Origin of the sequence: Bradyrhizobium sp. SRS-191 (assembly GCF_024586915.1) — a bacterium.
Taxonomy (GTDB): Bacteria; Pseudomonadota; Alphaproteobacteria; order Rhizobiales; family Xanthobacteraceae; genus Bradyrhizobium.
In genome coordinates this window covers 57,672-115,342 of the sequence record NZ_JANBVS010000016.1, presented here as the reverse complement: position 1 = coordinate 115,342, position 57,671 = coordinate 57,672, and the positions used below count along the sequence as shown (strand labels likewise).

General features: G+C 66.0%; 42 protein-coding genes and 1 pseudogene (2 of these 43 cut by a window edge). 12 read left to right on the top strand and 31 right to left on the bottom strand.

Features of this window, described 5'->3' with window-relative positions:
• Nucleotides 1-1,423, top strand: partial view of a thiamine pyrophosphate-dependent enzyme gene (locus tag NLR35_RS25470; RefSeq protein ID WP_257169278.1) — the 3' portion only. The gene continues 203 nt to the left of window position 1, outside the view; 1,423 of the gene's 1,626 nt are visible here — the last part of the coding sequence; the start codon falls outside the window, past its left edge; it ends in the stop codon at nt 1,421-1,423.
• 24 nt (nt 1,424-1,447) lie between these two features.
• Here the strand turns inward: NLR35_RS25470 and NLR35_RS25465 are convergent, their stop codons facing one another.
• From NLR35_RS25465 to NLR35_RS25445, 5 genes are all read right to left on the bottom strand, one after another.
• Entirely contained in the window at nt 1,448-2,674 is a 1,227-nt protein-coding gene (locus NLR35_RS25465; RefSeq protein WP_257169277.1) for an MFS transporter, read from the bottom strand.
• Nucleotides 2,675-2,747: 73 nt separating this feature from the next.
• Entirely contained in the window at nt 2,748-3,401 is a 654-nt protein-coding gene (gene alkB / locus NLR35_RS25460; RefSeq protein ID WP_257169276.1) for a DNA oxidative demethylase AlkB, read from the bottom strand.
• 3 nt (nt 3,402-3,404) lie between these two features.
• Nucleotides 3,405-4,148 carry a 2OG-Fe(II) oxygenase gene (locus NLR35_RS25455; RefSeq protein WP_257169275.1) on the bottom strand — a complete coding sequence of 248 codons (744 nt, stop codon included), beginning with the start codon at nt 4,146-4,148 and terminating at the stop codon, nt 3,405-3,407.
• Between the two features lie 168 nt (nt 4,149-4,316).
• Nucleotides 4,317-5,669 (bottom strand): amidase, encoded by a 1,353-nt coding sequence (locus NLR35_RS25450; protein ID WP_257169274.1) that lies wholly within the window; start codon nt 5,667-5,669, stop codon nt 4,317-4,319.
• Between the two features lie 6 nt (nt 5,670-5,675).
• Nucleotides 5,676-5,999, bottom strand: coding sequence for a hypothetical protein (locus tag NLR35_RS25445; RefSeq protein WP_257169325.1), 324 nt, complete (start codon nt 5,997-5,999; stop codon nt 5,676-5,678).
• A 192-nt stretch (nt 6,000-6,191) separates the two neighbouring features.
• Between NLR35_RS25445 and NLR35_RS25440 the strand changes: the two genes are divergently transcribed.
• The 4 genes from NLR35_RS25440 (at nt 6,192) to NLR35_RS25425 (ending at nt 10,153) form a co-directional block, all read left to right on the top strand.
• Entirely contained in the window at nt 6,192-6,605 is a 414-nt protein-coding gene (locus NLR35_RS25440; protein ID WP_257169273.1) for a Zn-ribbon domain-containing OB-fold protein, read from the top strand.
• Between the two features lie 4 nt (nt 6,606-6,609).
• Nucleotides 6,610-7,749, top strand: coding sequence for a thiolase (locus NLR35_RS25435; RefSeq protein WP_257169272.1), 1,140 nt, complete (start codon nt 6,610-6,612; stop codon nt 7,747-7,749).
• A 246-nt stretch (nt 7,750-7,995) separates the two neighbouring features.
• Nucleotides 7,996-8,910 (top strand): SDR family oxidoreductase, encoded by a 915-nt coding sequence (locus NLR35_RS25430; protein WP_172112034.1) that lies wholly within the window; start codon nt 7,996-7,998, stop codon nt 8,908-8,910.
• A 127-nt stretch (nt 8,911-9,037) separates the two neighbouring features.
• A complete protein-coding gene (locus tag NLR35_RS25425) occupies nt 9,038-10,153 on the top strand; it encodes an SMP-30/gluconolactonase/LRE family protein (protein ID WP_257169271.1) in 1,116 nt (371 codons plus the stop codon).
• Between the two features lie 1,340 nt (nt 10,154-11,493).
• On the opposite strand, the gene ppc is transcribed toward NLR35_RS25425, so the two are convergent.
• The 3 genes from ppc to NLR35_RS25410 form a co-directional block, all read right to left on the bottom strand.
• Entirely contained in the window at nt 11,494-14,277 is a 2,784-nt protein-coding gene (gene ppc, locus NLR35_RS25420) for a phosphoenolpyruvate carboxylase (RefSeq protein ID WP_257169270.1), read from the bottom strand.
• 117 nt (nt 14,278-14,394) lie between these two features.
• Nucleotides 14,395-15,939 (bottom strand): acyl-CoA synthetase, encoded by a 1,545-nt coding sequence (locus tag NLR35_RS25415; protein ID WP_257169269.1) that lies wholly within the window; start codon nt 15,937-15,939, stop codon nt 14,395-14,397.
• Between the two features lie 153 nt (nt 15,940-16,092).
• Nucleotides 16,093-16,902, bottom strand: a complete 810-nt coding sequence (locus tag NLR35_RS25410; RefSeq protein WP_257169268.1) for a crotonase/enoyl-CoA hydratase family protein — start codon at nt 16,900-16,902, stop codon at nt 16,093-16,095.
• A 102-nt stretch (nt 16,903-17,004) separates the two neighbouring features.
• On the opposite strand from NLR35_RS25410, the gene NLR35_RS25405 reads away from it, so the two are divergent.
• Nucleotides 17,005-17,880 carry an SDR family oxidoreductase gene (locus NLR35_RS25405; protein ID WP_257169267.1) on the top strand — a complete coding sequence of 292 codons (876 nt, stop codon included), beginning with the start codon at nt 17,005-17,007 and terminating at the stop codon, nt 17,878-17,880.
• A 128-nt stretch (nt 17,881-18,008) separates the two neighbouring features.
• Nucleotides 18,009-19,589 (top strand): fatty acid--CoA ligase, encoded by a 1,581-nt coding sequence (locus NLR35_RS25400; RefSeq protein WP_257169266.1) that lies wholly within the window; start codon nt 18,009-18,011, stop codon nt 19,587-19,589.
• Nucleotides 19,590-19,778: 189 nt separating this feature from the next.
• On the opposite strand, the gene NLR35_RS25395 is transcribed toward NLR35_RS25400, so the two are convergent.
• The gene (locus NLR35_RS25395) at nt 19,779-21,053 is read right to left on the bottom strand and encodes an acyl-CoA dehydrogenase family protein (RefSeq protein ID WP_257169265.1); all 1,275 of its coding nucleotides are present in this window, start codon (nt 21,051-21,053) and stop codon (nt 19,779-19,781) included.
• Nucleotides 21,054-21,219: 166 nt separating this feature from the next.
• On the opposite strand from NLR35_RS25395, the gene NLR35_RS25390 reads away from it, so the two are divergent.
• Nucleotides 21,220-21,999, top strand: coding sequence for an enoyl-CoA hydratase-related protein (locus NLR35_RS25390; RefSeq protein WP_257169264.1), 780 nt, complete (start codon nt 21,220-21,222; stop codon nt 21,997-21,999).
• A gap of 223 nt (nt 22,000-22,222) precedes the next feature.
• On the opposite strand, the gene NLR35_RS25385 is transcribed toward NLR35_RS25390, so the two are convergent.
• Genes NLR35_RS25385 through NLR35_RS25375 form a run of 3 tightly spaced genes read right to left on the bottom strand, consistent with a single transcriptional unit; the run spans nt 22,223 to nt 24,389 of the window.
• A complete protein-coding gene (locus NLR35_RS25385; protein ID WP_257169263.1) occupies nt 22,223-22,609 on the bottom strand; it encodes a DUF6285 domain-containing protein in 387 nt (128 codons plus the stop codon).
• On the bottom strand, nt 22,609-23,598 hold the full coding sequence (locus NLR35_RS25380; protein ID WP_257169262.1) for a phosphotransferase family protein: 990 nt from the start codon (nt 23,596-23,598) through the stop codon (nt 22,609-22,611). The genes NLR35_RS25385 and NLR35_RS25380 overlap by 1 nt, the downstream gene beginning before the upstream one ends.
• A complete protein-coding gene (locus tag NLR35_RS25375) occupies nt 23,595-24,389 on the bottom strand; it encodes an enoyl-CoA hydratase/isomerase (protein ID WP_257169261.1) in 795 nt (264 codons plus the stop codon). Before NLR35_RS25375 ends, NLR35_RS25380 begins: the two co-directional genes overlap by 4 nt.
• Nucleotides 24,390-24,556: 167 nt before the next feature.
• On the opposite strand from NLR35_RS25375, the gene NLR35_RS25370 reads away from it, so the two are divergent.
• Nucleotides 24,557-25,336 carry an SDR family NAD(P)-dependent oxidoreductase gene (locus NLR35_RS25370; protein WP_257169260.1) on the top strand — a complete coding sequence of 260 codons (780 nt, stop codon included), beginning with the start codon at nt 24,557-24,559 and terminating at the stop codon, nt 25,334-25,336.
• A gap of 168 nt (nt 25,337-25,504) precedes the next feature.
• On the top strand, nt 25,505-26,338 hold the full coding sequence (locus NLR35_RS25365; RefSeq protein ID WP_257169259.1) for an alpha/beta hydrolase: 834 nt from the start codon (nt 25,505-25,507) through the stop codon (nt 26,336-26,338).
• A 551-nt stretch (nt 26,339-26,889) separates the two neighbouring features.
• On the opposite strand, the gene NLR35_RS25360 is transcribed toward NLR35_RS25365, so the two are convergent.
• Nucleotides 26,890-27,183: a hypothetical protein gene (locus NLR35_RS25360; RefSeq protein WP_257169258.1), complete on the bottom strand. Its 294-nt coding sequence runs from the start codon at nt 27,181-27,183 to the stop codon at nt 26,890-26,892.
• Between the two features lie 185 nt (nt 27,184-27,368).
• On the opposite strand from NLR35_RS25360, the gene NLR35_RS25355 reads away from it, so the two are divergent.
• Nucleotides 27,369-27,980, top strand: a complete 612-nt coding sequence (locus NLR35_RS25355) for a flavin reductase family protein (protein WP_257169257.1) — start codon at nt 27,369-27,371, stop codon at nt 27,978-27,980.
• Between the two features lie 30 nt (nt 27,981-28,010).
• Here the strand turns inward: NLR35_RS25355 and NLR35_RS25350 are convergent, their stop codons facing one another.
• From NLR35_RS25350 to yghU, 3 genes are all read right to left on the bottom strand, one after another.
• A complete protein-coding gene (locus NLR35_RS25350) occupies nt 28,011-28,331 on the bottom strand; it encodes a cytochrome c (protein WP_257169256.1) in 321 nt (106 codons plus the stop codon).
• Between the two features lie 11 nt (nt 28,332-28,342).
• On the bottom strand, nt 28,343-29,542 hold the full coding sequence (locus NLR35_RS25345) for a molybdopterin-dependent oxidoreductase (RefSeq protein ID WP_257169255.1): 1,200 nt from the start codon (nt 29,540-29,542) through the stop codon (nt 28,343-28,345).
• Between the two features lie 357 nt (nt 29,543-29,899).
• Entirely contained in the window at nt 29,900-30,775 is an 876-nt protein-coding gene (yghU, locus tag NLR35_RS25340; protein WP_257169254.1) for a glutathione-dependent disulfide-bond oxidoreductase, read from the bottom strand.
• A 184-nt stretch (nt 30,776-30,959) separates the two neighbouring features.
• On the opposite strand from yghU, the gene NLR35_RS25335 reads away from it, so the two are divergent.
• On the top strand, nt 30,960-32,474 hold the full coding sequence (locus tag NLR35_RS25335; protein ID WP_257169253.1) for an acetyl-CoA acetyltransferase: 1,515 nt from the start codon (nt 30,960-30,962) through the stop codon (nt 32,472-32,474).
• A gap of 180 nt (nt 32,475-32,654) precedes the next feature.
• On the opposite strand, the gene NLR35_RS25330 is transcribed toward NLR35_RS25335, so the two are convergent.
• From NLR35_RS25330 to otnI, 15 genes and pseudogenes are all read right to left on the bottom strand, one after another.
• Nucleotides 32,655-32,993 carry an antibiotic biosynthesis monooxygenase family protein gene (locus NLR35_RS25330; RefSeq protein ID WP_257169252.1) on the bottom strand — a complete coding sequence of 113 codons (339 nt, stop codon included), beginning with the start codon at nt 32,991-32,993 and terminating at the stop codon, nt 32,655-32,657.
• A gap of 119 nt (nt 32,994-33,112) precedes the next feature.
• Nucleotides 33,113-34,222 (bottom strand): tetratricopeptide repeat protein, encoded by a 1,110-nt coding sequence (locus tag NLR35_RS25325; RefSeq protein WP_257169251.1) that lies wholly within the window; start codon nt 34,220-34,222, stop codon nt 33,113-33,115.
• Between the two features lie 39 nt (nt 34,223-34,261).
• A complete protein-coding gene (locus NLR35_RS25320; RefSeq protein WP_257169250.1) occupies nt 34,262-35,224 on the bottom strand; it encodes an MBL fold metallo-hydrolase in 963 nt (320 codons plus the stop codon).
• A gap of 329 nt (nt 35,225-35,553) precedes the next feature.
• On the bottom strand, nt 35,554-37,245 hold the full coding sequence (locus NLR35_RS25315) for a methyl-accepting chemotaxis protein (RefSeq protein ID WP_257169249.1): 1,692 nt from the start codon (nt 37,243-37,245) through the stop codon (nt 35,554-35,556).
• 278 nt (nt 37,246-37,523) lie between these two features.
• Nucleotides 37,524-39,200 carry a methyl-accepting chemotaxis protein gene (locus NLR35_RS25310; RefSeq protein WP_257169248.1) on the bottom strand — a complete coding sequence of 559 codons (1,677 nt, stop codon included), beginning with the start codon at nt 39,198-39,200 and terminating at the stop codon, nt 37,524-37,526.
• Nucleotides 39,201-39,440: 240 nt separating this feature from the next.
• Nucleotides 39,441-41,117, bottom strand: coding sequence for a methyl-accepting chemotaxis protein (locus NLR35_RS25305; protein WP_257169324.1), 1,677 nt, complete (start codon nt 41,115-41,117; stop codon nt 39,441-39,443).
• 405 nt (nt 41,118-41,522) lie between these two features.
• A complete protein-coding gene (locus tag NLR35_RS25300; RefSeq protein WP_257169247.1) occupies nt 41,523-43,229 on the bottom strand; it encodes a methyl-accepting chemotaxis protein in 1,707 nt (568 codons plus the stop codon).
• Nucleotides 43,230-43,453: 224 nt separating this feature from the next.
• Nucleotides 43,454-45,145 carry a methyl-accepting chemotaxis protein gene (locus NLR35_RS25295; RefSeq protein WP_257169246.1) on the bottom strand — a complete coding sequence of 564 codons (1,692 nt, stop codon included), beginning with the start codon at nt 45,143-45,145 and terminating at the stop codon, nt 43,454-43,456.
• A gap of 219 nt (nt 45,146-45,364) precedes the next feature.
• Nucleotides 45,365-47,389 carry a methyl-accepting chemotaxis protein gene (locus NLR35_RS25290; RefSeq protein WP_257169245.1) on the bottom strand — a complete coding sequence of 675 codons (2,025 nt, stop codon included), beginning with the start codon at nt 47,387-47,389 and terminating at the stop codon, nt 45,365-45,367.
• A gap of 229 nt (nt 47,390-47,618) precedes the next feature.
• Nucleotides 47,619-48,851 carry an ABC transporter substrate-binding protein gene (locus NLR35_RS25285; RefSeq protein WP_374940857.1) on the bottom strand — a complete coding sequence of 411 codons (1,233 nt, stop codon included), beginning with the start codon at nt 48,849-48,851 and terminating at the stop codon, nt 47,619-47,621.
• A gap of 114 nt (nt 48,852-48,965) precedes the next feature.
• Nucleotides 48,966-50,669: pseudogene (locus NLR35_RS25280) on the bottom strand (methyl-accepting chemotaxis protein).
• A 482-nt stretch (nt 50,670-51,151) separates the two neighbouring features.
• Nucleotides 51,152-53,176, bottom strand: a complete 2,025-nt coding sequence (locus NLR35_RS25275; protein ID WP_257169243.1) for a methyl-accepting chemotaxis protein — start codon at nt 53,174-53,176, stop codon at nt 51,152-51,154.
• Nucleotides 53,177-53,463: 287 nt separating this feature from the next.
• Nucleotides 53,464-55,491 (bottom strand): methyl-accepting chemotaxis protein, encoded by a 2,028-nt coding sequence (locus NLR35_RS25270; RefSeq protein WP_257169242.1) that lies wholly within the window; start codon nt 55,489-55,491, stop codon nt 53,464-53,466.
• Between the two features lie 261 nt (nt 55,492-55,752).
• Entirely contained in the window at nt 55,753-57,030 is a 1,278-nt protein-coding gene (otnK, locus tag NLR35_RS25265; RefSeq protein WP_257169241.1) for a 3-oxo-tetronate kinase, read from the bottom strand.
• On the bottom strand, nt 57,027-57,671 hold the 3' portion of the coding sequence (otnI, locus tag NLR35_RS25260) for a 2-oxo-tetronate isomerase (RefSeq protein WP_257169240.1). The gene runs 138 nt beyond the window's last position; only the last 645 of its 783 coding nucleotides appear in the window; its start codon lies beyond the right edge, outside the window; it ends in the stop codon at nt 57,027-57,029. The genes otnK and otnI overlap by 4 nt, the downstream gene beginning before the upstream one ends.

The window sequence follows — 57,671 nt, the reverse complement described above, 5'->3', positions numbered from 1 at the left end:
CGTGTTCAGCGTCGTCCCCGGTCCCGGCGTGCTCAATGCCGGCGCGGCGCTGCTCACCGCGTTCGGCTGCAACGAGCCGGTGCTGTGCCTCACGGGCCAGGTGCCGACGGACTATCTCGGCCGCGGCCGCGGCCATCTGCACGAGATGCCGGATCAGCTCGCGACCTTGCGCACCTTCGTCAAATGGGCCGAGCGCATCGAATATCCCGACAGCGCGCCGACACTCGTGTCCCGCGCTTTCCAGGAGATGCTGTCAGGGCGCCGCGGTCCGGCCGCGCTGGAAATGCCGTGGGACGTGTTCACGCAGAAAGCCGAGACGTCTGCCGCAAAGCCCCTGGCCCCGTTCACGCCGCCGCAGCCCGATCCCGACCGCATCGTCAAGGCGGCGGCGCTGATCACGAGCGCCAAGGCGCCGATGATCTTCGTCGGCTCCGGCGCGATCGAGGCGCGCGAGGAGATCCTCGAATTCGCCGAGATGATCGACGCGCCGGTCGTTGCCTTCCGTTCGGGGCGCGGCATCGTCTCCAACGCGCATGAGCTCGGGCTCACCATGGCCGCGGCCTACAAGCTCTGGCCGACCACCGATCTGATGATCGGCATCGGCAGCCGGATGGAGCTGCCGGCGTCGTTCCGCTGGCCGTTCAAGCCCGACGGGTTGAAGTCGATCCGCATCGACATCGACCCGGCCGAGATGCGGCGCCTGGTCGTCGATGCCGGCATCGTCTCCGATGCCAAGGCCGGCACCGCGGCGCTGATGGCTGCGGTCAGCAAGGCCGATTATCGCAAGACGTCCGGCCGGCGCGCGACCATCCGCGAGGCGACCGCGGCGACCTTGCAGGCGATCCAGAAGGTGCAGCCGCAGATGGCCTATCTGAACGTGCTGCGCGACGTGCTGCCGCCAGAGGCCATCGTCACCGACGAATTATCGCAGGTCGGCTTCGCCTCCTGGTACGGCTTCCCGGTCTACGAGCCGCGCACCTTCATCACCTCGGGCTATCAGGGCACGCTCGGCGCCGGCTTCCCGACCGCGCTCGGCGCGAAGGTGGCGCATCCCGACAAGCCGGTCGTGGCGATCACCGGCGACGGCGGCTTCATGTTCGCCGTGCAGGAGCTGGCGACTGCCGTGCAGTACAACATCGGCGTCGTCACCCTGGTGTTCAACAACAACTCCTACGGCAATGTCCGGCGCGACCAGCGCGAGCGCTTCGACGGCCGCGTCGTCGCCTCGGACCTGGTCAATCCGGATTTCGTCAAGCTCGCCGAATCGTTCGGGGTTGCTGCTGCCCGCGTCACCGCGCCGGACCAGTTCAAGGCGGCGCTGGAGAAGGCGCTGGCGCATGGCGGGCCCTATCTGATCGACATCGAGGTGCCGCGCGACAGCGAGGTCTCGCCCTGGGCGTTCATCCATCCGGCGAAACCGTAGGCCGATCGGCTCAGCAGAACGACGTCAGGCAGATCCCTGCCGTCCCTGCAACGCCGCAGCCGCCATCACCAGCAGGCCGGCGCCGGCCACGAACCAGCACGCGACCGGCGCCCATTGCACCAGCGGCGCGTAGTCGGGCAGCTTCTGCAGGCCGCCGGCAACGGCGGCGATGCGTGCGAAGGTCGCGAGCGCCAGCGCCGAGAACACCAGCCCGGTGACCTTGCCCTCGGCGCCATCAGTTCCGATCGCCAGCGCCGCCGACATCGCGCTCATCATCATGCAGCCCCAGGCCGCACCGGCGATGAACTGCGCCACGATCAGCACCGTCAATGCGCCCGCCAGCTCGGCCATGATGATGGCGAGCGCGCCGAGCAGTCCCGCGACGCCCATCACGATCAGGCCGCCGCGATGCTTGACCACGACGCTGGCGGGAAACAGTACGAGATTGAAGCCGATCCAGAACACCGGCATCAACCATTGCAGATCTTCCAGCTTGGCGAAGCGGAGATAGAAGGCCGCGCTGTTGATGCTGAAATGCAGCTGATAGCCGAGCGCGAGGATCACCATCGCGCCGATGAACAGCAGCGGCCAGCCGCGCAGGGATATGGGCTTGGACTGAGCCTTCGCCACCGGCGCGGCCGTCGCAGCGCCGCCTTGCGCAGCGCGCGACAGGCCGAGCGCGATCAACAGCAGCACCACTGAGGAGAGAATGAACGGCAGCCGCGCATCGTAGTCGCGCAGGATGACGCCGAGATAGGGCGACACGGCGCCGGCCACGCCATAGCCGAGCATCACCAGCGCCATCAGGAACGGGACAGCCGGCCGCGCCGCATGGCGCCCGAGCAGCGTGAGAGGTGGCGCGCGCAGCACCGACGACGTCAGCGCCCACACCACGATCAGTCCGATGAAGACCGCCGGCCCCGCAGTTGCCGCCACGAAAGGCAACGCAACGAACGCGCAGCAGGATATTGCGGTCACGAGAGCAATGAAGACGCCGAAGCGGGTCGCGATCCGTCCGATGCGGTCGGCCGCAATGCCCATCGCCGTATCCGAGAGCGTGAAGACCGCCTGGTCCAGCATCAGGATCAGGACGACGGCTGACGGAGCGATGCCGGCCTGCGCCGCCAGCTTCGGCAAATAGATCACGTAGGTCGTCCACAGCAGGCTGAACACCAGCTGCAACAACGCGAGGTATAGTCCGAGCCGCGTCGCCGCCGGGGCGCGCTCCTCAGTGAGTTCGACAGTCGTCATGGCCCCTCTCCCGGGCGCAGCATAGAGCCGGATAGGCCCGATGCAAAATGAGAGAGGTCACACAACGATAGACCTAGCGCGCGCGGCGAAACGTCAGGTTGATGCGTCGGCGGCCGAGCAAGGCATGCTCGCCGTCGGCCAAAGACGCAACGCCGTGAAAGGCGAGCCTTGCCGGTCCGCCCCAGACGACAACGTCGCCATGAACGAGCCGATAACGCTGCGTCTTGTCGGTCCGCTTCAAGCCACCGAACAGGAAGGTCGCGGGCAGACCAAGCGAGACCGAGACGATCGGCGCGCCGACGTCACGCTCGTCGCGATCCTGGTGCAGCGACATCTTGGCGCCGGGCTCGTAGCGGTTGATCAGGCAGGCATCTGGCGCGAAGCCCGCAAAGCCGGCCTCGCGCGCGGCCGTCTCGGCGAGTTCGCGAAACAGCTCCGGCATAGCCGGCCAGGGCTGCCCGCTCTGCGGATCGATCGGATCGTAGCGGTACCCGCCGCGATCGGTCACCCAGCCGACCGGACCGCAATTGGTCATCGCCACCGACATCTGGTGGCCTCCGGGAGTCACCATCCGGCGGAATGACGCCTGCGCGGTGATGGTATCGATGGCGGCGAGAAGCTCCGCCTGCTGTGGCCACGCGAAGCCGCGCAACAACACGGCCCCGGGCGCGAGCGCTTCGCGCGCCGGACCTGCCGCCTCCAGGCCGTCGAACAGATCTGCCGTCATGCCCTACTTCGCATCGTGAAAGATCACTCCCAGCGTATGCCGCCGGCCCGCGCGGAGCCGGCTGACGCCGTGGCGCATGTTGACCCGGTAGCTGCCGCGCGTGCCTTGGACAGGTCGATGATGAACAGCGAACACGACGGCATCGCCCTGCCGCAGCGGCACGACCTCCGCCCGCGACTGCATCCGCGGCCGCTGCTCCGTCAGCACGAACTCGCCGCCCTCGAAATCGCGCCCCGGCTCGGACAGCAGGATAGCGACCTGCAACGGAAACACGTGCTCGCCATAGAGATCCTGGTGCAGGCAATTGTAGTCACCCTCGACATATTGCAGCAGCAGCGGCGTCGGCCGCGTCTGGCCGGCGGCATGGCAGCGCGCGAGGAAGTCGGCATGATCGGCTGGATATTGCACATCGATGCCCATGGTCGCGTTCCATCGATTGGCGACCGCGACCAGTTGGGCATAAAGCCGCGGCCGCAGCTCCGCGATCGGACCCGGCAGCGGATAGCTGAAATATTTGTACTCGCCGCGCCCGAAGCCGTGCCGGGCCATCACCACGCGGCTGCGGAAGTGCGCGTCATCCGGATAAAGCGCCGCCAGTCCACGGCACGCGTCGGGCGCGACCAGCCGCGGCAACACCGCGCAGCCGCCGGCATCGAGCTCGCGTTCGACCGTGGCCCAGTCGATCGCATCGATCCCGGTCGCGGCTGGAGCAGCGAGGTGGTCCACTGCGTGCGTGAGTCTGGCCATTCAATCCATCCCAACTGCCATTCCGGGGCGGCGCAAGGGCGCACATCGCGGAATGACGACAGTGTTACGGAGCGGCCAGGGGAACGCCACCCGATTTCCGGATGGCATTCAAGTCCATGAGAAATTATAGGCGACAGGTTCCTCACGCTGCGTAGGAACGTTGCCGCCTCAGCCCCGCACCACGCCCTCGATGCCCGCCGCGATCTCCAGCAGCTTGCGGTCCTGGCCGCCGGCCTGCGCCAGCATCAAGCCGACGGGCACCTCGCCGTGGCGATGGGCCGGCAGCGAGATGGCGCAGCCGTCGATCATGTTGATGAAGGTGCAGTTGCGCAGCGCGCGGATGTTCTCCCGGGCAAACGCGGCGTCGTCCGCGAGATCGGCAATTTTCGGCGGCGCGTTCGCGGTGGTCGGCATCACCAGCGCATCATAGGGCGCGATGCGTGCGGCGGCGCGCGTCACCAGGGAGCGGCGGGCGTTGAGCATCTCGATGTAGTCGGGCACGGTGATCGCCTCGCCGCGCAGGATGCGCACAGAGACCCTGGGATCATAGACGTCGCCCTTGCTCGTCAGCAGGAAGCGGTGCCAAGCGTAGCTCTCGGCGGCGGCGAAGCCGCCCTTCATACCGATGATTCCGACGTCGAGGAATTCGGGGAATTCGATGCGCTCGATCAGCGCGCCCTGCTTCGCCAGCGTCTCCAGCGCACGCTCGAACGTCGCGGCCACTTCGGCATCGAGCTCGTCGAGCACGATCGTCGTCGGCACCGCGAGCCGCAGGCCTTTCACCGGGCGCGCTGCAAGCGGCCGGATCGGCTCATCGGCGAGCACGGAATCGAGCACGGCGCAGCACGCCACGGTGTTGGCGAGCGGGCCAAAACTGTCGAGCGTGCTCGACAGCGGCACACCGCCGTCGAGCGGCACGCGTGACTGCGTCGGCTTGTAGCCGGTGATGCCGTTGAAGGCGGCGGGGATGCGGCAGGAGCCGCCGGTGTCGGTGCCGAGCGCGCCATAGGCCATGCGGTCGACGACGGAGACGGCGGCGCCCGACGACGATCCGCCGGGCACGTGGCCGACCTCGCGCTTCCAGGCGCTCTTCGGCGTGCCGTAATGCGGATTGATGCCGATGCCGGAATAGGCGAACTCGGTCATGTTGGTGCGGCCGATCACGACGAAGCCCGCCTTGCGCAGCCGCGCGACAGCGGGCGCGTCGGCGTCAGCCGGCGCGGAATCCTCCAGCGCACGCGAGCCGGCGCGAGTCACCTGCCCCCGGATGTCGAACAGATCCTTGATCGACACGGGAATGCCGGCATAAGGCGACGGCGCGGCGTTCGCCTTGCGCAGCGCGTCCATGCCGTCGGCAGCCGCCAAGGCCGCGTCCTTGTCGACATGGATGAAGGCGCGCTGCCCTTCGCCTGCGGGATCGGCGATGCGGGCGAGACAGTCCTCCACCAGTTTGCGGGAGGTCGTGCGGCCCGCGGCAAGATCATCGGCCAGCGCGGCGAGGGTCGGATTGGCAGCAGTCATGGCATCCTATCTTGTCTCTGCGGCATCAGCCGAAATATCGAGATCGAGCAGCGCGGAACTCAGCGATTTGCCGTGGGCATCCAGCGCCAGCGAGCGGGTGACACCGCCGCCGAGCGCCCGGCTCATCACGAAATTCAACGCCGCGATGTTGGGCAGCTCATAGCGGACCACCTCACCCCAGACAATGCCGGCGAAGTGCGCCCTGACCCGCTCCGCCGTCACCTCTGCGAGCAGCAGCGGATAGTCCTTCGGATCGTAGGCGATGACCGAGATGTTCGAGGTGTCCCCTTTGTCGCCGGTCCTGGAATGGGCGATCTCACGCAGCTTCATCTCGGCTCCGATCATGTTGACAGCATCAAAGACCAATTTTCATCGGGCGGCAATTGCCGTCGGCAACACCTCTGCGCCTGCGGGAGGGCCGCATGCGCGGCGCGACGGACCGTTGACGCCCCTCCACCAAATGGCGCATCAAACCAGCAAAGCAGCGGGCGACGGAGCCTGCCAGAGGGGAGGATCACAGGGATGGCTGAGCCGATGCGCGCACGCCCCAAGCCGACGCCGGAGACGCAGCATTTCTGGGACGGCACCAAAGCCGGCGAGTTGCGGCTGCAGCGCTGCGATTCCTGCGCGCACGTGTATTTCCCGCCGCGCCCGTTCTGCCCGTCCTGCGCCAGCCGCAAGGTCAGCATCTTCAAGGCCTCAGGCAAAGGCACGCTCTACAGCTACGTGATCAATCATCGCCCGGCCGCGCCCGGCTTCACGCCGCCTTATGCGATCGCCGTCGTTGCCCTGGAGGAAGGCCCGCGCATGATGAGCAACATCACCGGCTGCCCGCAGACGCCTGTGGCACTCGAGCTCGACATGCCGCTCGAAGTCACCTTCGAGCCGCTCGACGCGCAGATCACCCTGCCACTGTTCCGTCCGGCGAAGGGCTGAGCCGATGCGCAGAAACCAGGTTGCCGTCGTCGGCGCGGCCGAAACCACCGAGCTCGGCGTCATCCCGACGATGTCGCAGATCCAACTGCATGCCGACGCTGCGCTGAATGCGATCGCCGATGCCGGGCTGAAACTCTCCGACATCGACGGCTTCGCCACCGCGGTCGAGACGCCGCAGCAGATGTGTCATTACCTCGGCATCACCCCGACCTGGGTCGACGGCACCTCGGTCGGCGGCTGCTCCTTCATGCTGCATGTCCGTCACGCCGCGGCGGCGATCGAGGCCGGGCTGTGCAAGACCGTGCTGATCACCCATGCCGAGAGCGGCAAGTCGATGATCGGCAAGCAGCCGCGCTCGATTCCGGCGGACAGCCTGCAGGGCCAGTTCGAAGCGCCGTTCGGCGTGTACGGTCCGCCCAGCATGTTTCCGATCCCCGTGCTGCGCTACATGAAGACCTACGGCATCACCCATGAGCAGCTCGCCATGGTCGCCGTCGTACAGCGCGAATGGGCGGCCAGGAATCCGCGCGCGATGATGAAGGATCCGATCACGGTCGACGACGTCCTGAACTCGCGCATGATCGCCTATCCGTTCCGGCTGCTGCAATGCTGCCTCGTCACCGACGGCGGCGGCGCGCTGATCCTCACCTCGGCCGATCGCGCCAAGGATTTTCCACGCAAGCCGGTGTACATTCTCGGCACCGGCGAGAGCGTGGAGACGCCGATGGTCAGCCAGATGGAAACCTTCACCTCGTCGCGCGCCTTCAAGGTCGCAGGCCCCCTCGCCTTCAAGGAAGCCGGCATCACGCACGCCGACGTCGATCACCTGATGATCTATGACGCCTTCGCGCATCTGCCGCTGTTCGGGCTCGGCGATCTCGGCTTCATGCCGCATGAGGAGACCGGCCCGTTCATCGCCGCCGGCCACACGCGGCCGGGCGGCAAGCTGCCGCTCAACACCAATGGCGGCGGCCTGTCCTACATGCATTCAGGCATGTACGGCATGTATGCGCTGCAGGAGAGCGTCCGCCAGATGCGCGGCATCGCCCCGGCGCAGGTGCCCGGCGCGAAAATATCCGTCTGCCACGGCGTCGGCGGCATGTTCGCCGCCTCGGGCACGATCATCTTCACGAACGAAAGGTAGTGACGCTCGTCAGTTCGCGGCAGTCAGCACGGCCTCCAACGTCCTTCGAGACGCCCGCCGTCGGCGGGCTCCTCAGGACGAGGACTGATTTGCGGAAAGAGGATTCTTTCTTGGAGGGATATCAACCCTCATGGTGAGGAGCGCCTCTTCGGCGCGTCTCGAACCATGAGGCCCCGGCCACAAAGCATTCGCCCCCCTCGCCGGCGGGGCGCGGTAACAACACACATCAAGCCAAGGAAACCCATCATGACCAAATCACTCCAGGACAAAGTCGTCATCGTCACCGGCGCCGGCCGCGGCATCGGGCGCGAGATCGCGCTGCTGTGCGCCGCCGAGGGCGCCAAGGTCGTGGTCAACGATCCCGGCGTGGCCTCCGACGGCTCGGGCACCAGCGCTGCGCCGGCGGAGGAAGTGGTCGAGGAGATCCGCAAGGCGGGCGGCACCGCGGTAGCGAACTTCGAGAGCGTGTCCGAGGCGATCCCCGCCAGCAAGATCGTGAAGGCGGCGACCGATCACTTCGGCCGGCTCGACGGCGTCGTCAACAATGCCGGCATCCTGCGCGACATGATCTTCCACAAGATGAGCATCGAGGCGTTCGAGGCTGTCATCAAGGTGCATCTGATGGGCTCGTTCTATGTGTCGCACTCCGCGGCGCGGCTGTTCCGCGAGCAGGAGAGCGGCTCCTTCGTGCACTTCACCTCGACATCCGGCCTGATCGGCAATTATGGCCAGGCCAACTACGCCGCCGCCAAGCTCGGCATCGTCGGCCTGTCGAAATCGATCGCGCTCGACATGGGCCGCTTCAACGTCCGCTCCAACTGCGTGTCGCCGTTCGCCTGGAGCCGCATGATCGGCACCATTCCGGCGGAGACCGAAGCCGAGAAGGAGCGCGTCGAGCGCATGAAGCGGATGGGACCGGAGAAGATCGCGCCGGTCGTCGCCTATCTCTTGGGCGATGCCTCGAAGGACGTCACCGGCCAGATCTTTGCGGTGCGCATGAACGAGATCTTCCTGATGGGCCAATCGCGTCCGCTGCGCTCGGTGCATCGCGGCGAAGGCTGGACCCCGCAGACCATCGCCGAGCACGGCATGCCGGCGCTGAAGCCGTCGTTCTACAAGCTCGATCGCTCCGCGGATGTCTTCGGCTGGGATCCGATCTGAGATTGCGGCGCGCAACAAACGGGTTTGCAGCGCACACACTCTCAAGTTGTTTTTTATCCGAACGACCCGCTGAAAGCCATGATTTCGTCGTATGGTCGCCTCCCAACAAAAAACTTCGGAGGAAACCATGACGAATTCACGACACGACAGCCTCAAGGATTCGCCGGCCGGAGCTGACAGCTTCGACCGGCGCACGCTCCTCAAGGGCGTGGCAGGTTTTGCCGCAGCGGCAGCGGCGGTCTCTCCTGCCATCGCGCGCGACTATGGGCCGCACGCCGAGCCGCAGCGCTATCCCGATCCCGACATCGTCGTGATCGACGAGAAGCGCTTCAAGGCCAAGGTCGGCAACACCACGATCAAGCGGCTGTTCACCGGCTGCCTGTGGGCGGAAGGTCCGGCCTGGAACACGCAGGGCCAGTACCTCGTCTGGAGCGACATCCCGAACAACCGGCAGCTGCGCTATCTCGACGACGACGGCCACATCTCGCAGCAGTTCCGAAAACCCTCGAACGAATCCAACGGCAACACGTTCGACTACGAGGGACGGCAGATCACCGCCGAGCGCACCCGCCTCGTCCGCTTCGAGCACAACGGCACCGTCACCGTGCTGGCCGAGAAGGCCAACGACAAGCCGCTCAACGGCCCGAACGACATGGTCGTCAATCCCGCCGACAAGTCGATCTGGTTCACCGATCCTGGCTACGGCTCCATCAACCTCTATGAAGGCCAGAACGTCCGCAACGGCTCCAACCAGCCGTTCCAGAAGGAAGCGGTGTATCGCGTCGACGCGCAGTCGGGCGCGGTCACCAAGGTCGCCGACGAGCCGTTCAAGCCGAACGGCATCGCCTTCAGCCACGACTACAAGAAGCTCTATGTCTGCGACACCGGCATCACGCATTACCCCAACGCCAAGAACGTGATCTGGCAGTACGACATCAACGGCGACAAGCTGTCCAACCCGAAGGCGTTCATCGACATGACGCTCGACGGCAAATCGGGTTTTCCCGATGGCCTGCGCGTCGACACCGACGGCAACATCTGGGTCGGCGCCGGCTGGGTCGGCGAAGGCTATGACGGCGTCCACATCTTCGCACCCGACGGCCAGCGCATCGGCCAGATCAAGCTGCCCGAGATCTGCGCTAACGTCTGCTTCGGCGGCAAGAAGCGCAACCGCCTGTTCATGACGGCGAGCCAGTCGCTGTATGCGGTGTATGTCGAGACGCAGGGCGCGCATATTTGTTAGACCGCGCGATCGCTTCATCATGAGCGGTCAGATCGCAAGCGCGCGCTGCACAGTAGAATGAGCAGCATGCTTGTAAGTAGCCTAGCGCCGTCGCGGCGATGTCGGTGCGCTCCCTCTCCCCGTTCTTCACGGGGAGAGGGTTGGGGTGAGGGGCGCCACACCCACCGACTGTGCCGAGAGCCCCCCTACCCGGATTGCATCTGGCGATGCAATCCGGCCTCTCCCCGCACGCGGGGAGAGGCTAGCAGCGAGCTTCGTCGCCACGCGCTGATGGCGCCTCGCATGTTCTACAAAATAAAAATACCTTGCGTTTTTTCCGCATTCATGATTTGCTCTCCCCATCCCGCCTCGAGCAAGGGGCGTAGCGCGCGATCGTCACGACACGCGGGGCGGGGATGCGATGACCGCGACGGGCCGCAGCGTGTTCGAGAGGATGCGCGGACGAACGGCTGCGTTGCGGACGTGAAATCGCGTGGTCCTGGCGCCCCGAAGCAGGCGTCAAGTCCGTCGGCGTGACCAGCGCATGCCGCGGGCGACGGTGTCTACGAGCCGGCACACCGGGGAGAGCGCGTATAAGCGTGAAGACATCGCGCGGGGAATGCCGGATGTCTGGCTGAACCTGTGGTGACTGCCGCCTGCTTTCTTTTCTGCAGGCGGGCCATGGGTGAGGCCTTCACCCGGCATTCCCCGCGCCCTTGCACTGTTGCGAGGGACGAACTGACCGCAAGAGCTCGGGCACAACGTGCTGCGAGAACACGATGCCGTGTCCTATATCCGACAGCTGTTTGAGCCGTGAATCCGCCGCCCCCACCACCGTCGTCCCGGACAAGCCATTCCGCGCGCCAGCGCGGCATGGCGCCGATCCGGGACCCATACTCCGCGGCGGTCGGAATGGGCAAAAGGCCAACGACCAGCGTGCCTCAAACCACTCCCTGGGGGTATGGGTCCCGGCGTTCGCCGGGACGACAGCGGTGTTTGTAGCCGCCGTTGGTGCTCATAACTGCCGTAGGCTGGGCAAAGGCGCGCCCGATCCTGCGTTGCAATTCGCGCTATCTCGCGCGCCGTGCCCACCATTCCTCCGACGACGCAGCTTCACGGTGGGCACGCAACCGCCCTGCGGGCGGCCGCTTTGCCCACCCTACGCTATCACGCCACCCACCGCCGTCGTCCCGGGCAAGCCGTGACGCGCGCAGCGGGTCGCGGCGCCGACCCGGGACCCATACCCCGCAGCAGATGTGATAAGCGAGATGCCAATGACAAGCCTGCCCCAAACTCCTCCCTGGGGGTATGGGTCCCGGCGTTCGCCGGGACGACGGCCAAGGATGGTACGCTCAGCTGGGCTAACCCGTATTCCGCAGCCCCGCCGAGATGCCGTTGATCGTCAGCTGGATGCCGCGCAGCACCTGCTCGTCGGGGTTCTGGGCGCGGTGCGCCTTCAGGAGCTCGACCTGAACATGGTTGAGCGGATCGAGATACGGAAACCGATTGCGCACCGAGCGCTCCAGCAGCGGGTTGCCCTGCAGCAGGCGCTCCTGGCCGGTGATGTCGAGAAGCGTCTCGATCACCAGATTCCATTCGCGCCGGATGCGGCCAAAAATCTTTTCGCGCAGGGCCTCGTCGGGCACCAGCTCGGCATAGCGCGAGGCGATGGCGATCGAGCTCTTGGCGAGCACCATGTCCATGTTGGACAAGAGCATACGGAAGAACGGCCATTCGCGATTGAGCTCGCGCAGGAACGGCATGCCCTGCTCCGGATTTTCCGCGATCCAGCTCTCGACCGCGCTGCCGAAGCCGTACCAGCCCGGCAGCATCAGACGGCACTGCGCCCAGGAGAACACCCAGGGGATCGCGCGCAGATCCTCGATCGCGCGGGTCTTCTTGCGCGACGCCGGGCGGCTGCCGATGTTGAGCGTCGCGATCTCGTTGATGACGGTCGAGGCCCAGAAATAGTCGACGAAGCCGTCGGTCTCGTAGACGAGGCCGCGATAGGCCTTGAAGGCGAGCTCCGACAGCCGGTCCATCGCGGTGAGATATTCCCGCTTCGGCGCCGGCTGCCGTGGATGCAGCAGGCTGGCCTCGAGCGTCGCCGCGGCCAGGATCTCCAGATTGGTGCGCCCCACTTCGGCGTTGGAATATTTGCTGGAGATGATCTCGCCCTGCTCGGTGATGCGGATCTGGCCGTTCACTGCGCCGCCGGGCTGCGCGATGATGGCGTCATAGCTTGGGCCGCCGCCGCGGCCGACCGAGCCGCCGCGGCCGTGGAACAGCCGGAGCCGGATGCCGTGGCGCTCGAAGATCTCGACCAGGCCGATCTCGGCCTTGTAGAGCTCCCAGCCGGAGGTGACGAAACCGCCATCCTTGTTGCTGTCGGAATAGCCGAGCATCACCTCCTGGACGGCGCCGCGGCTGTCGACCAGGCGGCGATAGTCGTGCAGCGCCAGCATGCGGTCCATGATGCCGCTGGAGGCCTGCAGATCCTCGATGGTTTCGAACAGCGGCACGATATTGACGCCGCAGCGGCCGGAGGGATCGATCAGGCCGACCTCCTTCAGGAGCAGCGCGACCTCGAGCATGTCGGACATGCCCTTGCACATCGAGATGATGCACTGGGAGATCACGTCGGCGCCGAACGTCGCATGCGCTTCGGCGGCGGCGCGGAACAGGTCGAGCTCGCCGACCGTCTCGTCGCTGTACTTGACGAACTGCGACACCAGCGGGCGCGCATTGCGCAACTCGCTGACCAGGAGACCGACCCGCGCATCCTCGCTCAGCGCCAGATAGGACATGCCGGGCATCGCGGTGTCGATCAGCTCGGCCACCGTGCGCTCGTGCACCGCGGAGTTCTGGCGGATGTCGAGCCGCGCCAGATGGAAGCCGAAGCAGTCGACCGCGCGCCGAAGCATCCGCAGCCGGCCGCGCGCGATCACCTCGGCATTGTTGGCGATCAGCGAGCGGTGCAGCACGTCGAGATCGTCCTGCAGCTGCTTGACGCTGTCGTAGGGCGCGACGGCCGCCACCGGCAGGCGGCTGATCTGGATGCCGAGCTTCTTGGCGGTGGCCGCGAGCCGCGCATAGATGCCGGAGACCGCCAGGCGATAAGGCTCGCCGCGCCGATGCGGCGAGGTGTCGGGCGAGCGCTCGGCGAGCGCGCGCAGCTCCTCCGAAACATCGGCGAGATGGGCAGCAATGGACAGCTCGCTGCCGAGCAGATGCAGCTCTTCGAGATAATAATGCAGCGCGAGACTCGATTGCAGCTTGAGCGTTCCGCGCATCACCTCCGCCGTGACGAACGGATTGCCGTCGCGGTCGCCTCCGATCCAACTGCCCATCCGCAGGAAGGAGGCGAGATCGCCCGCGACCTCGGCGCCGTCATTGAGCCGGTCCTCCAAGGAGCACAGCAGCCGCGGCACCTCGCGCAGAAAGGTGTAGTCGTAGAACGACAGACCATTGGTGACCTCGTCGAGCACCGTCAGCTTGGTCCGACGCAGCAGGTTGGTCTGCCACAGCGTCAGCACCGCCCGGCGCAGCGCCTCGTCGTTGGCCTCGCGTTCGTCCGGCGTCAGCTGCATCCGCTCGCGGCGGTCGAGCAGCATCGCGACCTCCATCTCGCGGTCCATCGTGCTCTTGCGCCGCACCTCGGTCGGGTGCGCGGTAAGGACGGGGCTGACCAGCGCGGTGGAGAAGAACTTGCGCAGCTCCGCCGCCTCGAACCCGGCCGACTTGGCGTGCTCCAGCGTCGCCGCCAGCATGCCATTGCCGCCGTTCGCATCGCTCTTGGCGCGCATCCGGCGGATGTTGTTCTGGTCCTCGGCGATATTGGCGAGATGCGAGAAATAGCTGAAAGCGCGGACGATGCGTACGGTTTCGGCGGTCGTCATGCCGTCGAGGATCTGCTCCAGTTCGCGCCGCGCCTGGCGGTCCTCGTCGCGGTGGAAGCGCACCGAGGTCTGGCGTATGCGCTCGACCAGGTCGAACACGTCGGCCCCCTCCTGGTCGCGCACGGTGTCACCGAGGATGCGGCCGAGCAGCCGGATGTCGTCCCTGAGCCGCGCGTCCTCCTCCATGGCCTGCGCCTCGGCGGCGCGATTGGGACGGATTTCCTCTGGTATGGCTTGCGGCGACATGGATGCGCTCTCCAGCAGCTGCCCATTTACGGGTCAGTCTGCCGTATCTGTATTGCAGCGCAAGATCAAGAAAGAGGCGTCGCCTGCCCTATTCGATGCCCTCGGTCCTCCCCTCGGTCAGATTTGCCTTCCGGCTCGCTCCCAATACGGATCGCGCAGCCGCCGCTTGAAGATCTTGCCGGAATCCTCGCGCGGCAGTTTGCCGTGGATTTCGATATGCCTGGGCACCTTGTAGTCGGCCAGCGACGCCTTCAGCCGCGCCTTGATCTCGCCGGTATCCAGCGTCACGCCGGGCTGCGGCTCGACCACCGCCATCAGCGCCTCGCCGAACTCCGCGTCGGGGATGCCGAACACGGCGCAATCGTGAACGCCGGGCACCGCGTGCAGCACGGCCTCGATCTCGGCCGGATAGATGTTGACGCCGCCGGAGATCACCATGTCGCGCTTGCGGTCGCACAGGAACACGTAGCCCTCGGCGTCCATGTAGCCGACATCGCCGGAGGTGATGAAGCCGTCGCGGTCGATCTCGGTCCGCTTCTCCGGCTTGTTGTGATAGGTGAAATCCGGGTTGCCCGCGATACGCGAATAGATCTCGCCGACCTCGCCTTGCGGCAGGACGCGGCCGTCCTCGCCAAGGAAGCGCAGCTCCGCGCCGGGCGAGACCTTGCCGACGGTGCCGGGCTTCTTCAGCGCGTCCTCGGAGGTCGCGAAGGTCACCGCGCCCGACTCGGTCGAGCCGTAGAATTCATAGATGACCGGCCCCCACCATTCGATCATCGCGCGCTTGACGTCGGCCGGGCACGGCGCGGCAGCATGGATGACATGGCGCAGCGACGACATGTCGTAGCGGCGGCGCACCTCCTCGGGCAGCTTCATCAGCCGGATGAACATGGTCGGCACCATGAAGATGGTGTCAATCCGCTCGGCTTGGATGATGGCGAGAAATTCTTCCGGCTCGAAGCGCGGCATCAGCACCAGTGCGCCCCCGAGGCGGCCTGCGCGCAGACCGAAGGCGTTCGGCGCCGAATGATACAACGGCCCGGGCAGCAGCGCGCGCGAGCCTGGCTTCAGCCCATAGATGAGCGCCCGCATCCGTTCAGCCGACGCCGCCTGCTCGATCGTCGGCGCGGCGCGGCGGACGCCCTTGGGGTGCCCGGTTGTGCCGGAGGTGTAGATCATGTTCTGCGGCTGCGGCACCTGCGGCCCCTCATACGGCGTCTGCTGCGCCAGCCAACTCTCCAGGTCGGTCGCAAACTCGGGCGTCTCGCGCAGATCGGCAGAGATCTTATAGTTGGACAGGATCTCCGGCGACGTCGGCACGCTCAGCACGGTGACGCCGGGTGGAATCAGGCCGCGCAGCTGGTGCAGCAGATCGGCGTGGCCGATCAGCACCCGCGTCGCGGAGTCCTTAAGGATGTAGTCGATCTCTTCCGGCTTGAAGTGCCAGTTCACCGGCACGCCATAGGCGCCGAGCCGCATCGCGCCATAGGCCGCCTCGATGAAGGCGATGTCGTTGCGCATCAGCATGCAGACGCAATCGCCCTGGCGCACGCCAAGCTGCGCGAGCCCGCTCGCGATCCGCGCGGCGCGGTCGGCGATGTCAGCGTGGCTGCGCCGGCGCTCGCCGGAGATGATGCCGCAGAACAGAGAGGACGTTTCCATTTTCTTCTTATCCGATCTGACGCCGGTGCGAGTGTCGTCGTCATTCCGGGGCGATGCGCCGCGAAAAACGGCAGAGCCGTTTCGGGCGGAGCATCGAACCCGAAATCTCGAGATTCCGGGTCTGCTCCTTCGGAGCATCCCGGAATGACTGCGTTAGTCCTCGAACTTCGGCGCGCGCTTCTCGATGTTGGCCCGCACCGATTCAAGCTGGTTCGGGCTGCCGATCAGCTTCTGCTGCTCTACGGATTCCGCGAGCAGCGCTGGACCCGGATCGACGGACAGATTGTTCAGCATGCGCTTGGCGGCTCGGATCGCATCCGGATTTTTGCCGGCGATCTCGCGCGCCGTGTCCAGCGCCGCCGCGCGCGGATCGGCGCAGATGCGCGTGACGAGCCCGTAGGCCTGCCCCTCCTCCGGCGAGAACACGCGGCCGGTGTAGGTCAGCTCACGCAGGATGTCGTCGCGCATCAACGTGCCGAGGATCGGCGTGCCGGCCATGTCCGGCACCAGACCCCATTTGATCTCCATGATCGACATCTTGGTATCCGGCGCGACGTAGCGCATGTCGGCACCGAGCGCGAGCTGGAAGCCGCCGCCATAGGCCACGCCATGCACCGCAGCAATCACCGGCACCGGCAGCTGCCGCCAGCCCCACACCGCCTGCTGGGCGAAGTTGGCCTTGCCGTGGGTGCGAACCGTGAGATCGCGCTTCTCGCCGCCGGGTATGCCGTTGCCGCCGGAGTCCTTCATCGCCGCGAAGCGGCCCATGTCGAGCCCGGCGCAGAACGCGCGGCCCTCGCCGGACAGCACCACGGCGCGCAGGCCCTTTTCCTTGGACAGCCGGTCGGTCGCCGCGACCAGCGCCTCGAACATCTCCATGTCCAACGCATTCATCTTGTCGGCGCGGACCAGGCGAACATCGGCAACGCCGTCCTTGATCTCGATCGCGACGCGGTTGTCCATCGGGCGGTCTCCTCACGATTGTCTTTGTGACTTTACATGGGGCTGTCGGAGCGATTTAGTCAATCGACCAATTAACTCACAACATCTCAGGCGGAAACTCCCATGTTCAAGGATAATCTCCTCGAAGGTCGACGCATTCTGGTGACCGGCGGCGGCACCGGCCTCGGCAAGGCGATGGCCGCGCGTTTCCTACAGCTTGGTGCCGAAGTCCATATTTGCGGCCGGCGGAAAATCGTCTGCGACGAGACCGCCACCGAGCTGATGGACCTCTACGGCGGCCGCGTCACCAGTCACGGCGTCGACATCCGCAATGCGATGGCGGTCGAGGAAATGATCGAGGCGATCTTCCAGGAAGGTGGCGTCACCGATCTCATCAACAACGCCGCAGGCAACTTCATTTCCCGCACCGAGGAATTGAGCCCGCGCGGTTTCGACGCCGTCGCCAACATCGTCATGCACGGCACGTTCTACGTGACGCATGCCGTCGGCAAGCGCTGGATCGCCGCGAAGCAGCCGGGCAACGTCGTGTCGATCACCGTGACCTGGGTGCGCAACGGCTCGCCCTATGTGGTGCCCTCGGCGATGAGCAAGTCGGCGATCCACGCCATGACGATGTCGCTCGCCACCGAATGGGGCCGCTATGGCATCCGTCTCAACACCATCGCGCCCGGCGAAATCCCGACCGAGGGCATGAGCAAGCGCATCAAGCCGGGTGACGAGGCCGGCGCGCGCACCAAGGCGATGAACCCGATGGGCCGCGTCGGCACCATGGAAGAGCTGCAGAATCTCGCCGTGTTCCTGATCTCCGGCGGCTGCAACTGGATCAACGGCGAGACCATCGCGATGGACGGCGCCCAGGCGCTGGCGATGGGCGGCAACTTCTATCAGCTGCGTGACTGGAGCGACGACGACTGGACCAAGGCCAAAGAGTCGATCAAGGCACAGAACGACAAGGACCGCGCGACGCGTACCGGCTGACGAGGCAAACGTCCGGTTGCCCGGCATCACGCGCGCTGTACACTGAACGAAGGCTGCTCGCTCCGGCGCAATCCGGGGCGAGGACGACGAATATAAAACGAAGAAAACGGCACAATCGGAGGGGAAACATGTCCGTCACGACGGCAGCGTCGACGCTCGTCGACGTCGTGCGCAACCAGGCGCAGGCACTCGGCTCCGCCACCGCCTATGAGTTCGAAGGCCGCATCACCAGCTTCGCCGAGTTCGACCGCAAGACCAACCAGGTCGCGAACGCGCTGAAAGCCCTCGGCCTCAAGCCGGGCGAGCGGATCGCCTATTTCGGCAAGAACAGCGACGTCTATTTCGAGCTGCTGGCCGGCGCCATGAAGGCCAACATCGTGATGGCGCCCGTCAACTGGCGCCTAGCAGGACCGGAAGTGGCGTTCATCGTGGAGGACTGCAAGGCCCCTGCTTTGTTCGTCGGTCCGGAGTTCATCACCATGATCCGGCAGATCCGCGACCAGCTGCCGAGCGTGCGGCATATCATCACCACCGAAGGCGGCGCGCCGGAATGGCAGGACTACACGGCGTGGCGCGATGCGCAGAGCGCCGATGATCCGGGCGTCGACATCACGCCGAAGGACATCGCGCTGCAGCTCTACACCTCAGGCACGACAGGCAAGCCCAAGGGCGCGATGCTGTCGCACGCGAACTTCCTCAACCTCGTCAACACCGGCAATCCCGCGGAGAAGCCGGACTGGAACAAATGGTCGACCGAGGACGTCTCGCTGATCGCGATGCCGATCTTCCATATCGGCGGCTCCGGCTGGGGCCTGATGAGCCTGTATCACGGCGCTCGCGGCGTCATCGCCCGCGAGTTCGATCCGACCAAGATCCTCGACTTCTTCGAGCAGTCCGGGATCACCAAGCTGTTCATGGTGCCGGCCGCGATGCAGTTCGTGGTGCGGCAGCCAAGGGCGCGGCAGGTTGATTTCTCGCGGTTGAAATACATGCTCTACGGCGCCTCGCCGATCCCGGCGGCGCTGCTGAAGGAATGCATCGACGTCTTCAAATGCGGCTTCGTGCAGATGTACGGCATGACGGAGACCACCGGCACCATCATCGCACTGCCGCCGGAGGATCACGTCGAGGGGCTCGAGCGGATGCGCTCGGCCGGCAAGCCGCTGCCGGGCGTCGAAGTCGCGATCATCGATCCCTTGGGCAACCCGCTGCCGCCGCGGCAGGTCGGCGAGATCGCCACCCGATCAGGCTCCAACATGGCCGGGTACTGGAATCTGCCGGAGGCGACCGCACGCACGCTCGGCAAGGACGGCTGGCTGCGCACCGGGGACGCCGGCTACATGGACGAGGACGGCTACGTCTACATCCACGACCGCATCAAGGACATGATCATCTCGGGCGGGGAGAACATCTATCCGGCCGAGGTCGAAAGCGCGATCTGCGATCATCCCGATGTCGCCGAGGCCGCAGTCATCGGCATTCCCGATGACAAATGGGGCGAGGCGGTGAAGGCGATCGTCGTCATGAAGCCGGGCAAGCAGGCGACAACGACCGACATCATCAACTTCACCCGCACCCGCATCGCCGGCTTCAAGACGCCGAAGAGCGTAGACTTCCTCGACGCCCTCCCGCGCAATCCCTCCGGCAAGATTTTACGGCGGAATCTGCGCGACCCGTATTGGGCGGGCAAGGACCGGCAGGTGAACTAGACGTATACAATTCCCGTGAAGATGCATCCTGGATCGCTTCGCTGCCGCTCGCGATGACGAGGAGAGAGCGTGCACTCTCTCTCCACCGTCATTGCGAGGCGCCCTTGCGCCGAAGCAATCCAGGGGCCAAGCGACAGGTCTGGATTGCTTGCTGACGCTCACGATCGCTATCTTCGAACTACAGCCACCTCACCTCTTGTTCACCCCCATGTACCCGAACAAAAAGCCTGCCACCTTGCGCATCTGGATCTCCTCGCTGCCCTCGGTGATGCGATAGCGGCGGTGGTGGCGGTAGATGTGCTCGAACGGCTTATGGCGCGAATAGCCCATGCCGCCATGGACCTGGATGGCGCGGTCGGCGGCTTCGCAGCACAGGCGGTTAGCCCAGTAGTTGCACATCGAGACCTTGTCGGAGAGCGTCTGCTCGACCTGCGCCTGGGTGAGTTCGTCCATCTCCCACGCGGTCTTGCGGATCAGGAGTCGCAACATCTCCGCCTGCGTCGCCAGCTCCACCAGCGGCCACTGGATCGCCTGGTTCTCGGCCAGCGCCTTGCCAAACGGCTTGCGCCCTCGGGCGTAGTTGACGCTCTCGTTGATGCAAAAGACGGCCGCTCCGAGCGAGCTCGCCGCCTGGCGGATGCGGTTCTCGTGCACGAAGCACTGCGCCAGCGACAGTCCTCGCCCGACCTCGCCAAACAGCGCGTCCTCCGGCACGAACACGTCGGTAAAGCTGACGCGGGGATGATCGGTCGGCATGTTGAAGGTCCAGAGATACTCCTCGACCTTCACGCCTTCGCTCTTCGCCGGCACCAGGAAGCAGGTGATGCCGCGCGCGTCGCCGTCATTGCCCGAGGTGCGCGCGAACAGCGCGCAGTGCGTGGCGACGTGCATGCCCGTCGTCCACATCTTCTCGCCGTTGATCAGCCAGCCCTTGACGTTGTCGCGGGTGGCAGGCTCGGCCTTGGTCTCCATGTGCGTCGCGTCCGAGCCGTGATGCGGCTCGGTCAGGCCGAACGTGATGCGGTACTTGCCGGTGATCGAGCCGTCGATCATCGCCTTCTGGTCGTCGCGGCCGTAGCGGTCGAGCATGGTGACGATCGGCAAATTGCCGACGATCGAGTGCTCGTTCTGCAAATCGTTGTGCAGGCCGAGCCCCTTGGAGGCGAAGTGCTCGCGGATCACGGCCATCCAGAGGTTGGAGCCGTCCTTGCCGCCGTAGCGCTTCGGGATCGCGAAGCGCAGGTGGCCGGCGGCGTCGGCGCGGTCCTTAGCCTTGCGCAGCAGCTGCTCCCACTCATGCCGCGGCAGGCCGCCATTCTCGAAATCGGTGCGCGCCCATTCGCGGCGATGGTCGAAGAAGCGAATGTTGTCGTCGGCCTCCTCGAGCGGCTTGATCTCGGCGGCGATGAAGCGGTCGAGCTCGTCGAGATAGGCGACCAATTCCCTCGGCAAGGAAAAATCCATGGCGTGTCTCCCTGTGCGTGTCGTTGTTGTTCTTGATCTTGACCAGCCCGGCCCTCCGCCGCGTGCTTGTGGCGCGCAGCGCGGTTGCGTATTTGGATGACTGCAGATGCAGCGCAGGCGCTAAGCTCGCGCAACGTTGCCAATCAGAAACCAGGAGGAACGGTCGATGGAGCTGAAATTCTCGAAGGTCACGCGCAAGGGACCGGTCACGATCGTCACCCTGGCCCGCCCCGAGGTCTACAACGCGCTGCATACCGACGCGCATTACGAGCTCGAGGCGGTGTTCGACGGCTTCGCCGCCGATCCCGAGCAATGGGTCGCGATCATCACCGGCGAAGGCGACAAGGCGTTCTGCGCCGGCAACGACCTGAAATGGCAGGCGGCCGGCGGCAAGCGTGGCTGGGGCCGAAGCGGCTTCGGCGGCCTCACCTCGCGCTTCGATTGCGACAAGCCGCTGATCGCAGCCGTCAACGGCGTCGCGATGGGCGGCGGCTTCGAGATCGCGCTGGCCTGCGACCTGATCATCGCATCGGAGAATGCGACCTTCGCCCTGCCCGAGCCGCGCGTCGGCCTCGCCGCGCTCGCCGGTGGCCTGCAGCGGCTGCCGCGCCAGATCGGCATGAAGCGCGCGATGGGCATGATCCTCACCGGTCGCCATGTCGGCGCGCGCGAGGGCCACGAGCTCGGCTTCGTCAACGAGGTGGTGCCGCAGGGCGAGGCGCTGTCGGCCGCGGAGCGTTGGGCCGAGACGATCGCCAAGAACTCGCCGATGTCGATCCGCGCCTCCAAGCAGGCGATCGAGAAGGGCCTCGCGGTGTCGCTGGAGCAGGCGATCACCGAGCAGCGCGACTACCCGGCGGTGCAGGCGATGATCCATTCGCAGGACTACATCGAGGGACCGAAGGCGTTCTCGGAGAAGCGGCCGCCGCAATGGCTGGGGCGATAGAGCTTCACTGACTCCGTCGTTCCGGGGCGCGCGCAGCCAGCGCCCGAAATCCATAACCACGATCACGCATATGGATTCAGGGCTCCCGACTTCGTCGCGTCCCGGAATGACGCGGGTCGGCCTCCACTCCGTCATGGCCGGGCTTGACCCGGCCATCCACATCTCGCGGCAGTTGCGTGAGGGGATGGATGCCCGGGTCAAGCCCGGGCATGACGACCGAGGGTTACGGGCCATTCGTGCCCCTTCCCGCCTCGCGCTTGTAGGATGCGTAGTTCGGCTGGTCGACGGCGAGCTTGTCGAGCGTGGTCCGCCAGAGGTGCTCTTTCAGCCCCGGCGTCGCGAGGTCGACGGCGCCGCTTGCGATCTGCTCCGCCAACATGCGGTTGAGATCGAGCAACTCACCGTTCTGTCCCAGCAAATCCTTCAACCGCGCATGCTCCGCGGCGTCCGCGGGCGCAGCCTGCGTGAGCTGCCGTACGACGAGATCGAGCGCATTGATGCCGACGCGCAGCTTGAACGCCTGGTGCCCGGAGATCATCGGGGCGATGTCGTTGCGCAGGAAATCCGCCACGGCCTGCACCAACTCGGTCGGCGTCGGTTCGTCCTGCATCAGCCCTCTCCTCGCGGCGCCAAGAGCCGCAGCAGATCGATCTCGGTCTCCGAGGCGCGGCGGCCGATCATCGCGCGCTCCATCGAATGGTCGGGACCTTCGCGAAACCGCTGCATCATGCCGCAGCACATCACGCCCCAGCGCAAGGTGCCCATGACTTCCCAGAACTTCACCCTGCCAGGATCGACCTTGCGGCCCGCGGCCTCGTAGCCGGCGAACAGCTCCTCGCGCGAGCCGAAACCGCCGACGGGCTTGTCGATTTCGCCGAAGCGCCAGGAGTTGACACAGATCCAGCCGAGGTCCTCCATGGGATCGCCGAGATGGGCGAGCTCCCAGTCGAGCACGGCGCGCACGCCGTCGGGACCGATGATCAGATTGCCGTTGCGGAAATCGCCGTGCACCAGCGTCACCTCGGCCGACGGACCGGGATCGTTCTGCGACAGCCAGCGCAGCGCCAGATCGAACACCGGGCGCGGCCAGTCGAAGCTGTGATATTCGCGCGCGAGCTCGGCGATCTCCCTGGTCGCGTTCATCTCGCGTAGCTCAGGCAGCTCCGCGCGGGCGATGCCGTGGATGCCGGCGGCGATGCCGCCGAGCTGGCGTGCGAGACGGGGGCGCGCCTCGGCAAACTCGGCGTCGCGCAAAATCTTGCGGGCGATGGTCTCGCCCTCGACGCGGCGCATGATGAAGCCGGTGCCGAGATCATCGGCGGGCGCCAGCAGGTGCAGCACCTCGGGCGACGGCACGCCGGCGGCGTGCGCCAGCCGCATCAAGGCCGCCTCATTGTCCAGCCCCGCCGCGCGGCCGGGCGCGGCGCCGTAGCCTTTCGGCGAGCGGCGCAGGATGGCGCCGACATCGCCGTCGGGGTGGACGATGTCGAAGCGCCACGTCTCCTGGCTGGCGCCCCCCGACAGCTTGGCGGCGCCACGCACGCCGGTCGCGCCCGGCATGAAGGCGGCGAGGCAGCGGGACAGTTCGCTCTCGATCATTGGCCCTTGAACTTGGCCGGGCGCTTTTCAAGAAACGCGGTGACGCCTTCCTTGAAGTCGGACGTCGCGCCCGCGACGCGCTGCGCCTGGAATTCGGCGTTGAGCTGCTCCTCGAACGAGTTCTCGGGGCTGTCCCAATACAGCCGGCGGATCTGCGCCAGCGCCACCGTCGGGCCGTTGGCAAGCTCGTGCGCGAGCTTCATCGTCTCCTGCTTCAGTGCCGCGTCGTCATAGACGCGGTTGACGAGGCCCCATTGCAGCGCCGTCTCGGCCGGCAGCTTCTCGCCGAGCAGCGACAGCTCGATCGCGCGCGCCTTGCCGACCAGACGCGGCAACAGCCAGGTCGAGCCGCAATCAGGCACCAGGCCGATGCGGCGGAACGCTTGCAGGAAGTAGGCGGATTTTGCGCACAGGATCATGTCGCCCATCAGCGCGAAGCTCATGCCGGCGCCGGCGGCCGGGCCGTTGACCGAGGTCACGATCGGGCAATGCAGGTTGCGCAGACGGCGCAGGAACGGATGGAAGGCGGTCTCGAGCGCGGCGCCGGCATTGCTGCGGCCGGGCTTGGCCTGCGCGTTGCGCCCTTGCAGATTGGCGCCGGTGCAGAAGGCGCGTCCCGCGCCGGTCACGACCAGGCAGCGCACGTCCGCCCTCTTCTCCTCGATCTCGTCGAGCGCTTCGGCGAGCCCGCCGAGCATGTCGATGGAGACCGCGTTCATCACCTCCTGATGATCGAGCGTGAGGATGGCGACGGGCCCGTCGAAATCGAGTGTGACGTGCTTGAACTGCATGGTTTCCTCTCAAGAGCTTGTCGAGCGCTGCATTCTTCGCGGCGGAAATTCGCAGCATCGCTTGGTTCGTGCAGCATATTTGATTTTTGTGTTTCGGTTGTCCATGGTTGCGTCATCCAAATAATCGAAGCGACGCACAGCGTCCTCACATCATCACGGAAACGCTCATGACCATGTTCGATCTCACCAGCCGTGTGGCCGTCGTCACCGGCGGCAATGGAGGCATAGGCCTCGGCATCGCCCAGGCACTTGCGTCCAGTGGCTGCAACGTCTCGATCTGGGGACGCAACGCCGAGAAGAACAAAGCCGCCGCGGCATCGATGGCCGCCGGCCCCGGCAAGGTCGATACGCGCATCTGCGACGTGACGAGTGCCGCCTCCGTCGCAGAGGCGATGAAGGCGACGCTGGACACCTTCGGCCGCGTCGACGGCTGCTTCGCCAATGCCGGCATCGGCGGCGGCGGCCGCAAGCCGTTCATCGAGCGCAGCGAGGAGGAATGGCGTGCGATGTTCGCGACCAATCTCGACGGCGTCTTCCACGCCTTCCAGGCCGCTGCGCGTCACATGACCGCGCGCGCCGAGGCCGGCGATCCGTTCGGCCGGCTGGTTGCGACATCGAGTCTGGCCTCGCTGTTCGGCACCGCACGCAACGAGCATTATGCCGGGACGAAGGCTGCCCTCAACGCGCTGTGCCGGGCGCTGGCGGTCGAGCTCGCCCGCTACGGCGTCACCGCGAATGCGATCCTGCCCGGCTGGATCAAGAGCGACATGACGGCGGGCATCATGGGCAACGAGAAGTTCGTCGCCAACGTCATGCCACGCATTCCGGTGCGTCGCTTCGGCGAGCCGTCGGATTTCGGTGGCATCGCCGTGTACCTGATGAGCAAGGCCTCGTCGTATCACACCGCCGATTGCTTCGTGATCGACGGCGGCTATACCGCGTTCTGACACGCCGGAAGACGCGGTGGACCGGTGCGCCGGTCCACCAAAGCGGGATTTGTTCCCGCGCTTTATTCCAAGATTTCCGAAATTTAATGGTCTCGGGCCTGCCACGCCCCCGTGACCTCGGCGTTGTCCCTCATCACATGACGAGGAGACATCGAGGGGAAGGAAGCCATGAAGCGCGGCGTGACGGTTTTGGCCTGTGTGTCTGCCCTGACTGTGGCCGGGTATTTCGCCATCGCCAAGTGGGGCATCCAGCACGAGAGCCGTGAGTTCTTCGATGCCGAGCGGCAGCGGCCGATCACGGTCGATATTGCCGTTCGCACGGATTACGAGATGAAGGCCAATGCCGGGCTGTGGCGGCTCCCGGTCGCCATCATCAGCAACGGCAACACGGTGAAGAACACCGAATACTCGTTCCTCGCGAACGTGTTCGCCGCGCGCGGCTATCTCGTCGCCAGCGTCCAGCAGGACCTGCCGACGGACCCGCCGCTCGTCACCAAGGTCGGCCTGCCCTATGTCGGTCGGCTCGACGTGTACAAGAAGGGCGAGGCCAACATCCTGTGCGTGCTGAACGAGATGAAGAAGCGGCATCCGAACGCCGACTACGATCATCTCACCCTGGTCGGCCATTCCAATGGCGGCGATACCGCGATGTATTTCGCCAAGGAGCATCCGAACATCGTGTCGCAGGTGGTGACACTGGACAATCTGCGCGTTCCTTTCGTCATCCGGGACAAGCTGAAGATCCTGTCGTTCCGCTCCGATGATCCGGAGTTCAAGACCGATCCGGACGTGCTGCCCAAGCAGCTCGGCAAGAAGAGCGGCATCGACATCATCAAGACCGAGTTCCAGCACACCTGGATGAGCGACCGCGGCCCCTATACGGCGCGGGAACGGATCCAGGCGACGCTCGACAAATATCTCGGCGGCGATGCGACCAGCGAGCTTGCGCCGGCGGATACGGACAACCTGATCGTCACCAACGGAGCGGCCGCCCTGCCCTGACACCAGCGGTCGACGCGCCACGCTCTCGCGGCGCGTCGCGCGCCCGAGCTTTTTCGGCCGAGACCCTCGCGAACGACGAGGGCGCAGGGAATGCCGGGTGATGGCCTCACCCGCGGCCCGCCTGCGAAGGAAAATGCAGGCGGCAGGTACCACAGGTTCAGCCGGATCGACCCGGCATTCCCCGCGCGATGGCTTGACGGATTATACGTACTCTCCCCGGGGACCGGGCTGTTTTGCCCCCGTCACCGGCGGATCATCGTCTCCGCCGGCTTGGCATCAGCGTCGGGATGCCAGGACCATACGACTTCACCGTGCGGATCGTCTTGTTCGTCGGCGCGTGTAACCGCGCTGCAATCCGATCCGCCCACCGCATCCCTGCCTCACGTCTCGTGACGATCGCGATACGCCCCTCGTGGCGAAGCAGGATGCGCGGGAAGATCGATCTGATTTGCCCGACGACACAAGCCTTCGAGCCTGCGACAAACTGGCACGACGGGCAGACGACGCATGGCAGCTGCGCAATCGCGTGGCCGCCAGGCGCCGCAATGCTGTTAGTCCTGCGGCTTCTTGGCCGGCGGGCCGTTCTTGTTGCCCGGCATGCCCTTGATGTTCGACGGGTCCTGGGCGCTGACGTCGGGGTTCTGCCGGTTGATGGTCGAGGACGAGCCCACCGTGCCCGAGTCTGTTGCCGACGGCCCGTTCTTGTTACCGGGCGCGCCCTGGATGCCCGCTCCGGAATTCTGCGCGCTCGGCGGCGTGGTGGTTGGCTGCTGCGTGCCCTGCGCCCAGGCCGAGCCGGCCGACACGACGAACGCGCACGCAATCAAGCTGATCATGGGTTTCACGGCGTGACCTCCCTTTATAGTTGCTGTGCTGTTCGAACGTGGCGTGATCGGAGCCGTTCCAGGGAACGCCGAATTTCACAGGGGACGCGCCGCGGATGCACGCAGTCTTTGCCCGCTTTATCGGCTTCCGCAACGCAACGTGGCCGACTACGGTCGGCTCACCAACGCATCAGAGGCCGCGACACATGCAATACCTCTCCACCGATCTCAGCCCGCGCGAGCGCTACAAGATCCTGACCTCCTTCGTGCTGCCGCGGCCGATCGCCTGGGTCACGACCAAGAGCGAGACCGGCGTGGTCAACGCCGCCCCGTTCTCGTTCTTCAACGTGATGGGTGAGGATCCGCCGCTGTGCGTGTTCGCGATCAATCTGCGGCCGGACGGCCGGGTGAAGGACACGCTGGTCAATATCCGCCGCGCCGGCGAGTTCGTGGTCCACATCACCGACGAGCCGCTGGCCCAAGTGATGCACGAGACCGGCGGCGACTTCCCGCCCGAGGTCAGCGAACCGGATCATCTCGGGCTGAAGCTCGCGCCGTCGCGCATGATCGACGTGCCGCGGCTGGCGGACGCGCCGTTCGCGATGGAGTGCAAGACCTGGCAGCTGATCGACGTCAACGGCGACCGCGTGCTGGTGCTCGGCGAGGGCCTCGCCTTCCACATCCGCGACGAGCTCTGGGACGCTGAGAAGATGCGGGTCGAGATGGAGCTGTTCCATCCGGTCGGCCGCATGTTCGCCGACCGCTATTGCCGGACCAATGACCGGATGGATTTCCCGCCGGCGAAAGGCGCCGGCTGAGCCTTCCATCCGCGCCGCCGGGGCTGATGCTCAGTAGGTGGCGGCGAGATAGTCGACGATCCTGCCGACATCGGCGTCGTCGATCGGAGCGCCATAGACCTTGATCATCTTGGTGACCTCGGCCTGCCAGAACTCCTTCTTGTTCTTCATCGGCGGCTGCGTCTTGATGTAGTCGGCGGAGTGGCAGGCCGTGCAATTGCCCTGCACGACGGCGAGATCGGGTCCCGGCTTGAAGGCTGCCGTCTCCTGCGGAACCTTATAGTTGACCGGGGCCGCGATGAGCGCGGCAGGCCCAGCCGCAAGACAACCGAGCCCGACAGCCAGCGCAGCGAGGCAAGACATCCGTTGCATGGTCGTGCTCCTCAAGCCGCGGTGACGCGGACGGTTTCGACGACGTTGCGCAGATAGCCGGCCGGATTCCAGCGCGGCGTCTCGGGCTGCGTCTCACCGGCATTGCTGGTGGCCCGCACCTTGAGCTCGTGGGCCCCGGCAGCGAGCTTCACCGGCAACTTCCACTCCCGGAACGAGTACTTCCCGAGATCCTTGCCAAGCTTCGCGTCGTTCCAGGTCTGGCCGCCATCGGTCGAGACGGCGACCTGCTTGATCCCGCTCCCACCATCGAAGGCAATGCCGCGCAGGACAGCCGTTCCCGCCTTGAGCTTCGCGCCATCGCTGACGCTGGTGATGAAGGAACGGACCGTGAAGCGGTTGATCGGGATCGTCGCCTTCGGTGCAGTGCCGGGCTCGACCGCATTGTTCGGCGTGTCCGGAATGCGGTACGCCGATTTCATCCAGAAGCCGTCGAACACGTTGTCGATGACGGTGATCTCGTTGAGGTGCTTGACCCAGTAGGTGCCGTAATAGCCAGGCACGATCAGGCGCAGCGGAAAGCCGTTGAGGAATGGCAGATCCTCGCCGTTCATGCCATAGGCCAGCATCACCTCGCCGTTCATGGCGTGATCGATGTCCAGCGCTTTGACGAAGTCCGGCGTCTTGTCGACGATCGGGCCATCCATGCCGTTGAAGGTGACCTGCTTGGCGCCGGCCTGAACCCCAGCCATCTCGAGCACGGCCTTGAGCGGCACGCCGCGCCAGCGCGCATTGCCCATCGCGCCATTGCCGAGCTGGCCGCCGGCAACGCGCGGCTCGAAGAAGCCGCGGCTGTTGCCGGAGCATTGGTTGACGGCAACGATCTCGGTCGCCTTCAGCTTGCGAATGTCCTTGAGTGACAGCTTGAGCGGCTTGTCGACCTTGCCCTTGATCTCGAGCGTGAACTTGTCGGGATCGAGATCGTAGGGAAGCCCCGCCAGATGATAGCGGACGAAGAAGGCGTTGTTCGGCGTGATCACGCCGTCATTGAACACCGCGAACGGCGTCTCGAGCTGCGGCGGCCGGCTCGTCAGGCCGATCATCAATCGCTTCTGCGGATATTTCACCAGCGGGCGCTCGCCGTTGGCGAACGGCAGGGCCACGACGTCCTCGGCCAGCGCACGGCTCGCGCCAAGGCCACCCAGCAAGGCGGTCAGCCCCGCTCCCTTGAGCAGGTCACGTCTGTCGATCATGCAACTCCCTCCGGAGTGGTCGTTCTCGCCCGAGGTCATCACCTCGGGACCGTGTATTCAGTTCGTCCGGCGCGCGGCAGGATTTTCTGCGGATACTGATAGTTGCACGATTCTCTTGGGCCGAGAAACGATGTGGAGGTCGGAGGAGCCCCCTCGATCCGCTGCACTGCGGCAAGAACAGCTTGAGAGCTTGAGTTGTAGTGGACGTGCAGGGTGGCAAAGCGGCGCCGTCAGGCGGCGCGTGCCCACCAATGGTCGATGTGGGGACGATGGTGGGCACGGCGCGCGCGAACGGTCAAACGCAATCATGACGATCTCGGCGCGCCTTTGCCCACCCTACGGGAACATCGCGGGCAACTACTTGCCCTGCGCGATCTTGTCCTGCGTCTTGGTGTCGAAATCGCCGGCGTCGTGGCGTTCGTGGAGCTGGCTGGCGGGGTCGCCGGAAACGCGGTTGACCATGCGGCCGCGCTTCACGGGGGCGCGCTGCGCGATCTGGTCGGTCCAGCGCTGGACGTTCTTGTAGTCCTGCACCGAGAGGAACTCGCCGCCTTCGTACAGCAGGCCCTTCGACAGCGCACCGTACCATGGCCACACCGCGATGTCGGCGATGGTGTAGTCGGAGCCGGCGAGATACTCGCTCTCCGACAGACGCCGGTCGAGCACGTCGAGCTGGCGCTTCACCTCCATCGAAAAGCGGTCGATGGCGTATTCGATCTTGGTCGGGGCATAGGCGTAGAAATGGCCGAAGCCGCCGCCGAGATAGGGCGCGGCGCCCATCTGCCAGAACAACCAGGACAGGCATTCGGCGCGCTTCGCAGGCTCGGTCGGCAGGAAGGCGCCGAACTTCTCGGCGAGATAGACCAGGATCGCACCGGATTCGAACACGCGGATCGGCTCGGGTCCGCTGCGGTCGAGCAGCGCCGGGATCTTCGAGTTCGGATTGATGGCAACGAAGCCCGAGCCGAACTGATCGCCCTCCCCGATGCGGATCAGCCAGGCATCATATTCAGCGCCGCTGTGCCCGAGCGCCAGGAGCTCCTCGAGCATCACGGTGACCTTCACACCGTTCGGCGTGCCCAGCGAATAGAGCTGCAAGGGATGACGGCCGACAGGCAATTCCTTCTCATGCGTCGGTCCCGCGATCGGGCGATTGATGTTGGCGAAGCGACCGCCGCTGGCCTTGTTCCAGGTCCAGACCTTGGGCGGCACATAGCTGTTCTGTTCAGACACGAGAAACTCCGGCGTGAGCGGCAAAACGAGCGACGGTTTTAGGCGCATATGCCGTCGAGCGGAAGCCATCGCGCGCGCGGGCACCATCGGCATTTTCTGCATTGCGCGGTCGAACCGGCGATGACAGAACCGAGACAAGACAACAATGACGGCTCTCTCGGGCCGCTCCCGTTTGGAAACGCCCATGACTGCAATGGCCATGCCCCCGGAACGCATTCCCGTCATCGTCGGCGTCGGTGAGATCGTCGATCGTCCCAAGGACCTCGCCGAGGGACTGGAGCCGTTGGCGCTGCTCGAGCAGGCGATCCGCCGCGCGGAAAATGATGCGGGCGCCAAGCTGATCCAAGACACCGGCTCGCTCGACGTCGTCAACTTCCTGAGCTGGCGCTATCGCGATCCGGAGCAGCTGTTGGCCCAGCGGCTCGGCGTGACACCCGCGCATTGCTCCTACGGGCCGGTCGGCGGCGAGAGCCCGATCCGCTACCTGCACGAAGCCGCGCTGCGCATCGCGCGTGGCGAATGCGACGTCGCGGTGGTGTGCGGTGCGGAGGCGCAGTCGACGGCGACCAAGGCCGAGCGCGCCGGCGTCGCCCTGCCCTGGACGCCGTTCGCGCACGATGTGGAAGAGCCGAAGCGCGGCGCCGCGTTCCAGAAGCCGCTCGCGGTGAAGCTCGGCGTATTCCGCCCCGTCTCGGTCTATCCGTTCTACGAGGTCGCGAGCGCGGCGAAGTGGGGCCAGACGCCGCGGCAGGCGCTCGCCGAATCCGGCGAGCTGTGGTCGCGCTTCTCGGCGGTCGCCGCCTACAATCCCAATGCCTGGCTGAAGAGGCACTTCGCGCCGGAGGAGATCGCGACGCCCTCGGCCGACAATCGCCCGATCGCCTGGCCCTACACCAAGCTGATGGTCGCCAATCCCATGGTCAACATGGGCGGGGCGCTGATCCTGACCAGCCTGGCGAAGGCGCGCGCCGCCGGCGTTGCCGAGAACCGCATGATCTATCCGCTCGGCGGCGCCTCTGCGGAGGACCCGCGCGATTATCTGACGCGCGATCAGTTCGCCGAAAGCCATCCGCAGAATGCCGTGCTGCAGGCGGCGATGAACCTCGTCGGCGGCAAGGGCTCGGCGTTCGACGTGATCGAGCTCTACAGCTGCTTTCCGTGCGTGCCGAAGATGGCGCGGCGGACGCTCGGACTCGGCGCCGATGTCGAGCCGACCGTCACCGGCGGACTGACGTTTTTCGGCGCGCCGCTCAACACCTACATGACGCACGCCGCCTGCGCGATGGTGCGGCGGCTGCGGGGCGGCGGCGCCAGGCGCGGCCTGCTCTACGGCCAGGGCGGCTTCGTCACCAAGCATCATGCGCTGGTGATCTCGCGCGAGCCGCCCTCGGCGCTGTCACAGGACGTCAGCGTGCAGGCGGAGGCCGATCGTCATCGCGGCACAGCGCCGGAGTTCGTCGGCGAAGCGTCAGGCAACGGCAAGGTCGAGAGCTTCACCGCGCTGTATGACCGCAACGGCGAGGTCGAGCATGGCGTGGTGATGCTGCGCACCGAGCAGGACACGCGCACGCTGGCGCGCGTGCCGGCACGGGACGAGGCGACGCTGGCACGGCTTATGGACCTGGACAGGACCCCGGTCGGCGCGCTCGGTACGATCACCATGGCGGGTGATGGCGTGCCGGAGTGGCGGGTGAGTTAGGACGCTCCTCAGCAGAGCGCCGTCATTCCGGGGCAATCTGCATGCGCTGAAAGCGTATGACGATTGAGCCCGGAATCTCGAGCTTGTTGGAAAAGGTCGCAAAACAAACTCGAGATTCCGGGTTCAAGGCCTTCGGCCTTGCCCCGGAATGACGGCGCGTGTGATCCAGCATGCCATCACTCACACCTCGCGCGCCTCGCGCTGCCAGCGCGCATAGGCCGTATCCCAACCGGGATCTGCGTCGGCCGGGAAACCCAGCGTCCTGCCGCCGCCAAGGTCGCGAAAGCCGGTCATGGCGCGGCGATGCGCGCCGCTTCCGACATAAGCGCGCATGCTGGCCTCGTCGCGCCATACCGTCAGCGTGTGGTAGATGCCATCGACGGGACGCAACTCGACGCGCAGGTTTCCCGGAGCGCCGCGCGCCTGGCTCACGGCCCGCGAGGTGTGCCACCAGAAGCGCAGCAGGCGGACGAGCCCGGGATGCGGACGGAAGCCGGTGACGGAAACGTAGACGCTCATGAGTGCCCCTGGGATCACGGATCGGCCGCACGGCCATGGCGGCTCCTACGGATCGGCGTGAGCACAACGATGCTCGGAGCGTTCTGGATGTCCGACGGCGCATCGCGCGCCAACGCCGCTCAGCGCGCGGTGCGCTTGGGCTTCGTATCCTCGGGCACCGTGCCCGTGGTCTCGGCGGGCGCGGGAACGGCGCGGCCATCGCCGACCAGCACCTGCTCGCGCTTGCGCGCAAGCGCATCGTCGCGGCGCGCCACCGCGGTCGCCAGCTCCGGATTCAGCTTCAGGGCCTGGTTGAAGTCGGCAAGCGCGCGGTCGTAGCGCCCCTTCGCGAGCCAGACCGCGCCGCGGTCGCTGTAGAGGTCGGCGTCGCTGAAGCTCATGCGCACCGCGCGATCGAGATCCACCAGCGCCTCGTCGAGCTCGCCGGTCTGCTGCAGCGCCAGCGCGCGATCGTGCAGCAGCGCCGGATTGTTCGGATCGAGCCGGATCGCCTTCTCATAGTCCGCCACCGCGCGGTCCCACCGGCCCCTGCGGCCGAGGTCCCGAGCACGGTAGCGGTAGAGGTCGGCATTGCGCGGCGCGAGCTGGACGGCCTCGTCGAAATCGGCGATGGCGCCGTCGAGATCACCCTGCTGGCTGCGCTCCAGGGCACGCCGGACGAAGCCGGCCGCGGTGGTCGGCTGTGCCGGTGAGACCTGCTGTCCTGCGGTCGCCTCCTTCGCCGGAGACGGCGCCGGGCTTGCTTCAGGCGCTGGTGGCGGGACCGGCAGCACCGCACCGGTCGCGTCCTGCGGGGCCGACGCCACGTCGCCGCGGGCGTCGCGCGGCGGCTCGGAGCGAGGTTGAGCCGGCGGTTGCAGGGTGACCGAGCGCGTCGCCGGCGACCGGATCGTCCAATCGCCGAGCGATGGAAACAGCAGGATCTCCAGCCCGATCAGGATCGCGCTGAGCACCGTGGTCGCGGCGGTGAACTGGAAGATCGCGTCCCAGCGTTCGCGGCGGATCCGCGCGCGCTCGGAGGCGAGCTCCTCGTCATATTCGGCGCGGCGGCCGGGATCGCGCAGGACGTTGTAGGCGATGATGATCAGCTTGAGCTGATGCTCGGACGCGGCGTCGCGTCCTCCCGTGAGGTCGGGATGATGCGCCTTGGCGGCCTGCCGGAACGCCTTCTTGATCGTATCGAGATCGGCGCGCGGCGAAACTCCGAGCACCTCGTAATGCGTTTTCATCAATCTGCCTCGCGGCCCCCTTCCGCGCTCGCGTCGTGATCATGCTGACAACATGTCGAGCGCATAATGGGCGCCATCGCGAACGAGCCGGCCAAATCCGGGCCATGGAAAATGCGAGCCGCAGATCAGCGTTCCGTCTGCGACCACCCTGTCGAGCAATCTGCGCCGGCTGACCTCCGCAGCCGGAGCATCCTGGTCATATGCGCCGTGCCATTCGGGATGGCGCAGGCTGAGCGCCGGCACATAGGCCGTGTCGCCCGAGATCATCAGCTGCTCCTGGCCGGAGCTGAGATGAAAGGCGGTATGTCCCGGCGTGTGACCGTGGACGCTCACGAAATGAATGCCGGGCACCACCTCGTCCTCGCCCTCGACCGGCAGCACGTTCTTCCAGCCCGGAAGCACGCTCTGGATGCGGCGGGCGAGCGCCTGCCGCCACGGCGGAAGCCGGCTGGTCATGGTCGGATCGGTCCAGAAATTGTACTCCGCCGCGGCCACGATGATCTCGGCGTTGGGAAACACCGGCGCGTTGCTGTCCTCGCCGAGCAGTCCAAAAATATGATCGGGATGAAAATGCGATATCAGGATGGTGTCGATGTCCTGCGGACGAAGGCCGGCCGCCTTCAGATTGTCCAGCATGCGGCCCGACACGAAGATGGAATCGGAATTGTAGCCCTGCACCTGGCCGCCGCCGCCGGCGTCGCACAGCACGGTCTTGCCTCCCAGCCGCACCACATAAGTGCTGATCGGCACCGGCACGAAAGCGGGGCTGAGGCCGGCCGCGCGCAGCGCCGCCTTGACGTCATTGATGCCGGCATTGCTCAGGAAGCCCGCCTCATGCGGCTTCTCCCAGATGCCGTCATAGAGCGCGATCACCTCGGCCTCGCCCACGGTGAGCCGACGGAAGCCGCGCTCCGGATCCACCGTGCGGCGGCGGGGCTTGGCGGCGATGGCGAGCGGCGCATCGAGACCGAAGCCCGCGGCCGCGAGGGCGGCCGACAACACCAGGGTCCTGCGCGAAGGTCCGCACGCGATCACATTGCCCGCCAATAATTTGTACCGCTGGTTGAACAAATTCCGGATGCAAGGAAGCTTTGCACCTTAGCGGGATTATGGCGTGATGGCGGCGTTTGTGGCTGACGCGCTGCTTCCTGGCCAAGCGATGCACGAAACGCACAGTGTTGGGTCGGTCGGCAGACGGACCCCAGGTCGAGCTGCGAACGGGTGGCAGATGCAGGTTTTCTCGACCGCCAATGTCCAACGACAAACGGCGCCCCGCGGGCGCCGTTCAACTATCGCACCTGATGTGGCCAGTCCGGCCGTGTCCACCGGGATCAGGCGGCGCGGACCGACTGAAGGAAGCGGCTGACCTCCTGCTTGAGGCGGTTGCTGTCGCCCGAGAGCTGGCGCGCCGCGTTGAGAACCTGGCTCGACGTGTCGCCGGTCTCGCTGGCGCCACGCTGAACGTCGGTGATGTTCGATGAGACCTGCTGCGTGCCGGTTGCGGCATGCTGGATGTTGCGGGAGATCTCGGCGGTGGCGGCGCCCTGCTCCTCGACGGCGGCGGCGACCGTCGCGGCAATCTCGGACAGCCGTTCGATCGTCGTCGAGATCTCGCGGATGGCGCCGACGGATTCGTTGGTGGCCGCCTGGATGCCGGAAATCTGCTGGCCGATCTCTCCGGTCGCCTTGGCCGTCTGCTCGGCGAGCGCCTTGACCTCGGAGGCCACCACGGCGAAGCCGCGGCCCGCTTCGCCGGCGCGCGCGGCCTCGATGGTGGCGTTGAGCGCGAGCAGGTTGGTCTGGCCGGCAATCGTGTTGATCAGCTCGACGACGTCGCCGATGCGTGTCGCCGCCTTCGACAACTCACCGACCCGATCGTTGGTCCGCCGCGCCTGATCGACGGCGTCGGAGGCGATGCGCGCGGATTCCTGCACCTGGCGGCTGATTTCCTTGACCGAGGACGTCAGTTCCTCGGTCGCGGAGGCGACGGCCTGGACGTTGGCCGAGGCCTCTTCGGAGGCCGCGGCTACGGTCGTCGACAGCTCCTGCCCGCGCAGAGCGGTGCTCGACAGCGAATTCGCCGAACTCTCCAGATTGCCGGAGGCCGATGAGACGGTGTCGACGATGTTGCCGATCGCGCCCTCGAAACTATCCGCAAGCTCCGACATCTCCTGCTTGCGCGTGCGCTGTGCCCGCTGCTCCTGCTCCATCAGCTCCCTCGCATTGAAGCGAACCATGGTCTGCACGGTCTGCAGGTTGCGCAGGGCGCGGCCGATCTCGTCGTCGCGCTCGATGTGCATGCGGGTGTCGAGCTTGCCCTGGGTGATGCTCTCCATCGTCTCGTTGACGTGATCGAGCGGGCCGACGATGACGTTCATCGTGCGCAGGCCGACCATGCCGCACAGCACGACGCCCGCTCCGGCAATCGCCGCGGCGATCATGCCGCCGAGCCCGCCCTCGCCGAACGAGATTGCGCCGAGCACGATCAGGAACAACGTCTGCAGCGCGATCAGCGTGCGCAGCCGCGACGCGATCGTGCCGGTGAACATCGCGAGGTGATCGAATATCGAGCGGCGACGAACGATGCCGTCCTCGATCTTGTAGCCGTGCGGCTTCTTCTCGCGGATCGCCGCATACACCTGCTCGGCCTCGGTGCGCTGGTCGGACGGCAGCTTGGTGCGCACCGACGTGTAGCCGACAACCTGGCCGTCCTTCCGGATCGGCGACGCCGTCGCCAGAACCCAGTAGTAGTCGCCATTCTTGCGGCGGTTCTTGACCGCGCCGACCCACGGCCGCCCCGCCTTCAGCGTGCTCCAGAGATTGTCGAACGCCTCCGGAGGCATGTCGGGATGGCGCACGATGTTGTGCGGCTGGCCCATCAGCTCGGCCTCGGTGAAGCCGGCGGCCTTGACGAAATCCTCGTTGAAGAACGTCAGCTTGCCCTTGGTGTCGGTCTTCGACACGATCAGGGTGTCATCCGTGATCGGATATTCGACGTTGGTGACAGGCAGGTTCTTGCGCATGGCGCGGCTTCCGATCTGCAAGGATGGGCTGAGGCCATGCCGACGGTGGCATGGCTAATTTTTTGGGTCGCGATCTCCGGAGTATCGCAGCCGTCGATTAACCCATGCTAAAATGCAGCAACCGCGAAAATACGGTCAGCACTGCCACCGCTTCCAGGTTGCAACTCGGTCTCAGCACGGCGGCGCCCGGCTCGATCCCGGCCCCCAGGCCAAACGGCGGCAAATCATGTTTGCCGCCGTCCGCTCCAGATCGTCGATCGCTGCGGTTGCCGCCTTGATCAGGCGGCGCGCACCGTCTGCAGGAAACGCGAGACCTCCGCCTTGAGGCGCGTGCTGTTGGCCGAAAGCGATTTCGCAGCCGAAAGCACCTGTGACGAGGCGCTGCCGGTCTCGGTCGCGCCGCGCTGCACATGCGCGACGTTGGAGGACACCTCGCCTGTGCCCGCCGCCGCCTGCTGCACGTTGCGGGCGATCTCCTGGGTCGCGGCGCCCTGCTCCTCGACAGCGGCCGCAATGGTCGAGGAAATCTCCGACAGCTTCTCGATCGTGACCGAGATCTCTCTGATAGCGCCGACCGAATCCTGCGTAGCCGCCTGGATGCTGCCGATCTGCTGGCCGATCTCGCCGGTGGCCTTCGCCGTCTGCTCGGCCAGCGCCTTGACCTCGGAGGCCACCACGGCGAAGCCGCGGCCGGCCTCGCCGGCGCGCGCTGCCTCGATCGTGGCGTTGAGCGCCAGCAGGTTGGTCTGGCCGGCGATGGTGTTGATCAGCTCGACGACGTCGCCGATGCGGGTCGCGGCCTTCGACAGCTCGCCGACGCGATCGGTGGTCGAGCGCGCCTGGTCGACGGCATCGCCCGCGATCCGCGCCGACTGCTGCACCTGGCGGCTGATCTCGGTGACGGACGACGACAGCTGCTCCGTCGCGGATGCCACGGACTGGACGTTGGTCGATGCCTCCTCCGACGCCGACGCGACGGTGGTGGCCAGATGTCTGGAGCGATCCGCGCTCGACGACAACGACGTCGCGGACGCCTCCAGCTCGGTGGATGCCGAGGTCACCGTCTCGATGATCTGGCCGACCACGGTCTCGAAGCTGTCGGCCAGCTGCTGCATTTCGGCACGCCGCTGCTGCGCGGCGATCTGATCCTGCGCCACCTTGGCCTCGGCCTCCTGCCGCGCCTTCTCGGCGAGCATGTTGCCGACGCCCTCGACTGCGCGCGCGGTGTCGCCGATCTCGTCCTTGCGGTCGAGCCCGACCATCGCCGGGGATTCGCCGCGCGCCATCTGCTGCAGCACCGCCGCAAGAGCCTGCATCGGCCGGGCGATGCCGAAGACTCCGACGGCCAGGGCCGCACCGATGGCAATGATGGTGGCGATGACGGCCAAAATGAGCGTGGCGCGCGTATCGGTGGCGACCGCATCGTGCTGTTCGGCGGCCTTGGCCTCCGAGAACGCCACGACGTCGCTGACGGCTTTCAACAAGGCGGTGATGGCCGTGTTGAGAACCGGGCTGCACTCGGCGCGCAGTTTCTCCGCAGCCTTGGCGCTCTGCTCCGCCGTGGTCGCCCTGCTCGCAACCTGAATGCCCGGCTCGCAGCTCGCGAAGGCGCGATTGACCAGCTCGATGGTCTTGCCGGTCTGCTCAGCCTTCTCAGGCAGGTCGGCGCGAACCTTGTCCAGCCCGCTTCTCACCTGCGCGGCTGCATCTTCCACAGCCTTGAGCAAACGGGCGTTGCCCGCCTCTGTTGCCTCGGCGACCAGCTCGAAGGCCGACGCACGGTAGGTCTCAGCCCGGCGGCCCGTCCGCGCCAGCAGCACCGTGGTGCTGTCGATCCGCTTGACGACGTCGGTATAGGCGCGATCGACCCCCGACATCTGGAGCGACATGTAGCTGGCGAGACCGATCATTGCCGCCCCCATCAAGAGAGCGATGAGGCCGACCTTGAAAACCATGCGAAGATTGCTGAGCACGACAATGAGTTCCGTATTCCTGAACAAAAGGTTGTAACAACGTCGACACTCGCCGATTTGGAATTAACGTAAGTTAAAGATCAGCCGCCTTGCGCGGGATTTCACGGGGCCCTGCACCGCGCGCATGGTTCGCGGACACCACGCCGGCAGAACGCACGCAGACAAAGCAAAAGGGCGCGGCCTTGCGGCCACGCCCTGATGTCTTGCGGCAGTTGAGTGAGCTTACGCGGCGCGCACGGTGTCCAGGAAGCGGCTGACCTCGGCCTTGAGGCGATTGCTGTCGGACGACAGCGCCTGCGCGGCGGTCAACACCTCCGAGGAAGCCGAGCCGGTTTCGCTGGCGCCACGCTGCACCTCGATGATGTTGGTCGACACGTCCTTGGTGCCCTGCGAGGCGTGCTGGACGTTGCGCGAGATCTCCTGGGTCGCGGCGCCCTGCTCTTCGACGGCGGCGGCGATGGTCGAGGCGATCTCGGAGAGGCGCTCGATCGTGCCGGAAATCTCCTTGATGGCGCCGACCGATTCCTGCGTCGCGCTCTGGATGCCGGAGATCTGCTGGCCGATCTCGCCGGTCGCCTTGGAGGTCTGCTCGGCCAAGGCCTTGACCTCGGTGGCGACGACCGCGAAGCCGCGGCCGGCTTCACCGGCGCGCGCCGCCTCGATGGTGGCGTTGAGCGCCAGCAGGTTGGTCTGGCCGGCAATGGTGTTGATCAGCTCGACGACGTCGCCGATCCGCGCGGCCGCCTTCGACAGCTCGCTCACCTGGTCGTTGGTCCGCCGCGCCTGGTTGACCGCCTCGCTCGCCATGCGGGCCGATTCCTGCACCTGCCGGCTGATCTCGGTGACCGACGAGGACAGCTCCTCGGTGGCGGAAGCGACCGACTGCACGTTGCTCGAGGCGAGCTCCGAGGCGGAGGTCACGGTGGTCGTCAGCTCCTGCGCCCGCTCGGCGGAGCGGCGCAGCGTGTTGGCGGAGCCTTCCAGCCGGCCCGAGGCCGTCGACACGGCATTGACGATGTCGCCGACGGTCTGCTCGAAGCGGCCGGCGAGATCCATCATGTCGCGGCGGCGGTTCTCCGCCTGGCGACGCTCGGTCTCCTTCTGCTCGGCTTCAAGCGCCTGGACGCGGATGGCGTTGTCCTTGAAGATCTGCACGGCCTTGGCCATGTCGCCGACTTCGTCGCGGCGATCGGCATAGGGGATGGTGACGCTGAGATCATTGTTGGCGAGGCGGCCCATCGCGGCGGTCATGCTGGTGATGCCGCGGGTGACGGCGGAATTCAGCACGAGAAGCGAGACCACTGCGATCAGGGCCATCAGAACGCCGCCGGTCATGATCGCCGTCTTCGATGAGGCCAGCGCGGCTTCGGCGGCATCCGCGCGCGTCTGAAGCAGCGAGGCTTCCATGTCGATGGCCTCCTTCACCAGGGCGCGCAGGCCGTCCATGTACTTCTTGCCCGCACCGGAAGCTTCGAGGTTGCGCGCCTCCTGCACCGTCTGCGGATTGCGCATCAGCGCGATCTCTTTTTCGGCGACGTCCTGGCGCCAGCCCGCGGCGGCCTTCGCGATCTCGTCGAAACGGCGCTGCTGGGTCGGGTTGTCCGAGGTCAGTTGCTTCACCTCGGTCAGCGCCTTCTTGAAGGCGACGTCGGAATTCTTATAGGGCTCGAGGAAGTTGTCGGTGCCGCCGACCAGGAAGCCACGCACGCCGGTTTCGGCGTCGACCATCGCGGAGACCAGCGCCTTGGTCTGATCAATCACCTGATAGGTGTGGACGGTCCAGCCGTTGTTCTGCGCCAGCGTCGAGAGGTTCTGCCACGTGATCAAGCTGGCGACCACGGACACAATGATCGTCATCAGGAAGCCGGCCGCGAGCTTGCGCGACGTCTTCATGTTCATCAGGACGGAGAGCATCTTGTTCTTTCTCTTCGGGGCTGAACCTCCTGCAGCACGCAGGAGGCGAGTTGGACAGAACTTCGCTTCAATTCGTCAGAACAAATTGAAACCTAGATTAACTTTTCGACCAGTAGTTCCACGTAAGCGCGCCGCGCCGCTGCTGCGGCCCGTGCGGGACGACTGGCCCTCGGGCGAGCCCGGCAATATCCGCGCTGCCCGATTGCCGAGTGATGTCATCAGCTTGGCGTGCAAGCGCGAGCCTCTGCTCGAGCCGGTCGAATCGAACATCTCGCGGTGCAAACGAAAGACATCTTAATTTTCCGTACCGTAGGACTCCGGCCGGACGGACGGGAATGGATGACACGCGCGGCGCCGACCGCGCGTGTCATCGTGATGCCGGCGACGCTGCTAGGCGGCGCGCACGGTGTCGAGGAAACGACCGACCTCGAGCTTGAGGCGGTTGCTGTCGCCCGACAGCATCTGCGCCGCCGACAGCACCTGCGACGAGGCCGAGCCGGTCTCATTGGCGCCGCGCTGCACCTCGACAATGTTGGCGGACACCTGCTGGGTGCCGATCGAGGCCTGCTGGATGTTGCGCGAGATCTCCTGCGTCGCGGCGCCCTGCTCTTCCACCGCAGCCGCAATGGCCGACGAGATCTCCGACAGCCGCTCAATGGTGCCCGAGATTTCTCGGATAGCGCCGACCGACTCCTGCGTCGCCGCCTGGATGCTGCCGACCTGCTGACCGATCTCGCCGGTGGCTTTCGCGGTCTGCTCGGCCAAGGCCTTGACCTCGGAGGCGACGACCGCAAAGCCTCGTCCGGCTTCGCCGGCACGGGCCGCCTCGATGGTCGCGTTCAGCGCCAGCAGGTTGGTCTGGCCGGCGATCGCATTGATCAGCTCGACGACATCGCCGATGCGGCTCGCAGCCTGCGACAATTCACCGACGCGATCATTGGTGCGTCGGGCCTGCTGGACCGCGTCGCTGGCCATGCGGGCGGATTCCTGGACCTGCCGGCTGATCTCGTTGACGGAAGAGGCCATCTCCTCCGTCGCCGAAGCAACTGACTGCACGTTGGTCGAGGCTTCTTCGGAAGCGGCCGCGACCGTGGTCGCCAGGGTCTGCGAGCGCGCCGCGGTCGAGCTCAGCGACGCCGCCGACGCTTCCAGCTCAGTCGAGGCATGCGACACCGTGCCGACGATCTGCCCGACCGCCTGCTCGAAGCCGTTGGCCATCTGGTGCATCTCGGCGCGGCGTTTCTCGGCCATCAGCTTGTCCATCGCGACCTTGGCCTCGGCCTCCTGCTGCGCCTTCTCGGCCAGCATGATCTTGATCGCGTTGACGGCCTGCGCGGTCTCGCCGATCTCGTCGCCGCGTCCCTCGCCCGAGATCACGACGTCCTCGCCTCTCGCCATCCGCTGCAGCACCGCCACCAGCGCCCGCATCGGCTTGGCAATGCCGAACTGACCGATCAGCCCGCCCATCAGCAGGCCGGCAATGATGCTGATGCCGGAGATGATCATCATTTCGCGCGATGTCTCGACATACTCTTCGGCCGTCGACTTGGCCAATTCCTCGACCCGATGATCCATCCGTTCGGCCACCGCTCGCATCCTGGTCCGGAGCGTCTCGGCGACGGCATCGCTGGCCTTGACGGCCTCGAGCAATTTCTGAGCGGAGTCGCTGATCTGGCTGGAGGATGCCGCCTCGACAACGGCCATGGTCTTGGCGATGCTGCCCTGATACGCGGCGAACGCGTCGCGAACACCGGCGAGCATCGCCTGGGCTTCCTGGTCGCTGGTCTTGGCGACTTCGTCCAGCCGTTCCTTGAAGCCCTTCATCTGCTCGTCGATGATGTGGTGGGTCGCATTGCGGTTGTCGTCGCGGGGATCGAGAGCGCTGCGATACTCGGCGCCGACGATCGACATCACGTTGGTATTGGCACGCGCTGCCAGCATCGAGCGCCGCGCCGCACGCGCCATGCGCTCGGCGTTGTCGTTGAGATCACGCATGGCTCCGGTCGCCATGTAGCTCAGGACGCCCATCATGGCGCTGAGCAGGAGGACGATCGCAAGAATCTTCGTCAAGATACGGAAGCGGGACAGGAAGGACATTGTTGGCCTCGTCGGATGCAATTCATAACTACCTGAGGCCATTACAGCCTCCGCGAAAATGACGCTCATTCTGAGGGGGCGGCGCCGAATTAAGCCGAGTTTGTTAAGTTGGAACCGAGTTTGTGTTAATTTGTCTCCTGGTGGAACTCCGGGCCGGACAAATACGGAGGGCGCGCCGACGGTCAGACGGCACGTCCTGAACTCAGACGACTGATTTGCTTTGGCTACGCCGCGCGGACGGTCTCCAGGAAGCGGCTGACTTCGATCTTCAGCCGATTGCTGTCACTCGACAGCGACTTCGCGGCGGACAGAACCTGCGAGGAGGCCGAGCCGGTCTCGCTCGCGCCACGCTGCACGTCGGCGATGTTGGCGGAGACCTCCTGGGTGCCGTGCGCGGCCTGCTGGACATTGCGCGAGATCTCCTGCGTCGCCGCGCCCTGCTCCTCCACCGCAGCCGCAATGGCGGACGCGATCTCCGACAGCCGTTCGATCGTGCCCGAAATCGTCCGGATCGCGTTGACCGATTCCTGCGTCGCAGCCTGGATGCCGGAGATCTGCTGCCCGATCTCGCCGGTGGCCTTCGACGTCTGCTCGGCTAGGGCCTTGACCTCTGTGGCGACGACGGCAAAGCCCTTGCCGGCCTCGCCGGCGCGCGCCGCCTCGATGGTGGCGTTGAGTGCCAGCAGGTTGGTCTGCCCGGCGATGGTATTGATCAGCTCGACCACGTCGCCGATGCGAGCGGCCGCCTTCGACAATTCGCCGACCTGATCATTGGTGGTGCGTGCCTGCGTCACCGCCTCGCTGGCCATCCGCGCCGACTCCTGCACCTGCCGACTGATTTCGGTCACCGACGAGGACAGTTCCTCCGTTGCGGAAGCGACCGACTGGACGTTGGTCGACGCCTCCTCGGAGGCGGAGGCAACCGTGGTCGCCAGCCGCTGCGAGCGATCGGCCGTCGACGTCAATGTATCGGCCGACGCTTCGAGCTGCCGCGATGCCGAGAACACCGTGTTGACGATGTCGCCGACGACGGCCTCGAACTGACGTGTCACCGCGTCGACCCTGCGGCCGCGCTCGATCTTCGCCTCGGCGTCCTTTGCGGCGGCTTCATCCGCTGCTTTCTTGGCGATCAAGGCGTCCTTGAAGATCTGCAGCGCGTCGGCCATCACGCCCATCTCGGTCTTCGCGCCGCGATGCGGGATGTCTGCCGACAAATCCCCTTCGCCCAGCGCCTGCATCGGCGTCACGATCGAGGCGATGCCTGCCGAGATGCTTCGCACCATCAGGAAGCTGACCAGCGTGCCGAGCAGCAGCATGACGATATTGATGCCGCCGAGCATCGCGAACGAGGTCGAATAGGTCGAGGCCGCATCAGCCGAGGCTTTGTCGGCGCCGCCATTGTTGAAATCGATGCTCTTCCTCAGCACCTCATCCGCCTCCAGGCCGATCTTGTTGACGGTGCCCTGGTTCAGCACGTGGGCCTCATGCGGCAACTGGCCGACCGCCTTGCGCGACAGCTCCATCACCTTCTGAGCACCGTCGATGTATCGATCCCACACGGCCCTCCATTGCTGATAGATGGCCCGCTCTTCCGGCAGAGAAATCATCGCCTCATAGGTCTTGGCCACCTTGTTCAGGTTGTCGAACACCGTTGCGGCCGTCTTCTCCTGCGTCTGCTTCTCTTCGAGCGTTTCCGCCAGCATGTGCTCGCGAACCACGTTGCGATAGGTAATCGTATTGGCCCGAAGATCGCCCAGAACCCGCACGCTCGGCAGCCAGTTGCTGGTGATGTCGACCGTGTTGGCGTTCATCGCGCGCATGCTGGAGATGGCGAGCAAGCCCATGCCGGTGAGGACGAGAAGAAGCAGCGCGACGACGGACATGATCTTGGTGCGGATGGACATGCTGGCAAACATCAAAGGCCCCTTCGGATCGGCGTTGATCCGTCATGCGGCCGGTCAGCAGAAAAGCCCGGCAGCAGAATGTTAAACAACTCCTACAAATTTAGCGGCGCATGTATGGAACCTCGTTAACATCGCGCTCCGTAGAGTTACGGGACCAAGGGGACTCTGCTGACAAACAAAAAGGGCGCGGCCCGCGGCCACGCCCTTCGAATGAAACGCAGCGTCCTTCAATCACGCCGCGCGCACCGTCTCCAGGAAGCGCGACACCTCCGTCTTCAGCCGGCTGCTGTCGCCCGACAGCATCTGCGCGGCGGACAGCACCTGCGACGAGGCCGAGCCGGTCTCGGTGGCGCCGCGCTGCACATCGGTGATGTTAGACGAGACCTGCTCGGTGCCGGCGGCCGCCTGCTGCACGTTGCGGGCAATCTCCTGGGTGGCTGCGCCCTGCTCCTCGACGGCAGCGGCAATGGCGGAGGAGATTTCCGACAGTTTCTCGATGGTGCCGGAGATCGCCCGGATCGCATTCACCGACTCCTGCGTCGCCGCCTGGATACCGGCGATCTGCTGGCCGATCTCACCGGTCGCCTTCGAGGTCTGCTCGGCCAGCGCCTTCACCTCGGTTGCGACCACGGCAAAACCCTTGCCCGCTTCACCGGCCCGCGCCGCCTCGATCGTGGCGTTGAGCGCCAGCAGGTTGGTCTGGCCGGCAATGGTGTTGATCAGCTCGACCACATCGCCGATGCGGGCCGCGGCCCTCGACAGCTCGCCGACCTGATCGTTGGTCTTGCGCGCCTGCTCGACCGCACCGCTGGCCATCCGCGCCGAGTCCTGCACCTGGCGGCTGATCTCGGTGACCGACGATGACAGCTCTTCGGTGGCCGAGGCGACGGACTGCACGTTGGTCGACGCCTCCTCGGATGCGGAGGCGACAGTGATCGCCAGTTGCTGCGACCGCTCCGCGGTCGCGGTCAGGGTCTTGGCCGAGGCTTCGAGCTCGTCGGACGCCGAGGACACCGTGCCGATGATCTGACCGACCGAGGCTTCGAAGGCATCGGCCAGCTGGTGCATCTCGCGCTTGCGGTGCTCGGCGGCCTTCTTGTCGGCGATCGCCTTGGCTTCCGCCTCTTCGCGCGCCTTGGCTTCGGCATTCTCCCGGATGATGACGACGTTCTTGGCCATGTCGCCGATCTCGTCCCCGCGGCTCGCACCGGGGATCCTGATGGCGATGTCGCCCGAGGCCATGCGGCCCAGCGCGCCGTCGAGCAGGCTGATCGGCCGCGCCACGCCCAGGAAGCCGAAGGCGACCGAGCCCACCAGCACGAGCACCATTACCCCGGACAGGATCAAACTGATGCGTCCGGCGCTCGTAAGCTCGGCATCGGCCGATTGCTTCGCCTCCGCGGCGCGCTGCTCCGCGCTCGCGATCGCTTCGCCCATCAGCCTGGTCGCCTCGGCGGCGGCAGGCCGCGCCTTCTCGGTCACGCTCTTGTTCTTGGCTTCTTCCGCAGCGACAGTCTGGCCAACCGAATCGCCATAGCTCTTCAAGAGACCGCGCAGCCGTTCGACGTCGGACTTCGCGGCCGGCAGACTTGTGAGCGCTGCGGACAACTCGTCGCCGGCCAGCTTGATGCGCTTGATGATTTCATCCTTGAGCGCGGCCTCGTTGGTGGCGGCAAAGCGCCAGGCCGCGGCGCGGACGGCCGTCATCGCGGAGTCGGCCGCATAGAAATGCTTCTCGCTTTCGGCAGCCTCGGCCGACGCCTTGATGGCGGCCGAACCGAGCAGCGCATCGACCTGCTTGCGCCAGTCGTTGGAAAGGACGTTGCGCGCCTCCTGCAGCGACAGCACCTGCTTCTGCAGCCGGGCTCCGTCCTCCGCCGCAGTCATGTAGTCCGCGGCGAGCGACTTGATCTTCAGCAGCCTGTCCTTGTTGGCCGGAAGCTTCGCCAGCTCCGCCCCGGCATCGATGCTCTTGCCGATCTTGGTCAGCGCCTGCCGCTCCTCGTCGAGAAATTTGTCGACTTCGGCAGCTGTCTTCGACAGGCGGACGCCGCGATTGGCAAGTTGCAGATTGCGCAGATCGGCATCCGCCATCAGCACGCTCTTGCGGATCGAATTCTGCGTATCAGCGGCCTTGATCGCTCCATCGATCGCGCTCTGCGACGACTGCTGGTTCAGCAGCATGCCGAGCGAAAGCAGGATGCCGACGAGGCCGGCGGCTCCCATCTTGTAGCCGATGCGATTGAGCTTGATCATGTAGCCTGCCCCTGAATCGATCACGGCCCGACACGCCGGGTTGTTTGCCGCGCGAAAAATTGTTCCAAGTTGGAACCAATCTCGAAGTCAGAGTTCTAAGAAGACTTAACCATCCGGTCCGTAGGATTACGGAGTTGGAAGACGCGAGGCATACGTCCACGCGCTCTTCGTCCCACCCTCGCCTCTTACGCGCGCGCCGGTTGCAGAACCGGCGGCCTTGGACCTCGCCTCACTCCAGCTCGATCGCCTGATAGGCGCCGGTCTCGTCGAGCGCCGTGCCCCAGATCTTGTGCGAGGCCTGATGCTCGGCGGGGCCGAAATTGAGCAAGGCGCCAAGACCGAGATCGATGTTGCGCATGGATTCGAGCGTCTCGATGAGCCGCTCGGTATCGAGCTGCGGACCCGTCCGTTTCAGGGCCTGAATGAGGATGCTCGCTTCGATGTAGCCCTCGAGCGAGGTGTAGTCCGGCGGCTCGCCGGGAAAATGCTTGGCGAGCGATTCCTTGTACTCCAAGACCAGGCTCGAATAGCCGGAGACCGCGGGCACCGCCTGGGTCACGATGACCCCGGCGGCATATCGCGGACCGAGCAAGGTGAGCTCGCTGGCGAGCGCGGAGGCGCCGACCGCCGAGACGTTGACGAAGATGACGCCGGGAAGCGCGGCGTGCGCCTTCTCGATGAACTTCGCGGCCGCGCGCGAGGTCGCGACCATGATGACCGCGCGGACCGGCGTCTTCTGGGCCTTCAGCTGGTTGATCGCCGGCTCTACATCCACCGTGTTGCGGACGTAGTTCGCACGCAGGATGGCAGCGTCGTTGAGCCCGAGGGTGCGAAACGCCTTGGCCACGCCTGCGAAGCCGGCATCGCCGAAGGAATCGTCCTGGGCGAACAGCGCGATCTGGCGCGGCGGCACGCGGCGCAGCTTCACCAGATAGCGCACCAGCGCATCGGCTTCCTCCGAATAGCTCGGGCGGTAGTTGAAGACGTAACGATCGGGAGGATCGTGCCGCGTGACGTTGGCGCCGGTGTAGGGGCTGAAGAACAGCACGCGGCGTTCGAGCGCGTAGGGAATGGCGACGGCCGCCGTCGCCGTCCCGAAGCTGCCGACGAAGCCGAACACCTGCTCCCTCTCATAGAGCTGCCTCATGGCGTCGAGGGTGCGGTTCGGATCGTAGCCGTCGTCGGCGACCGCGAGCCTGAGCATCCGGCCGTGGACGCCGCCGGTCTCGTTGGCGCGGTTGAAGGCGGCTTCGATGCCGAGCTTGAGCAGCCGGCCGGTCTCCTTGTTCGCCCCCGACAGCGGCACGACGCTGCCGAACGTGATCTCGCGCTCCGTGACGCCGCGAACCGGCGACGCAGGAATGACGCCCCTGTCGGCGGGGGCAGCATGCACCGGGGCCGCGAACGCGAGGCCGAGGATGAGGGAGAAGCGATATGCAAGGAATTTTGCAAGGGAATGCATGCGGGCCACTGCCTCGCTGCGAGGCCGGACGGGAAGGAAGGTCTTCATGACAGGGTTCGAACTCGTTGAAAGATGTCGGAGGGCAGCGGGGGTGGTGACGTTTGTGCAGGCTTGTCAGGAGGCGCGGACCGATTGCAGGAAGCGGCTCACCTCGCGCTTGAGCCGGTTGCTATCCGTCGACAGCCCCTGTGCCGCCTCCAGCACCTGGGTCGATGCCGACCCGGTCTCGTTGGCGCCGCGCTGTACGTCGGTGATGTTGGCGGATACCTGCTGGGTGCCCTGCGCAGCCTGCTGGACGTTGCGCGAGATCTCCCTTGTGGCGGCGTTCTGCTCCTCCACCGCGGCGGCGATCGTCGAGGACACTTCGGACAGCCGCTCGATGCTGCCGGAGATCAGCCGGATGGCATTCACCGATTCCTGCGTCGCCGTCTGGATGCCGGCCACCTGCTGGCCGATCTCGTCGGTCGCCTTGGCGGTCTGCTCCGCCAGCGCCTTCACCTCTGCCGCCACCACGGCAAAGCCGCGTCCGGCCTCGCCTGCGCGCGCCGCCTCGATGGTGGCGTTCAGCGCCAGCAGGTTGGTCTGCCCGGCGATGCTGTTGATCAGCTCGACGACGTCACCGATACGGCTCGCGGCGCGTGAGAGCTCGCCGACGCGCTCGTTCGTGCGCCTGGCCTGCTCCACCGCTTCGTTCGCCATGCGCGCGGACTCGTGCACCTGACGGCCGATCTCGGTGACCGACGACGTCATCTCCTCGGTCGCCGAGGCGACGGACTGCACGTTGGTGGAAGCTTCCTCCGACGCGGCGGCGACCGCCGTGGCGAGCTCGCCGGCGCGCACCGCCGTCTTGCTCAGCGTGTCCGCCGACACTTCCAGCCTCGACGAGGCCGACGACACCGTCTCGACGATCTCGCCGACGGCGCCTTCGAAATCGTCGGCCATCTTGTGCATGTCGGCCTTGCGCCGAGCGAACGCCCGCTGCTCGGCTTCCTTCTGCTCGGCCTCGAGCGCCTGGCGCTCGATGGCATTGCTCTTGAACACCTCGACCGCGCCCGCCATCTCGCCGATCTCGTCGCGGCGCCCGCTGCCGGGCACCTCGACATCGAGGCGGCCGCCGGCGAGGCTCTTCATCGCATCGGTCATGCGATGCAGCGGACCGGTGATGCCGCGTCCAATCATGGTCGAAACCACCAGCAGGACCAGAAGCACGAGCCCCGCCGCCATCAGCGACTGGCGGGTCGAGGCCCAAGCCTGCGCCGAGAGATCGTCGATGTAGACGCCGGTGCCGACCAGCCAATTCCACGGCGCGAAGCCCGCGACATGAGTGAGCTTCGGCTGCGGCGTCTCGGAACCCGGCTTCGGCCAATCATAGTCGACGAAGCCGCGGCCATGCTGCCGCACGACGTCGACCATTTCGACGAACAGCTTCTTGCCGTTGGGATCCTTCATGTCGGCGACGTTCTGCCCGACCAGCTTGGTCGAGATCGGATGCATCAGCATGCGCGCCGACATGTCGGTGACGAAGAAGTACTCGTTGCCGCCGTAGCGCAGCTGAGAGGCGCGCTCGAGCGCGCGCTTCTGCGCCTCCGCGACCTAGATCGCTCCGTTCTGCGCGGCTGCATGCTCCTCGGCGAAAATGGCGAGCGCGAGCTCGGTCAGATGCCTGAGCTCGAGCTGCTTCTGCTGCTTGAGGCCGGCGGCAAGCTCACGCGAACTGAAGGCGGTCAGGCCGATCAGGCCAAGGAAGCTCAGCGCGATCAGCGCATAGATCTTGATGCCGATCGTCAGCTTGAGGCGGTGTGGTCGTACAAGGGACATCGCAGTCTCCACGGGCGCGACTGTGTGAGAGGCGCTCGGGGACAGATCGTGTCGTCGACGGGCTGGGCCGGCCCATCGTGTGCACGCTAACGGGCCCCACCGCCCATAGATGCGAACGTAGGGACCGCCGGGTTAAGCCGGGTTAATGCGATGTCCGTGCGAATACGGAGCGGCGACCAAATTTGGTCGTCACTCAGCCCAGATCGGTAACGCGCTCCCGCATGGCCCTGCGGCGCGTTGTCTCATGTGCTGCGGCCGGATCAGAGAAGCGCCGTTTGCCCGTGGAGCTCGACTGCGTCTGGGCCGCTGATGACGCGACCCTAGGGGCCGGAAGTTAAAGCAAGTTAAAAACCTGGATTGACTACGCAGGTTATTTTGCGCGAGCGGCGACACGACCGGCGCCCTTGCGGGCCCGCCAAAGAAAAAGCCGCAGGCGTGGCGCCTGCGGCTGAGTGAGTGAAGATCGACGACCGCCGCAACGACTATGCGGCGCGCACCGTCTGCAGGAAGCGGCCCACTTCGAGCTTGAGTCGGTTGCTGTCGGTCGACAAGGTCTGCGCCGCCGACAACACCTGCGAGGACGCTGTCCCGGTCTCGCCGGCGCCACGCTGCACCTCGGTGATGTTGGACGAGACCTGCTGCGTGCCTTGCGCGGCCTGCTGGACGTTGCGCGAGATCTCCTGGGTCGCAGCCCCCTGCTCCTCCACCGCTGCCGCGATGGTCGAGGAGATCTCCGACAGCCGTTCGATCGTGCCGGAGATGGTGCGGATGGCGTTGACCGACTCCTGCGTGGCGGCCTGGATGCTGGAGATCTGCTGGCCGATCTCGCCGGTGGCCTTGGAGGTCTGCTCGGCCAGGGCCTTGACCTCGGTGGCGACGACGGCAAATCCCTTGCCGGCCTCTCCGGCGCGCGCCGCCTCGATGGTGGCGTTGAGCGCGAGCAGGTTGGTCTGTCCGGCAATGGTGTTGATCAGTTCGACCACGTCGCCGATCCGGGCGGCCGCCTTCGACAGCTCGCTGACCTGCTCGTTGGTCTGGCGCGCCTGGCTGACGGCCTCGCCGGCCATCCGCGCCGATTCCTGCACCTGACGGCTGATCTCGTTGACCGAGGACGACAGCTCCTCGGTGGCCGAGGCGACCGACTGGACATTGGTCGAGGCCTGCTCGGAGGCTGCCGCAACGGTCACGGCCATCTGCTGCGAACGTTCCGCGGTAGACGTCAGTGAGCCTGCGGATGCCTCCAGCTCGGTCGAGGCCGAGGAGACCGTCTCGATGATCTGGCCGACCGAACGCTCGAACGAGTCAGCCAATTGGTTCATGTCGCGCTTGCGCTGCTCGGCGGCGATCGCATCCGCCTGCGCCTTCTGCTCGGCCTCGGCACGCGCCTTGGCCTCGGCATTCTCTCTGATGACGACGACGTTCTTGGCCATGTCGCCGACCTCGTCGCCGCGGCTTGCACCGGGGATCTGGATGTCGAGGTCGCCCGAGGCCATGCGGCCGAGCGCGCCATTGAGCGCCACGATCGGACGCGAGATGCCCATGAAGCCGAACGCCACGGAGCCCGCGAGCACCAGCACGAGCACGACCGACAGCGTGAAGTTGACCTTCGTAGCGCTCGCCGTCGCGGCCTCGGCATTGTCCTTGGCCTCCTTCGAGAATCTGTCAGCGGCCTGCACGGCTTCGGCCATCAGCTTGCCTGCCTCGTCCGCTGCCGGGAACATCTTCTCGGTCAGCAGCTTCGTCTTGGCCTCCTCCAGACCTGCCGCCTTGGTCGACGATTCAATGTAGGCCTTGAGATCACTGCGCAGCTTCTCGATCTCCGGCTTCACTTCCTGCGGCACCCGCTCCATGGTCTGGACGAAGCTCCGGTCGAGCTCCTTGGCACGGGCGATCATGCCGTCCCTCGAGCTGACGTCGCCGGTCGCCAGATAGCGCCACGCATTGGTGCGGATCGCCGTGCCCATCGCGTTCAGCTCGTGCAGGTCGCGCTCGATCGCCGTGGCGTCGGCTGCCGCTTTCAGAGCGGGCATCTTCATCAAGGCATCGAACTGTTTGATCCAGGTGGCAGCCTGCGTATCGCGCAGCGCGTTGGTCGCGAGCAGCTCCTTCTGCATCCGGACGATGTCCTCGGCGCCTTTCTTATAGTCGGTCGTCAGCGCGAGAATCTTGCCGAACCGCTCCTTGCTGGCGGGACGAACCGCGGTGGTCTGCGCGGTCTCGAGTGCGGTCTTCACCTTCGCCTCGATCTTGTGCTCGTCCTCCAGCAGCTTATCGACCTCCGCCACGCTGCGCGCCAGCCGCACACCGCGATTGGTAAGCTGCAGGCTACGCAGATCGGCGTCCGCGGTCAGTGACAACTTGCGGATCACGAGCTGGCGCTCCGAGATCTTGGTCGCCTCATCGACCGCGCTTTGTGAGACGTGTTGATTGACGAGCGCTGCGATGGCCAGCGCAATGCCGGAGAGGCCGGCGAGGCCAAGCTTGTAGCCGATCCGATTGAGTTGCATGTCTTTCGCTTCCCCGGTGAAGCGCTGCCAAATCCCCTCGTTGGGAAACGCCGCGCCAATATGCACAATTCGAGAAATGCAAATTGGAACTCGCCTGTAGGTGAAACCTTAACGGGCCGGGCCGGACGTTTACGGGAACGAGCTGATCAAGCTGCGGCACATTGACGCGAAAGACGTAGAACTACGGGCGCTTGGAGGCGCGTAGCACGCAAAAGGAAAAGGCCGGAGCGGCGCCGCCCCGGCCTTTCTTAAGATCGTGACTTGTCGTTCGGCTAGCGCAATCGCGGCTACGCCGCGCGCACCGATGACAGGAAGCTCGCGACCTCCTGCTTCAGCCGGCTGCTGTCGCCCGACAGAGCCTGCGCCGCCGACAGCACCTGGGATGACGCCGAGCCGGTCTCGGCCGCGCCGCGCTCGACCTCGGTGATGTTGGCCGAGACCTGCTGCGTGCCATGCGCGGCCTGCTGTACGTTGCGGGAGATTTCCTGCGTCGCCGCGCCTTGCTCTTCCACCGCCGCGGCGATGGTCGAGGAGATTTCCGACAGCTTCTCGATCGTCGAGGAGATCTCCTTGATCGCGGTGACCGATTCCTGCGTCGCGGCCTGGATGCTCGAGATCTGCTGGCCGATCTCGCCGGTCGCCTTCGCCGTCTGCTCCGCCAGCGCCTTGACCTCGGAGGCGACGACCGCGAAGCCGCGGCCGGCGTCGCCCGCGCGCGCCGCCTCGATGGTGGCGTTCAGCGCCAAGAGGTTGGTCTGCCCGGCAATGGTGTTGATCAGCTCGACGACGTCGCCGATGCGCGTCGCGGCCTTCGATAGCTCGCTGACGCGGCCGGTGGTGGTGCGGGCCTGGCCGACGGCATCATTGGCGATGCGCGCGGATTCCTGCACCTGGCGGCTGATCTCGGTCACCGACGAGGCCATCTGCTCGGTCGCGGACGCCACCGACTGCACGTTGGTGGTGGCTTCCTCGGACGCCGCGGCCACCGCCGTCGTCAGTCCCTGAGACCGCGACGCGGCCTCGGTCAGGGTGGTGGCGGACTGCTCGAGCTGGCTCGAGGCCGACGACACGGTGTTGACGATCTCGCCGACGGCTGTCTCGAACTGCTCGGCGAGCCGCTGCATGTCGGCCCTGCGCTGACGTGCCGCGATCGCGTCCTGCGCGCTCTTCTCGCCGGCCTCGGCGCGCGCCTTCTCCTCGGCATTGCTCTGGATAACCGTGACGGTCTTGGCGAGATCGCCGATCTCGTCTCCGCGCGACGCGCCGGGAATGACGATGTCGAGACGGCCGCGCGCCATCTCGCCGAGCGCCGCGTTGAGCCGCGTCAACGGCCGCGCGATTCCGAGGAACGAGAACACGACCGAGCCGATCACCGACAGCAGAACGGCAAGTCCGACGAACAGCGTGATGTAGCTCGCTCGCGCGGCCACCTGGTCGGCATCGAACCGGGCGCTGGCGTTGCGCGCGCGCGCGTCCTGGATCGCCGCATTCATCAGCTCGCCGGCCTCGCCGAGATAGATCAGGGTGCGGTCGCGCAGCACGGCCTCCTTGATCCCCTCGATCTTCACCACCTCGTCGTTCGCAGCGACGAAGTCCGAGGCGATCCCATTCAGCTTGGTGATCGTCGCCTGGACCTCGCGATCGTCAGCCAGCATGCGCGCATCGGTCAGCGAGCTCTTCAGGCCCGGGATCGTCTGCTTGACCGTCTTGATCGTCGCGGCATCGCCGGTCATGCCGAAACGCCACGCCTGGGCGCGCATGTAGTTCAGCTTGGCATCGGCCGTTTGAAGCTGACGCTCGACGCGTTCGCGGAACGCCAGGTTCGGCAGCGCCGGTGAGGCCAGCAGCGCCTTCAGACCGTTGCTCCATTCGTTGGAGACCGCGCTGCGCTTGTCGATCTGGATCAACAGAGCTTTTTGCGCCTCGGCGAGATCGACCGCTCCGGCGGCATAGCTCGTCATCAGCTCCTTGATCCGGGTCAGCCGGGTGCGGTTCTCCGCTGTCGACACATTGCCGAGCGCCGCGTCGATATCGGTGACCATCGCGGTCGAGAACTGCTGAATGTCGGCAGCCGCCTTCTCCGCCTCGGCCTGCGCCCGCGCCAGCCGCGCCGAGCGGCCGCCGAGCTGGGTCTGCTGCATGTTGATACTGGCCGACAACACGCTCTCGACCACCCGCCGCGCGCGCTCGGCCTGCTGGTTGGCCTGGTTGACCGCTTTCTCGGCCATCATCTGGTTGGCGATCATGCCGACCGCGAGAGATGCGCCGATGGCGCCAGCGAGCCCGAGTTTGTAGCCGATCCGATTCAGTTTCATTGCCCTACCCACAGAAGAACGCGCCACGCGACGGTCCGTGTAGGAGGTATAGAGGTGAGGTCCATAGAGACCGTTAATTTACGGGAGTCATCGTGCATTACACGCGAAAAACTTCTGCATTTTCTATGTGCGTCCCGATGCTTATGGCGGCACGACGCGCGGTCGCGCCGCCTCAGGGCTCACAAACTATGCAGACGATCTCGCCCCACACCGGGGGCGTTCCGAAATCCGGAACGTCGCGCTCATCGCCGTCGATGCGGGCTAGCGCATCAGCTCCAGCGCGTCGGCAAAGAACTGCGGGCCGCCGAAATTGCCGGACTTCAGCGCCAGCAGCATCTCGCCCGCGTCAGCGCCGATCGCACGCAGCACCGGCACGCCGGCCGCGATCTCCGGCCCGACCAGGAAGCCCGGGATCCTCAGCCGGTCGACCACGGCACCCGAGGTCTCGCCGCCCGCGACAATCAGTCGCCGCACGCCGGCGTTGATCAATCCCTCCGCCAGATCGGCCATCGCCTGCTCGATGGCGTGTCCCGCAGCCTCGCGGCCATGCCTGGCCTGCAGCGCACCGACCTGATCCGGCGTCGCGCTGGAGGCGATCAGCACCGGACCCTTGCCGATGCGCTCGCGCGCCCAGGCAAGCGCCCGCTGCGCCTCGTCCGGACCCGCGACCAAACCCGCGGCGTCGAGATGCAGCACCGGCATCAGCGTCTCGGCCTGCGCGATCTGCTGCAACGTCGCCTGCGAGCAGCTGCCGGCCAGGCACGCCGCCATGCCACCGACCGGCGCGTCATGATGATGGACGAAGCCGTGGGAATGCACATGGCCGGCCGCAACCAGCGCCCGCGCCAGCCCGAGCCCGATGCCGGACGCGCCGACCGAGACCTTGTGCTTCAAGGCGGCCGCGCCGATCGCAGTCAAATCGGCATCGAACACGGCATCGACGATGGCAGCGCCGACGCCCTGGCCCGACAGCTCCTGCAGCCGATGGCTGATCGCCTCGGGCCCGTGCACCACCGTGGCGAGGTCGACGAGGCCGATCTTGCGGCGGCTCTGTCTTCCGAGCACGCGCACCAGATTGGCATCGTGCATCGGATTGAGCGGATGATCCTTGAGCGGGCTCTCGTTCAGCGGCACCGCGCCGACGAACAGATTGCCCTGGTAGACGGTGCGCCTGGTCTCCGGGAAGGCCGGCGTCACCAGCACGATGTCGTCGCCGGCATCGCCGGACAGCGCATCCATCACCGGACCGATATTGCCGGCGTCGGTGGAATCGAAGGTCGAGCAGATCTTGAAAAGGACATGGCGCGCGCCGCGGGCACGCAGCCAGGTGTCCGCCTCGCGCGAGCGGGCGATCGCCTGCGAGGCCTCGATCGAGCGGCTCTTCAGCGACACCACGACGGCGTCGACCTCGGGCAATACGAGATCGGAGGCCGGCACGCCGATGGTCTGCACCGTGCGCAGGCCGGCGCGGGTCAGCGTGTTGGCGAGGTCGGAGGCGCCGGTGTAGTCGTCGGCGATGCAGCCGAGCTTCAAGGTCACGGCTTCACTCCCTTGTAGGGCGCGAACCAGCCGAGCCCATCCTCGGTGCGACCGCGCGGATTGTACTCGCAGCCGACGAAGCCGGCATAGCCGAGCCGGTCGAGTTCGGCGAACAGGAACGGAGTGTTCAGTTCCTCCAGATCGGGCTCGTTGCGCGACGGAATGCTGGCGATCTGGACGTGGCCAATGATGTCCATCATCTCGCGCAGCCGCATCGTGACGTCGCCATGGATGATCTGGCAGTGATAGATGTCGAACTGCAGCTTCAAATTAGGGATCTTCAGCTCGCGGATCAGGTCGCGGGCAAAGCCGAAATCGTTGAGGAAGTAGCCGGGCACGTTGCGCGAATTGATCGGCTCGATCACCACATCGAGCCCGTGGGGCGCGAAGAACTCGGCGGCCCAGGCGACCGACTTGTAATAGGCCTCCACCGCCTTCGCATCATGCCGATCGGCGATCCCCGCCATCAGATGCAGCCGCTTCACGCCGGTGGCCTTCGCGTAAGGCAGCGCCGTCTCGAGGCTCGCCTTGAGATCGTCGAAGCGCGCGGGCAGCGCCGCAAAGCCCTTCTCGCCCGCATCCCAATTGCCGGGCGGCAGGTTGAACAGCGCCTGCGTCAGGCCGTTGCCGTGCAGCCGCCT

Coding starts and splice junctions, on each gene's coding strand:
- NLR35_RS25300 (WP_257169247.1), bottom strand. CDS start 43,229: ATGTCCTTCCTGTCCCGCTTCCGTATCTTGACGAAGATTCTTGCGATC.
- NLR35_RS25345 (WP_257169255.1), bottom strand. CDS start 29,542: ATGATCGACAGACGTGACCTGCTCAAGGGAGCGGGGCTGACCGCCTTG.
- NLR35_RS25355 (WP_257169257.1), top strand. CDS start 27,369: ATGCAATACCTCTCCACCGATCTCAGCCCGCGCGAGCGCTACAAGATC.
- NLR35_RS25425 (WP_257169271.1), top strand. CDS start 9,038: ATGACGAATTCACGACACGACAGCCTCAAGGATTCGCCGGCCGGAGCT.
- NLR35_RS25430 (WP_172112034.1), top strand. CDS start 7,996: ATGACCAAATCACTCCAGGACAAAGTCGTCATCGTCACCGGCGCCGGC.
- ppc (WP_257169270.1), bottom strand. CDS start 14,277: ATGTCGCCGCAAGCCATACCAGAGGAAATCCGTCCCAATCGCGCCGCC.
- NLR35_RS25440 (WP_257169273.1), top strand. CDS start 6,192: ATGGCTGAGCCGATGCGCGCACGCCCCAAGCCGACGCCGGAGACGCAG.
- NLR35_RS25330 (WP_257169252.1), bottom strand. CDS start 32,993: ATGAGCGTCTACGTTTCCGTCACCGGCTTCCGTCCGCATCCCGGGCTC.
- NLR35_RS25455 (WP_257169275.1), bottom strand. CDS start 4,148: ATGGCCAGACTCACGCACGCAGTGGACCACCTCGCTGCTCCAGCCGCG.
- NLR35_RS25410 (WP_257169268.1), bottom strand. CDS start 16,902: ATGGACAACCGCGTCGCGATCGAGATCAAGGACGGCGTTGCCGATGTT.
- NLR35_RS25370 (WP_257169260.1), top strand. CDS start 24,557: ATGACCATGTTCGATCTCACCAGCCGTGTGGCCGTCGTCACCGGCGGC.
- NLR35_RS25385 (WP_257169263.1), bottom strand. CDS start 22,609: ATGCAGGACGAACCGACGCCGACCGAGTTGGTGCAGGCCGTGGCGGAT.
- NLR35_RS25450 (WP_257169274.1), bottom strand. CDS start 5,669: ATGACTGCTGCCAATCCGACCCTCGCCGCGCTGGCCGATGATCTTGCC.
- NLR35_RS25275 (WP_257169243.1), bottom strand. CDS start 53,176: ATGCAACTCAATCGGATCGGCTACAAGCTTGGCCTCGCCGGCCTCTCC.
- NLR35_RS25350 (WP_257169256.1), bottom strand. CDS start 28,331: ATGCAACGGATGTCTTGCCTCGCTGCGCTGGCTGTCGGGCTCGGTTGT.
- NLR35_RS25375 (WP_257169261.1), bottom strand. CDS start 24,389: ATGCAGTTCAAGCACGTCACACTCGATTTCGACGGGCCCGTCGCCATC.
- NLR35_RS25435 (WP_257169272.1), top strand. CDS start 6,610: ATGCGCAGAAACCAGGTTGCCGTCGTCGGCGCGGCCGAAACCACCGAG.
- NLR35_RS25400 (WP_257169266.1), top strand. CDS start 18,009: ATGTCCGTCACGACGGCAGCGTCGACGCTCGTCGACGTCGTGCGCAAC.
- NLR35_RS25395 (WP_257169265.1), bottom strand. CDS start 21,053: ATGGATTTTTCCTTGCCGAGGGAATTGGTCGCCTATCTCGACGAGCTC.
- NLR35_RS25270 (WP_257169242.1), bottom strand. CDS start 55,491: ATGAAACTGAATCGGATCGGCTACAAACTCGGGCTCGCTGGCGCCATC.
- NLR35_RS25315 (WP_257169249.1), bottom strand. CDS start 37,245: ATGCGCAAGAACCTGCCTGTCACCAACGTCGAATATCCGATCACGGAT.
- NLR35_RS25365 (WP_257169259.1), top strand. CDS start 25,505: ATGAAGCGCGGCGTGACGGTTTTGGCCTGTGTGTCTGCCCTGACTGTG.
- NLR35_RS25445 (WP_257169325.1), bottom strand. CDS start 5,999: ATGAAGCTGCGTGAGATCGCCCATTCCAGGACCGGCGACAAAGGGGAC.
- NLR35_RS25465 (WP_257169277.1), bottom strand. CDS start 2,674: ATGACGACTGTCGAACTCACTGAGGAGCGCGCCCCGGCGGCGACGCGG.
- NLR35_RS25290 (WP_257169245.1), bottom strand. CDS start 47,389: ATGATCAAGCTCAATCGCATCGGCTACAAGATGGGAGCCGCCGGCCTC.
- NLR35_RS25305 (WP_257169324.1), bottom strand. CDS start 41,117: ATGAACATGAAGACGTCGCGCAAGCTCGCGGCCGGCTTCCTGATGACG.
- NLR35_RS25295 (WP_257169246.1), bottom strand. CDS start 45,145: ATGTTTGCCAGCATGTCCATCCGCACCAAGATCATGTCCGTCGTCGCG.
- NLR35_RS25310 (WP_257169248.1), bottom strand. CDS start 39,200: ATGGTTTTCAAGGTCGGCCTCATCGCTCTCTTGATGGGGGCGGCAATG.
- NLR35_RS25285 (WP_374940857.1), bottom strand. CDS start 48,851: ATGCATTCCCTTGCAAAATTCCTTGCATATCGCTTCTCCCTCATCCTC.
- alkB (WP_257169276.1), bottom strand. CDS start 3,401: ATGACGGCAGATCTGTTCGACGGCCTGGAGGCGGCAGGTCCGGCGCGC.
- NLR35_RS25390 (WP_257169264.1), top strand. CDS start 21,220: ATGGAGCTGAAATTCTCGAAGGTCACGCGCAAGGGACCGGTCACGATC.
- NLR35_RS25325 (WP_257169251.1), bottom strand. CDS start 34,222: ATGAAAACGCATTACGAGGTGCTCGGAGTTTCGCCGCGCGCCGATCTC.
- NLR35_RS25405 (WP_257169267.1), top strand. CDS start 17,005: ATGTTCAAGGATAATCTCCTCGAAGGTCGACGCATTCTGGTGACCGGC.
- NLR35_RS25415 (WP_257169269.1), bottom strand. CDS start 15,939: ATGGAAACGTCCTCTCTGTTCTGCGGCATCATCTCCGGCGAGCGCCGG.
- NLR35_RS25380 (WP_257169262.1), bottom strand. CDS start 23,598: ATGATCGAGAGCGAACTGTCCCGCTGCCTCGCCGCCTTCATGCCGGGC.
- NLR35_RS25335 (WP_257169253.1), top strand. CDS start 30,960: ATGACTGCAATGGCCATGCCCCCGGAACGCATTCCCGTCATCGTCGGC.